Source organism: Stenotrophomonas sp. PI_27, from assembly GCF_027854495.1.
Classification (GTDB): domain Bacteria; phylum Pseudomonadota; class Gammaproteobacteria; order Xanthomonadales; family Xanthomonadaceae; genus Stenotrophomonas; species Stenotrophomonas pavanii.
Map to the genome: position 1 here is coordinate 1 of NZ_JAJNOF010000017.1, position 56,618 is coordinate 56,618.

Annotated in this window: 53 protein-coding genes, 1 tRNA gene and 2 pseudogenes (1 of these 56 running past the window's edge); 34 read left to right on the forward strand and 22 right to left on the reverse strand. The window is 64.6% G+C overall.

Annotated elements, in window-relative coordinates:
* Positions 1–140: 140 nt before the first annotated feature.
* On the reverse strand, positions 141–728 hold the full coding sequence (locus LRM18_RS17855; RefSeq protein WP_049471397.1) for an NAD(P)H-dependent oxidoreductase: 588 nt from the start codon (positions 726–728) through the stop codon (positions 141–143).
* Positions 729–855: 127 nt separating this feature from the next.
* On the opposite strand from LRM18_RS17855, the gene LRM18_RS17860 reads away from it, so the two are divergent.
* A complete protein-coding gene (locus LRM18_RS17860; protein ID WP_005410175.1) occupies positions 856–1,848 on the forward strand; it encodes a LysR family transcriptional regulator in 993 nt (330 codons plus the stop codon).
* A 53-nt stretch (positions 1,849–1,901) separates the two neighbouring features.
* On the opposite strand, the gene LRM18_RS17865 is transcribed toward LRM18_RS17860, so the two are convergent.
* Positions 1,902–2,975: a DUF4241 domain-containing protein gene (locus tag LRM18_RS17865; protein WP_270955176.1), complete on the reverse strand. Its 1,074-nt coding sequence runs from the start codon at positions 2,973–2,975 to the stop codon at positions 1,902–1,904.
* Positions 2,976–3,099: 124 nt separating this feature from the next.
* Between LRM18_RS17865 and LRM18_RS17870 the strand changes: the two genes are divergently transcribed.
* Positions 3,100–3,189 (forward strand) — tRNA-Ser (locus LRM18_RS17870).
* 407 nt (positions 3,190–3,596) lie between these two features.
* Complete coding sequence (locus tag LRM18_RS17875) at positions 3,597–4,796, forward strand: hypothetical protein (protein ID WP_270955177.1); 1,200 nt, start codon at positions 3,597–3,599, stop codon at positions 4,794–4,796.
* Between the two features lie 150 nt (positions 4,797–4,946).
* Here the strand turns inward: LRM18_RS17875 and LRM18_RS17880 are convergent, their stop codons facing one another.
* Together LRM18_RS17880 and LRM18_RS17885 are read right to left on the reverse strand one after the other, a co-directional pair.
* The gene (locus LRM18_RS17880) at positions 4,947–7,700 is read right to left on the reverse strand and encodes a UvrD-helicase domain-containing protein (RefSeq protein WP_270955215.1); all 2,754 of its coding nucleotides are present in this window, start codon (positions 7,698–7,700) and stop codon (positions 4,947–4,949) included.
* 150 nt (positions 7,701–7,850) lie between these two features.
* Positions 7,851–8,840, reverse strand: coding sequence for an MDR family oxidoreductase (locus LRM18_RS17885; protein ID WP_074725411.1), 990 nt, complete (start codon positions 8,838–8,840; stop codon positions 7,851–7,853).
* Positions 8,841–8,941: 101 nt separating this feature from the next.
* Here LRM18_RS17885 and LRM18_RS17890 point away from each other — a divergent pair, with 101 nt between their 5' ends.
* From LRM18_RS17890 to LRM18_RS17905, 4 genes are all read left to right on the forward strand, one after another.
* Entirely contained in the window at positions 8,942–9,289 is a 348-nt protein-coding gene (locus LRM18_RS17890) for a helix-turn-helix domain-containing protein (protein WP_049471387.1), read from the forward strand.
* 488 nt (positions 9,290–9,777) lie between these two features.
* Entirely contained in the window at positions 9,778–10,185 is a 408-nt protein-coding gene (locus LRM18_RS17895; RefSeq protein WP_270955178.1) for a hypothetical protein, read from the forward strand.
* 76 nt (positions 10,186–10,261) lie between these two features.
* A complete protein-coding gene (locus LRM18_RS17900) occupies positions 10,262–11,128 on the forward strand; it encodes a hypothetical protein (protein ID WP_270955179.1) in 867 nt (288 codons plus the stop codon).
* A gap of 19 nt (positions 11,129–11,147) precedes the next feature.
* Positions 11,148–12,470: an XVIPCD domain-containing protein gene (locus LRM18_RS17905; RefSeq protein ID WP_270955216.1), complete on the forward strand. Its 1,323-nt coding sequence runs from the start codon at positions 11,148–11,150 to the stop codon at positions 12,468–12,470.
* A gap of 49 nt (positions 12,471–12,519) precedes the next feature.
* Here LRM18_RS17905 and LRM18_RS17910 read toward each other — a convergent pair whose 3' ends face one another.
* Both LRM18_RS17910 and LRM18_RS17915 read right to left on the reverse strand, forming a co-directional pair.
* Positions 12,520–14,661 (reverse strand): TonB-dependent receptor, encoded by a 2,142-nt coding sequence (locus LRM18_RS17910; protein ID WP_270955180.1) that lies wholly within the window; start codon positions 14,659–14,661, stop codon positions 12,520–12,522.
* 73 nt (positions 14,662–14,734) lie between these two features.
* Positions 14,735–15,379: a TetR/AcrR family transcriptional regulator gene (locus tag LRM18_RS17915; protein ID WP_270955181.1), complete on the reverse strand. Its 645-nt coding sequence runs from the start codon at positions 15,377–15,379 to the stop codon at positions 14,735–14,737.
* Between the two features lie 81 nt (positions 15,380–15,460).
* Between LRM18_RS17915 and LRM18_RS17920 the strand changes: the two genes are divergently transcribed.
* Positions 15,461–16,984, forward strand: coding sequence for an FAD-dependent monooxygenase (locus LRM18_RS17920; protein WP_270955182.1), 1,524 nt, complete (start codon positions 15,461–15,463; stop codon positions 16,982–16,984).
* Positions 16,985–16,992: 8 nt separating this feature from the next.
* Here the strand turns inward: LRM18_RS17920 and LRM18_RS17925 are convergent, their stop codons facing one another.
* The 7 genes from LRM18_RS17925 to LRM18_RS17955 form a co-directional block, all read right to left on the reverse strand.
* Complete coding sequence (locus LRM18_RS17925; protein ID WP_154330848.1) at positions 16,993–18,696, reverse strand: PAS domain-containing sensor histidine kinase; 1,704 nt, start codon at positions 18,694–18,696, stop codon at positions 16,993–16,995.
* 215 nt (positions 18,697–18,911) lie between these two features.
* Complete coding sequence (locus LRM18_RS17930; RefSeq protein WP_150826845.1) at positions 18,912–19,094, reverse strand: hypothetical protein; 183 nt, start codon at positions 19,092–19,094, stop codon at positions 18,912–18,914.
* Positions 19,095–19,104: 10 nt separating this feature from the next.
* A complete protein-coding gene (locus tag LRM18_RS17935) occupies positions 19,105–19,353 on the reverse strand; it encodes a hypothetical protein (protein ID WP_053462711.1) in 249 nt (82 codons plus the stop codon).
* 128 nt (positions 19,354–19,481) lie between these two features.
* On the reverse strand, positions 19,482–19,727 hold the full coding sequence (locus LRM18_RS17940) for a hypothetical protein (RefSeq protein WP_270955183.1): 246 nt from the start codon (positions 19,725–19,727) through the stop codon (positions 19,482–19,484).
* 123 nt (positions 19,728–19,850) lie between these two features.
* On the reverse strand, positions 19,851–20,120 hold the full coding sequence (locus LRM18_RS17945) for a hypothetical protein (RefSeq protein WP_049471373.1): 270 nt from the start codon (positions 20,118–20,120) through the stop codon (positions 19,851–19,853).
* Between the two features lie 103 nt (positions 20,121–20,223).
* Positions 20,224–20,697, reverse strand: coding sequence for a hypothetical protein (locus LRM18_RS17950; RefSeq protein ID WP_223224834.1), 474 nt, complete (start codon positions 20,695–20,697; stop codon positions 20,224–20,226).
* A 90-nt stretch (positions 20,698–20,787) separates the two neighbouring features.
* Positions 20,788–22,026, reverse strand: a complete 1,239-nt coding sequence (locus LRM18_RS17955; RefSeq protein ID WP_270955184.1) for an NADH:flavin oxidoreductase/NADH oxidase family protein — start codon at positions 22,024–22,026, stop codon at positions 20,788–20,790.
* Between the two features lie 89 nt (positions 22,027–22,115).
* On the opposite strand from LRM18_RS17955, the gene LRM18_RS17960 reads away from it, so the two are divergent.
* A complete protein-coding gene (locus LRM18_RS17960) occupies positions 22,116–22,595 on the forward strand; it encodes a MerR family transcriptional regulator (protein ID WP_270955185.1) in 480 nt (159 codons plus the stop codon).
* A gap of 16 nt (positions 22,596–22,611) precedes the next feature.
* Here LRM18_RS17960 and LRM18_RS17965 read toward each other — a convergent pair whose 3' ends face one another.
* Together LRM18_RS17965 and LRM18_RS17970 are read right to left on the reverse strand one after the other, a co-directional pair.
* The gene (locus LRM18_RS17965) at positions 22,612–23,823 is read right to left on the reverse strand and encodes an MFS transporter (protein WP_270955186.1); all 1,212 of its coding nucleotides are present in this window, start codon (positions 23,821–23,823) and stop codon (positions 22,612–22,614) included.
* Between the two features lie 126 nt (positions 23,824–23,949).
* Positions 23,950–24,369, reverse strand: coding sequence for an HD domain-containing protein (locus tag LRM18_RS17970; RefSeq protein ID WP_057494668.1), 420 nt, complete (start codon positions 24,367–24,369; stop codon positions 23,950–23,952).
* Between the two features lie 129 nt (positions 24,370–24,498).
* On the opposite strand from LRM18_RS17970, the gene LRM18_RS17975 reads away from it, so the two are divergent.
* The 17 genes and pseudogenes from LRM18_RS17975 (at position 24,499) to LRM18_RS18055 (ending at position 43,298) form a co-directional block, all read left to right on the forward strand.
* A complete protein-coding gene (locus LRM18_RS17975) occupies positions 24,499–24,756 on the forward strand; it encodes a hypothetical protein (protein WP_005417248.1) in 258 nt (85 codons plus the stop codon).
* A 34-nt stretch (positions 24,757–24,790) separates the two neighbouring features.
* Entirely contained in the window at positions 24,791–26,470 is a 1,680-nt protein-coding gene (locus tag LRM18_RS17980) for a type IV secretory system conjugative DNA transfer family protein (RefSeq protein ID WP_053462705.1), read from the forward strand.
* Positions 26,471–26,894: 424 nt separating this feature from the next.
* A complete protein-coding gene (locus tag LRM18_RS17985) occupies positions 26,895–27,341 on the forward strand; it encodes a hypothetical protein (RefSeq protein ID WP_012480646.1) in 447 nt (148 codons plus the stop codon).
* A gap of 89 nt (positions 27,342–27,430) precedes the next feature.
* Entirely contained in the window at positions 27,431–28,486 is a 1,056-nt protein-coding gene (locus tag LRM18_RS17990; RefSeq protein ID WP_074725402.1) for a type IV secretion system protein, read from the forward strand.
* Complete coding sequence (locus LRM18_RS17995; protein WP_014037652.1) at positions 28,483–29,262, forward strand: TrbG/VirB9 family P-type conjugative transfer protein; 780 nt, start codon at positions 28,483–28,485, stop codon at positions 29,260–29,262. Before LRM18_RS17990 ends, LRM18_RS17995 begins: the two co-directional genes overlap by 4 nt.
* Positions 29,259–30,512 (forward strand): TrbI/VirB10 family protein, encoded by a 1,254-nt coding sequence (locus tag LRM18_RS18000; protein WP_270955187.1) that lies wholly within the window; start codon positions 29,259–29,261, stop codon positions 30,510–30,512. The genes LRM18_RS17995 and LRM18_RS18000 overlap by 4 nt, the downstream gene beginning before the upstream one ends.
* 14 nt (positions 30,513–30,526) lie before the next feature.
* Positions 30,527–31,570 carry a P-type DNA transfer ATPase VirB11 gene (virB11, locus tag LRM18_RS18005; protein ID WP_049471359.1) on the forward strand — a complete coding sequence of 348 codons (1,044 nt, stop codon included), beginning with the start codon at positions 30,527–30,529 and terminating at the stop codon, positions 31,568–31,570.
* 15 nt (positions 31,571–31,585) lie between these two features.
* Positions 31,586–32,113, forward strand: a pseudogene (locus LRM18_RS20355) (lytic transglycosylase domain-containing protein); the annotation flags it as partial.
* Positions 32,114–32,630: 517 nt separating this feature from the next.
* Positions 32,631–33,041 (forward strand): TrbC/VirB2 family protein, encoded by a 411-nt coding sequence (locus LRM18_RS18015; RefSeq protein WP_019660290.1) that lies wholly within the window; start codon positions 32,631–32,633, stop codon positions 33,039–33,041.
* Positions 33,034–33,342, forward strand: a complete 309-nt coding sequence (locus tag LRM18_RS18020; protein ID WP_019660289.1) for a VirB3 family type IV secretion system protein — start codon at positions 33,034–33,036, stop codon at positions 33,340–33,342. Before LRM18_RS18015 ends, LRM18_RS18020 begins: the two co-directional genes overlap by 8 nt.
* Positions 33,343–33,423: 81 nt before the next feature.
* Positions 33,424–35,868: a VirB4 family type IV secretion/conjugal transfer ATPase gene (locus LRM18_RS18025; protein ID WP_270955188.1), complete on the forward strand. Its 2,445-nt coding sequence runs from the start codon at positions 33,424–33,426 to the stop codon at positions 35,866–35,868.
* Positions 35,865–36,710 carry a hypothetical protein gene (locus tag LRM18_RS18030; RefSeq protein ID WP_270955189.1) on the forward strand — a complete coding sequence of 282 codons (846 nt, stop codon included), beginning with the start codon at positions 35,865–35,867 and terminating at the stop codon, positions 36,708–36,710. Before LRM18_RS18025 ends, LRM18_RS18030 begins: the two co-directional genes overlap by 4 nt.
* A 95-nt stretch (positions 36,711–36,805) precedes the next feature.
* Positions 36,806–37,903 carry a type IV secretion system protein gene (locus LRM18_RS18035; protein WP_270955217.1) on the forward strand — a complete coding sequence of 366 codons (1,098 nt, stop codon included), beginning with the start codon at positions 36,806–36,808 and terminating at the stop codon, positions 37,901–37,903.
* Positions 37,904–39,371: 1,468 nt separating this feature from the next.
* Positions 39,372–39,800 carry a DUF4189 domain-containing protein gene (locus LRM18_RS18040; protein WP_180995861.1) on the forward strand — a complete coding sequence of 143 codons (429 nt, stop codon included), beginning with the start codon at positions 39,372–39,374 and terminating at the stop codon, positions 39,798–39,800.
* A gap of 591 nt (positions 39,801–40,391) precedes the next feature.
* Positions 40,392–40,928 carry a hypothetical protein gene (locus LRM18_RS18045; protein WP_069118276.1) on the forward strand — a complete coding sequence of 179 codons (537 nt, stop codon included), beginning with the start codon at positions 40,392–40,394 and terminating at the stop codon, positions 40,926–40,928.
* A 57-nt stretch (positions 40,929–40,985) separates the two neighbouring features.
* On the forward strand, positions 40,986–41,993 hold the full coding sequence (locus LRM18_RS18050; RefSeq protein WP_336297092.1) for an XVIPCD domain-containing protein: 1,008 nt from the start codon (positions 40,986–40,988) through the stop codon (positions 41,991–41,993).
* Between the two features lie 459 nt (positions 41,994–42,452).
* Positions 42,453–43,298, forward strand: a complete 846-nt coding sequence (locus tag LRM18_RS18055) for a hypothetical protein (protein WP_270955191.1) — start codon at positions 42,453–42,455, stop codon at positions 43,296–43,298.
* A gap of 52 nt (positions 43,299–43,350) precedes the next feature.
* On the opposite strand, the gene LRM18_RS18060 is transcribed toward LRM18_RS18055, so the two are convergent.
* Genes LRM18_RS18060 through LRM18_RS18070 form a run of 3 tightly spaced genes read right to left on the reverse strand, consistent with a single transcriptional unit; the run spans position 43,351 to position 46,044 of the window.
* Complete coding sequence (locus LRM18_RS18060) at positions 43,351–44,679, reverse strand: XVIPCD domain-containing protein (protein WP_270955192.1); 1,329 nt, start codon at positions 44,677–44,679, stop codon at positions 43,351–43,353.
* A complete protein-coding gene (locus LRM18_RS18065; protein WP_103281774.1) occupies positions 44,676–45,329 on the reverse strand; it encodes a hypothetical protein in 654 nt (217 codons plus the stop codon). The genes LRM18_RS18060 and LRM18_RS18065 overlap by 4 nt, the downstream gene beginning before the upstream one ends.
* A 43-nt stretch (positions 45,330–45,372) precedes the next feature.
* A complete protein-coding gene (locus tag LRM18_RS18070; protein WP_270955193.1) occupies positions 45,373–46,044 on the reverse strand; it encodes a hypothetical protein in 672 nt (223 codons plus the stop codon).
* Positions 46,045–46,283: 239 nt separating this feature from the next.
* On the opposite strand from LRM18_RS18070, the gene LRM18_RS18075 reads away from it, so the two are divergent.
* Entirely contained in the window at positions 46,284–46,802 is a 519-nt protein-coding gene (locus tag LRM18_RS18075; RefSeq protein ID WP_154330832.1) for an N-acetyltransferase, read from the forward strand.
* 21 nt (positions 46,803–46,823) lie between these two features.
* On the opposite strand, the gene LRM18_RS18080 is transcribed toward LRM18_RS18075, so the two are convergent.
* Together LRM18_RS18080 and LRM18_RS18085 are read right to left on the reverse strand one after the other, a co-directional pair.
* Complete coding sequence (locus LRM18_RS18080) at positions 46,824–47,261, reverse strand: acetyltransferase (protein WP_270955194.1); 438 nt, start codon at positions 47,259–47,261, stop codon at positions 46,824–46,826.
* 68 nt (positions 47,262–47,329) lie between these two features.
* Positions 47,330–47,623: pseudogene (locus tag LRM18_RS18085) on the reverse strand (flavodoxin family protein); the annotation flags it as partial.
* Positions 47,624–47,627: 4 nt separating this feature from the next.
* On the opposite strand from LRM18_RS18085, the gene LRM18_RS18090 reads away from it, so the two are divergent.
* The 5 genes from LRM18_RS18090 (at position 47,628) to LRM18_RS18110 (ending at position 51,407) form a co-directional block, all read left to right on the forward strand.
* Positions 47,628–47,891 (forward strand): helix-turn-helix domain-containing protein, encoded by a 264-nt coding sequence (locus tag LRM18_RS18090; RefSeq protein WP_270955218.1) that lies wholly within the window; start codon positions 47,628–47,630, stop codon positions 47,889–47,891.
* Between the two features lie 75 nt (positions 47,892–47,966).
* Positions 47,967–48,491, forward strand: a complete 525-nt coding sequence (tadA, locus tag LRM18_RS18095) for a tRNA adenosine(34) deaminase TadA (protein WP_064238779.1) — start codon at positions 47,967–47,969, stop codon at positions 48,489–48,491.
* A gap of 74 nt (positions 48,492–48,565) precedes the next feature.
* Positions 48,566–49,138 (forward strand): oligoribonuclease, encoded by a 573-nt coding sequence (orn, locus tag LRM18_RS18100; protein ID WP_053462697.1) that lies wholly within the window; start codon positions 48,566–48,568, stop codon positions 49,136–49,138.
* Positions 49,139–49,262: 124 nt separating this feature from the next.
* On the forward strand, positions 49,263–50,135 hold the full coding sequence (locus LRM18_RS18105) for an EcsC family protein (RefSeq protein WP_270955195.1): 873 nt from the start codon (positions 49,263–49,265) through the stop codon (positions 50,133–50,135).
* A gap of 156 nt (positions 50,136–50,291) precedes the next feature.
* The gene (locus LRM18_RS18110; RefSeq protein WP_164083279.1) at positions 50,292–51,407 is read left to right on the forward strand and encodes an alkene reductase; all 1,116 of its coding nucleotides are present in this window, start codon (positions 50,292–50,294) and stop codon (positions 51,405–51,407) included.
* Positions 51,408–51,663: 256 nt separating this feature from the next.
* Here LRM18_RS18110 and LRM18_RS18115 read toward each other — a convergent pair whose 3' ends face one another.
* A complete protein-coding gene (locus LRM18_RS18115; protein ID WP_270955196.1) occupies positions 51,664–52,557 on the reverse strand; it encodes a mechanosensitive ion channel domain-containing protein in 894 nt (297 codons plus the stop codon).
* Between the two features lie 144 nt (positions 52,558–52,701).
* Positions 52,702–55,080 (reverse strand): phosphoenolpyruvate synthase, encoded by a 2,379-nt coding sequence (ppsA, locus tag LRM18_RS18120; RefSeq protein WP_049464810.1) that lies wholly within the window; start codon positions 55,078–55,080, stop codon positions 52,702–52,704.
* Positions 55,081–55,224: 144 nt separating this feature from the next.
* Between ppsA and LRM18_RS18125 the strand changes: the two genes are divergently transcribed.
* Positions 55,225–56,046: a pyruvate, water dikinase regulatory protein gene (locus LRM18_RS18125; RefSeq protein ID WP_049464808.1), complete on the forward strand. Its 822-nt coding sequence runs from the start codon at positions 55,225–55,227 to the stop codon at positions 56,044–56,046.
* Positions 56,047–56,167: 121 nt separating this feature from the next.
* Positions 56,168–56,618, forward strand: partial view of a DUF1249 domain-containing protein gene (locus tag LRM18_RS18130; protein ID WP_033833151.1) — the 5' portion only. The gene runs 59 nt beyond the window's last position; the window shows 451 of its 510 coding nt (coding positions 1–451); the start codon lies at positions 56,168–56,170; its stop codon lies off the right edge, out of view.

Here is a 56,618-nt window from a genome sequence, read left to right on the forward strand (position 1 = left end):
GGCGCAGACCCCAGGCCGGACGCCACAAAAAAAACGGCCCCGCACAGCGGGGCCGCCAGGGTGGGCCGGGAGGGGGAGGGGATCCCGGCCCGCGTTCAGCGCCCAGACGAGGAGAGAGGGGCGCCGAACGTTGGAACGCGTTACGCAGCGACGGCTTCGGCCGCTTCGTGCGACGGCAGTGCTGCCAGTGCACCGGCGATGGCGTCTTCACGGTGCTGCGGCGAGTAGGCGATGCCCTCGGCGCGCACGAACTCGACCTCGTTGATGCCCATGAAGGCGAACACCTGGCGCAGGAACGGCTCCTGGAAGTCGGCCGGCGAGTCGGTGTAGATGCCGCCGCGGCTGCTGGCGATGATCACCCGCTTGCCACCGGCCAGGCCCACCGGGCCGTTCTCGGTGTACTTGAAGGTGCGGCCGGCCACGGCCACGCGGTCGATCCAGGCCTTCAGCGTGGACGGGATGCTGAAGTTGTACATCGGCGCGCCGATCACCACGATGTCGGCCTCCAGGAACTGCTGCATCACCTGTTCAGCATCGGTCGCCTCGGCGGCGTCGGTCTTGGCCAGCGAGCTGCTGCGCAGGTGCGGTACCGGATTGGCGTCAAGATCGCGATAATCGACCTGCAGGCCATCGATCTGGCCGGTGAAACGGGCGACCACGGCGGCCGACAGCTGCCGTGAGACGGAGTTGTCGCCAAGCACGCTGGCGTCGAGATGCAGAAGCTTCATGGCAGTCACCTATGTTCTGGGAGGAAGGGGCGGGGTGGCCCCGCCGACGGAGAGAACGATAGGTTGTTGCAAACGCGGGATAAAGGTGGTTGAATGCCACGTATTGTTCTAGATATGGAACTCGGGCATGCATGACCTGAATGATCTGTACTACTTCGCGATGGTGGTCGACCACGGCGGGTTCGCCGCTGCCGAGCGCGCGCTGGGTATTCCCAAGTCGCGACTGAGCCGCCGCATCAGCCAGCTGGAAACCGACCTGGGCGTGCGCCTGCTGCAGCGCTCCACGCGCCGTTTCGCGGTCACCGACGTCGGCACCAGCGTGCACCGCCACGCGCAGACGATGCTGGCCGAGGCCCAGGCCGCGCGCGAAGTGGTGGACCGCCTCAGTGCGGAACCGCGCGGCGTGGTGCGCGCCAGCGTACCGGTGTCACTGGCGCAGATGCAGCTGCCCAAGCTGCTGCCCAAGTTCCTGGAGCAGTACCCGAAGGTGCGGCTGCAGCTGAACATCAGCAACCGCCGCGTGGACATCATCAATGAAGGCTACGACGTGGCCCTGCGCGTGCGTTCGCGCCTGGACGATGACGGTAGCTTGGTGATGCGCAGCTTCGGCCAGGTGCAGGAACTGCTGGTGGCCAGCCCGAAGTACCTGGACCGCGCCGGCCGCCCCAAGGACCCGGAAGAGCTGACCCAGCACGTCACCCTCAGCATCAGCGAAGACGAAGCCCGCCAGCGCTGGGAGCTGCATGGCCCGGAAGGCGAAGTGCGCCGGGTCGACCTGCAGCCGCGCGTGGCCGGCTTCGACTTCCCGCTGCTGCAGAGCATGGTGAAGGACGGTTTCGGCATCACCATGCTTCCGGAAACCGTGTGCGCCGACGCCGTGCGCAACGGCGAGCTGGAAGTGGTGCTTCCGGACTGGTCGCTGCCGCAGGGCGTATGCCACGCCGTGTTCGCCTCGCGCCGCGGCCTGCTGCCGGCGGTGCGCGTGTTCATCGACTTCCTGGCCGAGCACCTGCCGCCGCAGCTGGAGGCCTCGCGCCTGGATTGCGGTGGCGCCTGTGAAAAGGCCAAGGAGCGGATCAAGGCCAGTGCACTGGGTGCGCTGGCGGTGGATGCCGGCTGAGAGAGCTGAACGGTAGCGCCGGGCCATGCCCGGCGTTGCTGTTTTCCAGCTGATCAGTTCCGGCCGAACAGCCGGTCCCAGAAACTGCGGCGTCGCGCTGCGGCCGGTGGCGGTTCGGCCGCAACGACGGGTGCTTCCAGCACCGCCATCAACTCTGCGCTGCGCGGCTTCTTCAGGAAGCGCGCATAGTCCAGATAGCCGGTCACCTTGCTCATGTGCAGGCGCTCGGGCATCGCTGGTAGCTCGCCACCCTGTAGCAGCACCCGCAATGCCTGCGGGCGGTCCAGGCGGATCGCCTCGTACAGGGCGGTGCCGCCGCAGCCCGGTTCGATCTGGTTGGCGCGCTGCGGCGCATCCTTCAGCAGGTCCTGCAATGCCTCCGTGTCGTCTCGTTCGACGGCGGCCACCAGTCGCGCCAGCGCCTCGGCTTCTGCAGCGGGCAGGTTGTCGCGATAGGCCTGGTCGGCAATCTCGCGCTCGTCGCGCCCATCGCCGCCCTGGATGCACAGGAAATCGGTGACCAGGGCGACCGGAATGCCGGACGTATCCAGCGCCCAGTAGCTGGGATACACACCGTCGCCCCAGCCGCTGGTGAAGACCACCAGGCCGTGCGGCGAGTCCTCCCCCCAGGGGCGGTACTCGGCGCCTTCGTCCAGGCCATCGTGGTCGATCAGTGCATCCGACCATTCACTCTCTTCGTCGCCATCGGCCTGTTCGATCAGGGCCAGCAGCGCCTGCTGGGTGTCGGTATCCATGAAACAACCGATGCCGGCGTCGACCGGGTAGCCGATGAAGCTGTCCTCATTCAGGCCGGTCAGGTCCTGCGTGGTCCAGCGCGCCATCTGCCAGTGCAGGGCAGACGCAGTGAGGGCTTCGCGGGGCTTGAACCAGACCACGGCCAACGCCGGGCGGCCGCTGTGCACGATGATTTCGACCGGGTGCCGGCCCAGCGGGGCGGTGTAGTCGGCCAGCGCAGGCGCCTCGGCCTGGACCAGCGGATCGCAGACCACCAGCTGCCCGCTGCTGACCGGCAGGTGCCCGGCGAAGGTGCGGTGCAGGGCCACAGCGGCCAGCTGGGTATCGTCCAGCAGGCAGGTGCGCAGGTTGGCCAGATCGAGATGGGCCATGGCGGCTCCGGGTGCGGTGAAGGCCCCCACCGTGCCGGATGCGAAGGGCAGGGGCAAGGTGGTCTTGGGCAAACGCCCTTCACGTGCGAGAATACGCCGCTGCCCGGGCGACCGGGACCCGATTGGAGAGATGGCCGAGCGGTTTAAGGCACCGGTCTTGAAAACCGGCGAAGGGTTAAACCTTCCGTGGGTTCGAATCCCACTCTCTCCGCCAATTTCAAAAAGCTCCTGGGGATAGGAGCTTTTTCGTTTCTGCGCAATCTGCTGCCGAACCCAGCCTTGCAGCTCGGATTGCATTCACAGTGCCCGCGACCGATGCGAATGGAGCGCGGAAAGCGGCTGGCCCTGATCTTGCCGTGTTGGGTGCACAAGCGGGCGCCGCGCGTTTCAATCGCTCGTAGATCGAAGAAATTTCTCTGGCTGGCGCGTTCGAATGACCCGTTCGCCTGGCCGAAGAACGAGGGCTGCCGGCTGTCTCCCGGAATGTCGGCCGCGCTTGCGACGCTTGGGTCTGCATGCGGTGGTTCGAGCTGGGCGATCCGACTGACTACAACCAATGGCACGGGCACTGCCTGTTGGCGTTTCGTAGCGTGAAAGCGCTTTCGCCATTGGATCTATTGAATGAATGCATGGGTGCTGCGCACTGTTCTTCTTTGTTTTCCACTGCAAGCCATTGCTGGCAGTGGTACTGAAAAGCCCGATCCGTCACGAGTGATAGTATTGGGCGTCGACCATGCAGCTCAATTGGTTTCATCCAATGACAGTCCGGCAATGCTGGCGGCCTTCTTGGATCGTGCGCAACCCGACGCGATCTGTATCGAGCGGTCTCCGGAGGCCTTTGCTCGGAACGACTACTACGAATTCACCTATGAAGTTCAGGATGTGATCGTGCCCTTCGCCCGCGCCAGGGGCGTGGATCTGTGCCCAATAGACTGGGCGCCTCCGTCAGAAGACGCCAAGCTTGGCTTTGGCACCGATCTGGAAGCAATTCCGCAGGTGCGCCCTGATCAGGGTTTTCAGGGCTTCCTGTCATTCCCACGCCCGGCACAGCTGAACAGAGATATTTTCCACGCGGATACCGAGGTGAACCTTGCCAAGGTTGCCCAGTGGGCTGTGACTCCCTCAAAGCGAGCAAAAGATGACCTGCCACGTCGCTTATACCTCTATCGAACCTACTTGCAGGCGAAGAGAGTGGCCGCAGCTGCGAAGGCGCGGCCTGGTGGCACCATCGTTGTAGTTGTCGGCGAGTTCCACAAGCGTGATATGGAAGCCGTTCTTTCCGATGACGACAGCATTCTTCTGGTACAGCCCACTGCCATCGGTAGACCGAGCGATGCCCAACGGGCTGCGGCGAATCGCGATGCGTACCGGTATGCAATCGCCAGCTTCAATCTACTGGGCGTCCAGGCCGGCACCGGGAATATCAACTACGCGTTTGTTGATGAAGCGGTAGCAGCGCTGGCGCAGAGCACGCCAAGCGCCGAGGTTGATCTGTATCGCACCAGGCTGGATCTGCTACGGAAACGCATAACCTCAGAGCAAGCCGTCGAGCGATACAGAACGATCGCAACGGCTGCTGGAGATGCGCGTTTCAGCTGGACAGGCGTGAGTGACAACCAGCGTGTCGATTCCTATTTCGACCCCTTCGGTAACCTGAGTGTGAGGCAAAGAGCACTTCTTGAAGCTGCTCGAGAGCTTGGCGGCAGCACGCGCATGGTTGAGGCCGAGGCGATCGCTGGCACGATTGCCAACGAGCTTGACCCAGCTAAGTCGCGCCAATTCCAAGCGTACTTTGAGCGTTACATCAGATCTGGACGCTAGAAGCGCGGATGCTCGAGAACGACAACTGGAGGCGTCTTCCAAGACACCACAACTGCCAGAACAAATGAACGCATCGTGGTCTCCTTATGCTGACCAACGCCCCGATCCACTCAGGGCGTTAATTACTGGGCGGCGAGGAAACCTGCAGCCTCACCCACGCCGCCCACCCTTCGGCTTGTTATGGCACAACGGATAACTCGAGCACGACCGGAAGGCCCCGTGCGGCCCATTGCGGTCCACGAACACGCCCACCTTGCACACCGGGCAGCGCTCTTCGTGGATGGCCGCGCCTGAAATCGCGGTCACTTCCACTGCTCCGTCCTTCACCAGCTCATCCAGGAACGGCGAGTGCCTGCCCTGCAGGGTGAACATCGCAACCGACCGTCGCGCCCGCGTCAGCGCGACATAGAACAATCGCCGTTCTTCGCTCAGTGGATAGGTATCCCCGTCCGGCATTGCCAGCGAAAGCACCGGGTCATCCGCACGCAGGCTCGGGAAGCTGCGGTTGATCATTCCCGGCAGGATCACGTAGTCCGCCTCGCGCCCCTTCGATCGATGGACAGTCAGGAACTCGACGTCCATCGTGCTGCCGAAGGCGGTCTTCCAATCCAAAGGCATCGCGCTGCGGTCCGCGCGATACCGCCCCAGAACGAATACAGTCACGCGCCCGTTGCGGCCCTGCGGCACTGCACCTGACAGCAGTTGCTGGTGCAGCGTCGCAAGGTATTGGCGAACACCATCCTGCACCTCCTCACGCCGGTTCATCTGGAACGCCTGCAGCACCGGACCCATTGCCGGCGCAGCAGAACGGACCTTCTTGCCGATCTGCGCAGGGTTGCGGCTGATGAAGCGGCTGGAAACATCGCACAGTGCCTGCGGGCAGCGGAACGTCTGCTCCAGTTTCAGCACCTGGCCATGCCCCATCCACTCGCGGAATCCGGTCATCACCGAAACGTCGGCACCAGCGAAGCGATTGATCGACTGCCAGTCATCGCCCACCGCGAACAGATGGCGGCCCGGTTGGCTGACCAGCGCACGGCAGAGGCGCGCACGGGCGCGCGAGGCATCCTGGAATTCGTCGGCCATCACCAGATCGTAGGGTGATTCATAGTGGCCCTGTTCCAGCAGCCCGGCGGCCATGTTGAGCATGTCTTCGAAATCGATGCTGCGCTCGTCAGCCAGTGCATCGTCCCAGGCCTGGAAGACCGGCCCGGCGATCTCCAGGAAACGCCGGTAGCGTTCCTTGAACTTATCCTCGGGCATCTGCCGCAGACGTGCGGCCATGTCATCCAGCGTCAGGCAGTTGCTCTTGGCATGCGCAATGAAGGTGCGCATCAGGCCAATCAGGTCTGCATCCGGCATCGGCTTGGCGCCCTGATCAGGCAGCTCGCGGTCCGGGTTCGGGTCGAGTTCGACACCAGACGCACCCAGCCGCTCGGCAAGATCCTGCAGCGCATGTCCACTGCGCAGGCCAAACGAGGTCGTCTCGACCAGGGCAGTGCCGCGCGCCATATGCTGCTGGCGCTTCCAGTGCATCCCTTCGCTGTAATCGGCAAAGTGCGGCGGCGGCTGGCCATCGGCATCCAGCGCGAAGTGCTCGTGATACAGCCGGGCGTCCGGGTAGTAGAAGTCGGGACGATACTGGCGGTGGGTGTCTGTCGCGGTATCGAACTCGTAGCGCCGCTCGTAGTCATACGCCACGCCGTTGTAGAACAGCCAGTCGGCGATGACGCACTCTTCCAGGCTCTTCACCCGCTCGCCCTGCAGGGTACGCATGTAGGGCGCACCATCGCGGTCGTAGCCATCGGCCATCATGTCGGCACCCAACGGCGGCAGATCGCGTCCGAACACCAGGCGGAACATGTCCCACTGGGTGCGGAAGTGGGTCGAGCGGTCCTTCAGGTCGTCCACCAGTTCGGCCAGCTTGTTGAAGCCCAGCGTCGCGTCGATCGCCCATTCCGGGATATCAGGCTTGCGTCCCGTGGCTTTGGCGATGATGGCCAGGCCGAGGGCGTGGAAGGTCCGCGCCTCGACCACGATGTCGCCCATGCCGAGCCGGTCGAAGCATCGTCGCGCGCGCTCCTCCAGTTCGTTCGCGGCGTCCTTGTTGAAAGCGAGCATCACGATCCGTTCGGGCTCCACGAAGCCGCGATCGATGGCATAGGCGGCCTTGGCGACCATCGTAGAGGTCTTGCCAGAGCCGGCTGCGGCCACGACCTGCACCCGGTTGTCGAAGCAGATGACGGCGCGGGCCTGTTCCTTGGTCAGCGGCCTGCTCTCGACCCGGTCCAGGAAGGGCTTGGCCAGGCCCAGTTCGCGGGTCGCCATTGCCTCATTGGCGTCCGCCCACAGGGCGGGCCAATCCAGCTGCCAGTCGTGCAGCGCGTCCAGTGCCATGCGGTGGTCGGGCGCGTGCAGGTCGTCGTGCACCTCCTCGTCGAGGAACAGCTGCTCCAGCTCGGCGGGCGGCAGGGGCAGGGCGGGGCGGTCGGCCAGCAACGCCTGCTGCTGTTCGTGGGTGATCCAGCGGCGTCCGGTGGTGCCTCGGTCGGTAAGCGCGTCTGCCTCGGCCAGCCACGCCTGGATCTGCGCCAGAACGCGCTCAAACAGTGCCTTGCGCCCCCGCCTGGAGCGCGCGAAAAGGACATGCTGCACGGCAGCCGCAAGCCGGGAGCCCTGGCTGTTGGGCAGCCCATCCACGGACAGTGCTTCACCGCGCTCGGTCGTCAGTTCGACCCGGGACCAGAGCACGCCGCGAACGACCCGCACGCTGTGTTCGTTCGCCACATGCAGGTGGTATTTTCTGCCGTCGATCAAAAGCGCGAGCTGTTCGCCATCCAGCCGCAACTGCCAGTCCGGCGAGCGGGTCACACGCTGGCCCCAGCCCGAGGGGCGCCATTCCATAGACATCCAGATACTGCCTTGCGTACGTCACCGGGCGTAAAGTGCCCTTGCCGCCCCATGATAAGGCGGCTTGGCATGGCGCGCTGGGTCTCCGGTCACTCGCGCACGCGCGCCAGCGAAGGCATTGCACCCCCGCCGGCGCGTCAGGCGTCAGGCGTTCACATCCACGACAACGCGGCCGCGCACCTTGCCGGGGATGATCTGCTCATAGACATCCAGCACCTCGGCGAGGCCGATCTGCTGCACGGTGCTTTCCAGCTTCTGCGGGTCCAGGTCGGTCGCGAGCCGATCCCAGGCGCGCTGGCGAACCTCTTGTGGGGCATTCACCGAATCCACGCCCGCAAGGGTCACATTGCGCAGGATGAAGGGCAGCACCGAGCCGTGCAGTGCATCGCTCTGGGCCAGGCCACAGGCGGCCACGGCACCCCGGTACTTCGTTTCGGCGATGGCATTGACCAGCGTTGGGCCGCCGGCCACATCCACCACGCCGGCCCATCGCTCGGCACTCACCGGCCGCTCGCGCGGCTCCGAAAGCTGCGCACGATCGATGATCTCGGCCGCACCCAGGTTGTGCAGATACTCGGCATGCTCCGGCCGCCCGGTGGCGGCCACCACGCGGTAACCCAGCTTCGACAGGATCGCCACCGCGATCGAGCCGACGCCACCGTTGGCACCGGTGACCAGCACATCGCCCTGTGCAGGCGTCACCCCGGCATGTTCCAGGGCCAGCACGCACAGCATCGCGGTGTAGCCAGCGGTGCCGATGGCCATGGCGTCGCGGGTGCTCAGGTTGTCGGGAATCCGGTTGAGCCATTCGCCCCGCACCCGGGCGCGCTGGGCCAGGCCGCCGTGGTGGCCCATGCTCAGGTCCCAGCCATTGAGCACGACGCGGTCGCCTGGCTTGAAGTCGGCCCTGCTGGATTCCAGCACCACGCCTGCCAGATCGATGCCGGGAATGAGCGGGAACGTCCGGATGACCGGACTCTTGCCGGTGAGGGCAAGCGCATCCTTGTAGTTGAGCGTGGAGTACTCGACCTGTACCAGGACGTCGCCGTCCATCAGGTCGGCCTCGTCGAAATCGACCAGCTCGGTCGAGAGCTGGTTGTTCGTCTTGCGGGTCAGCAGTGCTTTGAACGTCATGGACGGCCTCACATTCACGGGATGGGGCCATGCTAGGCTCGCGCCTCTATCGCAACAAGAACGACGATTTTCCGTAGGTACTATGGTTTTCCGGAGTATGCATGCGTAGCAAACGGTGGGACGGCAAGAGCGGTTGCGCGGTGGAAGTCACGCTGTCGGTGATCGGCGGCGTGTGGAAGCCGATCATTCTTTTTCACCTGATGACCGGCAAGCGGCGTTTCATGGAACTGACGCGGCGGGTGCCCAATGCCACCCAGTCCATGCTCACCAGCCAGCTGCGTGAACTGGAAGCCGATGGCGTGGTGATCCGCCACGTGTACCCGGAAGTGCCGCCGAAAGTGGAATACGAGCTGTCCGAGTTCGGCCGCACGCTGGCGCCGGTGCTGCTGGCCATGCGCGAGTGGGGCGAGACCTACCGCGGCTATCAGAGCACCCAAGGCGATAGCTGAAGGCTGCGCAGCGTTGCGCTTGCCGCATGTGGGTTTCGCGAATGCTCACCGCTACCGGCGGGTCTTTGGCACCGGGAGCGCGCGTGTCGCTTACGGCTGGCCAGGGCGTCCGGCAAGTGCGCGTCGACCGGAGTCATCGGTTGGCGAAGAACGCCAGTCAATGGACAACTCGACATCCACTGACGCAACCAACGTAGCAACGTGATCGATCAGGATTTTCCTGCTTTCCACCGTCGGTTCAGGGCGGTAACCATGGCCGCGCCAAGGCACTCGCCGTGGCCGGGATTGGCGTCCTGAACGTACATGATGCGCGGCGTCACGGTTGCAGCCAGAGTTGCAACCGTGACAATGCATCGCCTGCCAGTTCATGGTGGACGGTGCGTGGGGATCTCTCGATCCGCCGGCTTCTTGCATCATGTATCCGGCACGCCAACCCGCACCGTCCGCCACCTTGCATCTGCAGGTGGCCACATCGTGAGGTTGCCGTCATGCCCGAACGTCTTCCCGACCATCCCCGCCTGCATGCGCTGCTGGGCGCCGCCGTGCGCGATCTTCCCGCTGCGTTGGCCGAAACGCTGGAGGATGCGCTCCGCGAGTCCGCCGAGTTCGTCACGCCATCGGCATTCTTTGCACACCTGGCAGGCCACGGCAGGAACCTGCGCGCTGATGGCGAGGCCTGGAGTGAAATGTGCCTGAGCCCCGGCCGCGCCTTCGACATGGCCTTGGCGACCCGCAGCATTTCGGGCATCACGGCGTTGACGGCGGTACTGCACGCTGCGCATGTGGCGCGGGAGAGCGACGATCCCGCCTGCTGTCCCTCCGCAGCCGTGATCGAGGGCCTGTTCAACGCCTGCCAGGTGCTGTCACTGCAGGTGGAGCGCTGCCAGGTTCCATAAAGGGCTGCGATGCGGTTCCTGTTCCGTTGACGCTCGCTTCCTTATAGTGGCGCTGGAACCCTGCAATGGAATGCCCATGCACGTGATGTCCCCCGGCCGTTGCCTGACGCTTGCACTTGCCGTCGCGGTGAGTGCCGGCGCGTGTGCGCGGCCGCCGTCCACCGAACACGAAAGGAATCCCGCCATGTCCGGCGCCCCACAGACCGGCCGCACGATCAACGGCCACACCTATACCGATGCGCCCGTGGACGTGAAGCTCGGGCCGAACACTTTCCGCATTCCGGCCAACTACCTGGACAGCCAGATCGCACCGTGGCCGGGCGAGGGCGTGACGCTGGTCATCGAGTGGCCGGATATGACGCCGACGGCGCCGGGTGCGCGGGCGAGTCCGCGTACGAATGATTTCCGGAAGGAAATTGCTGTGGCGATCGACTACATCGATCGTGCGCCAATCGAAACATCATTGGAGCGATTGTCCTCCAACCAGGCATCCACCGAGGAAGGGTCGGTGGAGCGAGGGGATCCTCGGGATCGGCTCGATCTGCGTATTGCGCGGCCCACCGTCATGGGACTGACGCCTTACGCCATCGATGAAACGAGGATGGGGATTTTCTCGAAGGAATACGAGGCACGCTATGGAAAACCACCCACGCGTAATCCTGCCTATGAAGATGATTGGTACATCGCGCGCGCTCCAAACGGCAGTCTGACCACATTCATCAAATGCGAAAGCACGGCGTTTCGGGGGGATGGCGTTCGCCTGCAGGGCGATCAGGTCATCAGTGAGCAAGGGCAAGCCGCTGCGGGGTGCTTCCACTATTTCTCGGATGTGGAGAACAAGCTCTCCATCTCGCTGAACTACAAGCGGGCCTTCCTGGCGGACTGGAAGCGGATGGAAGATGCGGTGCGGGATATTCTCGCGCGCTCCCGAGTCCGGGAGTGAGTGCATTCAGGAGCAGGCGATGGGCGGATTGACGCAAGGAAATCTCAAGATTCTGGCCAGCTATGCCAAGGCCGGAAACCGCGAGTTGTACTGGAACTATCTGTCGCAGCTGCCAGATGCGGATGGCTATGGCACGCTTGCGCTGGGCGTCGTTCGCAACGACAGCTTGCCAGGCCGCGTTGCGAACAGCTATGCACAGGAATATGCCCGGAATCAGGAAGGCAAGGGCTCCGGGTTTCCCGACGCGCAGCTGAGCGAGCGCCAATGGGAGATGTTTGGGCAGACGCTTCTGCGCCAGGACCTGGAGCGACGCCTGTTCTGGATGGAGCAGGGGCGTCCCGAATTTGCACTGAATCTCCCCGGCAAGGACGTGATGCTGGCTCACGACCGCGCCTTTGAACGGCATGAACTCGATCCCAACTGCTGGACGCCGCGCGTGTTGCTGCAGGCAGCTGAGCAGAAGAGCGGCCCCGAGAAGCTGGAACAGATCTGGACCAACATGCTCAACAACGACTATGCCGGAGGCCCGCGCGTAGGCAACACCAGCGTCGATGTCATCAGCCAGATGGGATGGGCGAAGGGCGGGCAGTACCTGACCCGGTTGAGCGTGCTGGAAGCCACCCAGGCACTGGAAGGGCGCTCAGCAGTCGATCCAAACGTCATCGGTGGCAGCAGCTACTACGCGATGTACTTCGAAGCGGACAGGAAGTGGGCCAGTGTCAGCGCGGGTGGTGGCCACATGTCGATGCGTGAGATCACCGATCCGGCCCGCATCGCCGAGCTCAACGACGCGCGCGAGGTTCGTCTGGAGCGCCAGGAAAAACGCACCCAGTTCCACCCGGACGACCCGTACCGGACCATCACCCGCAGCCCGCTGACCGCAGCCGTGGACGACGTGCCGGATCCCTCGCAGGCACCGACCCGCCTGGCCGACATTGGTCCGGGCCACCGCGACTACGCACTGATGCAGCAGGTGCGCGAAGGCGTGGCCGCGATCGATGCCCGCGCCGGGCGTACCCACGATGAGAACAGCGAGCGCCTCGTAGCGAGCGTGATGGCATTGGCCCGTCGCAACCAGCTTGAACGGGCCGACCATGTGCTGCTGAGCGCGCAGACCGCCGAGCATCCGGCCGGCCGCAACGTGTTCGTGGTGCAGGGCGAGATGAGCGATCCCGCGCATCTGCGAGCGGTCATGCCTACGGACACGGCAGTGCAGACGCCGGTCGAACACTCGCTGCGGCAGATCGAGGCTGCCAGCCTGGAGCGCCAGCAGGCGGCCATGCAGCGCCAGCAGGACAACGACGTCCACGCGCGTGACAACCCTGCGATGCGGATGGGCTGAGGTTACGCAGCAGAGCCGCGCGGGCGCCCGGCTCTGCTGGAAGGCCTTCTCAGAAGCGGTAGGCCGCCTGCACATACACCCGCCGCGGCTCGCCCGGGAAGTGCCCGTTGCGTTCGATGAAGCCACTGGCTGCGTACACCTTGTCGAACAGGTTCTTGACGTTGGCCTGGAACTGCCACTGCTTCCACGTGGTCTTCCAGCTGATGTCGAATACCGTGTATGCCTTGACCGCCTGCCCGTCCAGGCTGACGCGGGCGCCGACATGGTCGGCGCCGAAGCCGATGGCCGAGTTGATCGAAGGCAGGTCGTAGCGTGTCCACAGGCCAAGCTTGTTCCGTGGCGCATTCGCGAAGCGGTCGCCGGAGGCATTGGTGATGCCGTTCGGTCCGGCATCCTTCACCCGTGCGTCGTTGTAGGCGTAGGTCAGATTCACCACCCAGCGCTCGGTCACGTCGGCCAGCAGGTCCAGTTCCATGCCCGTACTGCGTACCAGGCCCAGCGCGGCCAGCTGGTTCACGCCGTCCCGCACTTCGCCGGTGGCCTGCACGATGTTGCTGCGGTCGATGCGGTAGGCCGCCATGTTCAGGGTCACACGTTCGGCCAGCAGCGATTTCATGCCGATTTCCCATTGCCTGCTGCGCTCAGCGTCGAAGGGCCCACCGGCCGCCGGATTCTGGTTGGCGGCACTCTGCGGCACGAAGCCACTGGCGACGTTGGCGTACAGGTTCACGCCGTCCCGGGCGGTAAAGGTGCTGCCCAGGCGCCAGCTGAGCGCGTTGCCATCCACGCTGCTGCCACCCATGCGGTCTTCATCCTTGAAACCATCCCAGCGCAGTCCGGCCAGCACGTGCCAGCGCGTGCCCAGGCCCAGCTCATCCTGCAGGTAGCCGCCGTAGCGCTTGCTGCGGGTGGCGGTGCTGCGCCATGGCAGGGCGGCCAGGTTGTAGTCGTGCCAGGTGCTCGCGCCATAGACCGGGTTGAACAGATCGATGCCGCGCACCGGGCCGGCGCCGCGTGCCAGGTCGGCACTGTTGGCGGTCTGCGCGGTGAAGTCGGCGTCAAGCTGGTAGACGTCGGCGCCGAACAGCACCTTGTGTTCGATACGGCCGGTGTGGATCCGCCAGACTGCATTGCCGCTGGCGGTGAAGGCCTCGTTGTCGCGGATCTGGTTGCGCAGCTGGCGCGTCATCCATTCGGCTACGCCGTCGCGGTCACGATCGATCAGGCCCATCGGTTCGTGGTACATCTGGTGCTCGTTGTTGCTGAACCAGCGCGCAGCAATGTCCACGTCCAGCGTATCGAGCGGTGCGAAGCGATACTGCGCCAGTGCGACCCGGGCGCGCATGTCGAGGAAATCACTGGCCTCGTTGTGGTTCCATCGCCGGTCGGTCAGGAAGGTGCCGGCATCGTTCACTGGCACACCGCGCAGCCGGTTGCCGCCCAGGTTCTGGGTGATGTCGGTGAACTGCAGCACCAGCTCGCCGGTCTGGCCAACGTCGAAGGCCAGTGATGCATCGCCGATCACGCTTTCGCTGTCGGCGTTCCAGCGCACGCCCTGCTCGGTGTCGGCATACAGGCCGGCGCGATAGCGGATGCTGCCGCTGGCATTCAAGGGGCCGGTGCCTTCGATCGATCCGGCGCGGAAGTCCTTGTCGCCTGCCTGCAGTTCGATGCGGCGTTCGGCGGTGGCCCTGGGCTTGCGCGTCACGTAGTTGATGACACCGCCCGCATCACCACCGCCGTACAGCGCACCGGCCGGGCCCTTCAGCACTTCCACGCGTTCGATGTTGAACAGTTGCGGCACCGAGAAGCCTGCATAGGGATCACCGCGCAGGCCGTCGTAGAGCACGTTTTCCTGGCGGAACCCGCGCAGGGTGACGCCGGCATAGCTGAAGAAGCTGATGCCGCTGATGCTGCGGTAGAGGTCGGTGACCTGGCGCGCAGCCTGGTCGTCGATCAGCTCACGCGGCACGACCTGGATCGACTGCGGTACCTGCTCCAGCGGAGTATCGGTGCGGGTGCCGACAGCGGCATCGTCGGCGCGGTACAGGGTCTGTGCGCGGCCGCGGACTTCCACTTTGTCCAGATCCTTCGGGGCATCAGCGGAGGCATCGGAGGCCAGTGCAGGTGTAGCCAGGGAAAGGGGCAGCGCCAGGCAGAGGGCGTGCTTGAGCGGGGTTGGAAGCGGCATGAGGGGGTCGGGGCGGGCTGCAAATGAGAAAGATTAGCATTTGCAACGCTTCGGGGCCTATCCCCCGAATGCGCTATGGACGCAGGCCCGGGTCGGTATAGGGGGTGCCGGCCAAGGCCACCAGCACGCCGGTGCCACCGCGCACGATCAGCTGCAGCATCGCTTGGCGCGGATCCTCGCCCCTCTGCTGGCTGGCCAGTCCACTCTGATAGGCGGCCACCATCGACGCCAGCAGCATGGCTGCGCCCAGGCGTGCCTCGGCGTCATCCGCCGGCCGCCCGACGGCGCTGGCCATCAACTGCGCGAGGTCGTCGGCCAGCTGTGCCTGCAGCCGTCGTGCATGTGCCACCAAGGCCGGGCTGCCGGCCACCGTGGCCCAGAAGGTCGCTGCACCGGGATTGATCCGCAACAGGGGATGGCCGCTGTCGAGCAGCTCCCGCGCCAGCGCCTGGAAGGCGGCCAGCGGGGCCATGCCGCGGCGCGCCGTCATGCCCTCGCGCAGCAACGCGCGTGCCTCCTCGTCGCGGTCGAATACCAGGTCCTCCTTGCTGGCGAAATAGTTGAAGACCGTCTTGCGCGAGACTCCGGCGGCCTCGGCGATCTCGGACATCGACACCGCCTCGAAGCCACGCCGGATGATCAGTTCGGTGGCGACATCGGAAATTGCCTGTCGGGTCTGTGCCTTGCGTTGCTCGCGACGGCCTTGGGGCGGGGTCATGGCGGTTGGCTTGTGTAAACGTACACCGAGTGTAACATTGGCGACGCCAGAGTGCCGGTCCGGCGCTCACAGGGAATTCCCATGTTGTACGACGTCGTCATCGCCGGGGCCGGCCCGGTCGGCTTGTTCCTGTCCTGCGAGCTGGCCCAGGCCGGCTGTTCGGTCCTGCTGCTGGAGCAGGCTGAGTCGCCCGATGCAACGCTGAAGCGCCTGCCCTTTGGCCTGCGTGGCTTGAACGCGCCCACGCTGGAAGCGCTGGATCGGCGCGGCCTGCTGGACGCGGTCGCGGCCCGCCAGGTGCTGAAGCCGGACAAGGGCGCACCGCCGCCCGGCACCGCCCATTGGCTGGCGCAACCGCGGCCGCTGGGAGGCCACTTCGCCGGCATTCATTTCGCCCTGGATGACGTGGACAGCGGGCGCTGGCGTGATCGCCTGCCGACCCCGGTACCCACGCAGATGGCGGTGGAGCTGCAGTCGCTGGAGGCGGTGCTGGCCGAGCGCGCAGTGTCACTGGGTGTGCAGATCGAGCGTGGCTGCACGGTGCAGGCAGTGCACGCACGCGAATCACAGATGGAGGTACAGACCGGTCGCGGGCTGATGCGGGGGCGATGGCTGGTCGGTTGCGATGGCGCGCGCAGCACGGTACGCAAGCAATCGGGGTTCGTGTTCGCAGGGACGGCGCCGGAGTTCACCGGGCACACGCTGCAGGTCGAACTGGAGGACCCGTCGGTGCTCACCCCGGGGCGTCAGTTCACCGAACATGGCATGTGCAATTTCAACCCGCCGGGCATGCTGGCGCTGGCCGATTTCGACGGTGGCGCAGGCCACCGCCTGCCATTGGACCTGCACGCCGCCCAGGCGCTGGTGCGGCGGGTGTCCGGTCGCCAGGCAACGATCACCGCGGTGCATCTGGCCACCACATGGACCGATGCCGCGCGACAGGCCACGGCCTATCGCAGCGGCCGCGTGCTGTTGGCCGGTGATGCGGCGCACATGCATTCGCCGTTGGGCGGGCAGGGGCTGAACCTCGGCATCGGCGATGCGATGAACCTGGGGTGGAAGCTGGCGGCCGTGCTGCGAGGCGACGTGGCGGAGGGGCTGTTGGACAGCTATCAGGCTGAGCGCCATCCGATCGGCGCCCGGGTGCTCGACTGGTCGCGTGCGCAGGTGGCGTTGATGCGGCCGGGCCCCGGGTCGCGCGCGCTGGCGGCGGTCATCGCCGACCTGGCCGCGACCGGCGACGGTGCCACCTATCTCGCCGAGCGGTTGTGGGGCGTGGCGCAGCCACCGGTGTTCGACGGCGGCCACCCGCAGGTTGGCCGAAGCGTGCCTGACGTCCATCTGGCCGATGGCCGCCGCATGGGAGAGCTGCTGCGTGCGGGGCAGGGCGTGCTGCTGGGGCTCGATGCCGGCGATTCGTTCGGCCCGATCAGTGAGCGCTGGCAGCGCTCGGTCACCTGCGTGATGTCCACGGCGCGCAACACGCTGGGTCTGGGCGCCGTGCTGGTCCGCCCCGACGGTGTCGTCGCCTGGGCCTGCGATGCCGGCGGCGATGCGTCGGGGCTGGCGTCCTCGCTGGAACGCTGGTTCGGTCCGCCGCGGTGAGCGAGCGGCTAGGGCGAGGCCACCACAGCCGGCGCGCGGCGCGCGGCCTCGGTCATCACCGAGGCCAGCTGCTTCAATGAGTAAGGCTTGCGTAGCAGGGTGAAGCCATGGCCAGGATCCCGCGCAAGCAACTCGCTGTAGCCGCTGGTGAGGATCACTGGGAGCTCTGGCAGGCGGTCGCGGATGGTACGGGCCAGATCCAGGCCGTTCATGCCCGGCATCACGACGTCGCTGAACACCACATGGAAGCGCGAGGCATCCCGTTCCAGCTCGGCCAGGGCCTCGTCCGCATTGCGCGCAAGGACCACGCTGTACTCGAGCTCGCGCAGGGCGCCGACCGCAAATTCGGCCACGTCGACGTTGTCTTCCACCACCAGCACGCAGACGCCATGACCGTGCTGCAGGCCCGGTTGCGCCGCCGGCCGTTCCGTCGTTTTTCGTGCCTGCGCCAACGGCAGGTACAGCGTGAAGCGGGTCCCGGCGCCGGCCTGGCTCTGCACGTCCACTTCGCCTTCTGACTGCTTGACGAAGCCGAACACCTGGCTGAGCCCGAGCCCGGTCCCGGCGCCGACGCTCTTGGTGGTGAAGAAGGGCTCGAAAATACGGTCGACCACGTCAGGGTCGATGCCCGTTCCGGTATCGGTCACGCTGATCGCAGCAAAGTCACCCTTCATCGGCGCGGCGAAGCGCACCGAGGGCACCGCGGTGACCTGTTCCACTTCGATGGTCACCCGGCCGTGTCCCTCGATCGCATCGCGGGCATTGACCGCGATGTTGATCAATGCGGTGTCCAGCTGGGTGCGGTCCAGCAGCACCGGCAGCGGCGTACCGGGCAACGTCAACGACACCTGGATGCGCGCGCCCAGAACCGTGGTGATGATGTCCGAGAGCGCGTGCACGCTCTCGCAGAGATCGAAGACCTCCGGCGACAGGCTCTGGCGACGCGAGAAGGCCAGCAGCTGCGCGGTCAGCTTGGTGGCGCGGTCCGACGCTGTTGCAATGGCCTGGATGTACCGGCGCCGGGAGTCGTCTGCCGGCCACGTATGCAGGAGCATGTCCACCGAACCGGTGATGACCTGCAGCAGGTTGTTGAAGTCGTGGGCCACCCCGCCGGTGAGCTGGCCGATCGCTTCCAGCTTCTGCGATTGCCGCAGCTGCTCGCGGGCGCGGACCAGTTCCAGGTGGGCCTCCCGCGCCTGCTCGGTGATCGCCGCGACCTGGCGGCTGTGCAGGTCGCGCTCGATCACCCGTTCGGTCTGCTCGCTCACTACGCACAGGATGCCCGCCACACTGCCGCAGCCGACGCGCAGCGGCGAATAGGAGAACGTCCAGAACGTTTCGCGCAGCGTGCCGTCGCGATCCATCATCAGGGGCAGGTTCTTGAAGCTGCGGCTGGTGCCGGCAAAGGCATCGTTGACCGCCTGCACCACGTCCGGCCATACGTCGGCCCAGACATCCTCCAGGCGATTGCCCATCGCGCCGTGCAGCTTTTCCCCCAGCATCGGCAGGTAGGCATCATTGAAGAAGAAGGCCTTGTCTTCCTTGCCCCAGGCGAGCCACAGGGGTTCGGGCGAATCCAGGATCATCGCCAGCAACGTGCGAAGCTCGGCGGGGGCGCTGGCAGCATTGGCCGAGCGGGCCCAGTCGCTGTCCTGCAGCAGTCGGTAGGCGAGCTGATCGGGTGCAGAGACAGGCAGGGGAAAAGGATGCATGGCCGCCGATGGCGCAGGAAGGTGGCGCAGCATAGCCGAGCGCGTGTCATGGCGCCCTGCACACCACCGGAATGAAGGGCATCGCCACTTTGCGGTCAATGGGGCAGCGTTGCGCCTGTGTCCAGCAGGTTGCTGCTATCGCGGCGCCGCGCGCTGCTCACTACGCCCGCGGACTGCGCCGCACGAAGGGCGCGAAGGCGGCCTGATCGGCGCGTCTAGTCCTTGCGTCCGGCCCGCGCGGCCAGGGCGTCGCGGCCGGCGTCGGTGAGATCGATATCTCCGTCTTCCGCCTGTACCGCCAATCCCGCGTTGACCGCCCATGTCGCCGCATCGCCGCGCACCGGCTGCGCGGCGGCGATTGCTTCAAGGATTTCCCGCTGTTGCGCCGTCATGCCCATGCACTGGCCCTCAGATGCCCAGCAACGATGCCGGTTGCCAATCCGACAGCCGGGCGTGGCTGACCGGTTGGTGGCAGCCGCACCCGTCGCAACGGAACAGTGCCCCGCCGGGCAGGTGCACCAGATTGTCTTCGTTGGCCGAACTCGTCGACGAGCAGTGCCGGCAGGTGACGGTGAGCGCGGTGATGCGCTGCACGCTGCCTGACAGATCGAACACGGCCTCGAACGCGCGAATGACAGGGTGGGCGGTGTCCGGCATCTGAATCTCGACAGGGTGGGGAAACCCGATCCTCGCGCGTCTGCCGTGATGGAGCAGTCAGCCGGATGCATGGGCCTGATCAAGAACGGCGCGACAACGCGGGCGCGGCAACCGGCAGTGCCTCTTCTTCAGGGTTCCTTTTTCTTTCCGCTCAGGTCCAGCGGCCTGTCGCTGTCCTTGCGCTCGCTCGACCACACCTCCATGCCCTTGTTGCAACGGCTCTCGCGGGCGGCGACCTCGCGGGGCAGGTCCTTCAGCAGGGGCGAGTCCTGGCAGGCCGGATGCATGGCGCTGTCGTCATAGGTGGCACAGGCGCTGAGCGTTGCCAGAGCGGCGGCAATGACGGAAGCGTAAAGGACGGGGTGCGGGCTCATGGGGGGTCTCGGTTGATGCCGGGCTGGCCATGGGATTCAAATCCGTGACACCCGGCACGCACAATCGGACCGATCACACTTGTTATTTTGTAACAGGTGCGTGATAGTCCGGCCCCTGCTGGGTCAGGCAATGCAGATCATCAGTACCGTGCACAGCACCAGCATCAGCACGAACACCCGCCGGCTCAGCGCCAGGCAGGCCAGATAAGCCGCCAGCGCCCACGCTGCCAGCAGCGCGCAGGCCACCACCCAGAGTCCGATGCCCATCATCGAGCCGGTCGCCAATGCAGACAGCGCGATGGCCTTGAACAGCGCCACGCCCAGTACGCTGCCCAGCATGCCGGCCTGCAGGGCGATGGCATCATGGCGGGCAGGTGCGCGGGCGTGGTGCATTGCGGGTCCGTTGCAGGCCGGGAACGCGGCGTCGGCTGCACTGTGCCCAAATGCACATCCACAAAATGTGTTCATTGCGCGCCGACAGCGCGGTGGAGCGCGTTCAGTCGAACTCAGCCCCGGCTGATTCCAGGCGCTGCCGGTACGCCGCGCGGTGCTGGTACAGGCGCTGGCATTCGGCGGACCTGTGGATGCGGCTGGCCGGTTCGCTGGCCACCGAGTCGCACATCCGCGCGATGTGGTTGCTGGCGGCCAGCTCGGTCACGAAGAACACGGCAGTGATGCCGGTACCGAGCAGCACCACGTACAGCAGGCGGCTGAGCCAGCGCGACCGCCGGCGCTCGACGTGCTGCTGGAGGGTCAGGTCGAAACGGATGATGCTGAGCACGATCCAGATGACCGCGACCAGGAAGCAGAGCGTGGGCAGCAGGCCGCGCCAGAGGCCGGCCTCGTACACCGATTCACTGTAGTGGACGGCGGCACCCGCACCGGCGATGGCGATCGCCAGCGCCCAGTTGCGGCCCAGCGAGAGCAGGTCGTCAAGCAGTTTTTCACGGCTCCTGGTCGGGCCAGCCACATCCAGTCCTTGTGCGTCCGTCGATGGGCTGCGGCGCAGCCCATCCATGGATGGTGGCGCATCACTGCAGCGATGAGAAGCCTGCACGACTCAACAGGCGCCGGCCCGGTCAGCGACCCAGCGACGGTAGCGGCGGGTCCGGCATTTGGCGGCCGCTTGTGCCAGCAGCAGCGCCCAGACGGGCGAGACGCCGGGTGCGGTGGGCCGACGCTTGCTCAGCCGCCCCAGCTGGTACTTCACCGCAGCCATGTGTGCGCTGGCGGCCAACGGCTTGCTGCGCCAGTCGATGGTGCGCAGTGTCGGCGCCGGATCGCGGCCCTGCTGCCAGTGCTGCGGCAGATCCGGATCGATCGCCAGTGCGGTGGCGATGCCGACCATGGCCACGCCACTGCTAAGCACCTGTTCGGCCACGGAGTATCGGCGGATGCCGCCGGTGACCATCAGCGGCAGGGTCGCCACCGTGGCGATCTCGCGCGCGAATTCGAGGAAGTAGGCTTCGCGGGCCAGGCTGCGCTGGTCGCGCGCAGCGCCGGTCATGGCGGGTGCTTCGTAGCTGCCGCCGGATAGTTCGACCAGGTCTACGCCGAGCGGCGCCAGCATTTCCACCACGGCGCGCGCATCATCGGGAGAGAAGCCGCCGCGCTGGAAATCGGCGGAGTTGAGCTTCACCGCCACGGCGAAGGCGGGTGACACGGCAGCGCGCACGCCCTGCACGATCTCCAGCAACAGCCGCGCACGATTGTGCAGGCTGCCGCCCCAGCGGTCGTCGCGGCGGTTGGACAGTGGCGACAGGAACTGGCTGAGCAGGTAGCCATGCGCGGCATGGATCTGCACGCCAGTGAATCCCGCGCGCTCGGCCAGCTCGGCACTGCGGATGAAGCGTGCGATCACCGACGCGATGTCGTCCTCGGTCATCGCCTTGGGCGGGGCGAACTGCTTGGACAGCGCACCCATCTGCAATGGGACGGCGGACGGGGCGAGTGCGGGTTGGCCGAGTGCAGCCGGCATCTGCCGCCCGGGATGATTGATCTGCATCCACATCTGCGCGCCCCGCGAGCGCGCCGCGTCCGCCCAGGCGATGAAGCGATCAAGATGGCGATCATCTTCCAGCACCACGCCGCCGGGGCCGGTCATGGCGCGGCCGTCGACCATCACGTTGCCGGTGATGATCAGTCCGGCGCCGCCATCGGCCCAGCGCTGGTAGAGCTGCAACAGCGCCGCAGAGGGCGCGTGATCGGCGTCGGCCATGTTTTCCTCCATCGCCGCCTTGGCGATGCGGTTGCGGACGACGGCACCGGAGGGCAACACCAGTGGGGAGTACAGCGACATCGGACAGCTCCAGGACAGGGGAATGACGCTACGCTAACCTTCAAGCTTGATTGAAGGTCAACAGGCCTGGGTGCCGAGGATTCATACAGATGAAAATTGGTGAGCTGGCCCGCCGCACGGGTCTGGCGGCCTCGCGCATCCGCTTCTATGAAGAAGCTGGGCTGCTGATGGTGCCGCGACAGGCCAACGGCTACCGCGACTACCCGGAGCAGGCGGTGCTGCTGCTGGAGCTGATCACCGGCGCGCAGCGCGCCGGCTTCAGCCTGGAAGAGATCCGTGCCCTGCTGCCGCCGCACCTGGGCCAGTGGCAGCACGATGCGCTGATCTCGAGTCTGCAGCAGAAGGTGGCCGATATCGAGGCGCTGCAGGTACGGTTGGCGCAGAGCCGGGCGCACCTGCTGGCGCTGATCCAGGACATCCAGGCGCGGCCGGACGGCATTGACTGCGCGGCCAATTCGCGGCGGGTGCTCGAGCGCGTAAAGCGTGGGGAACTGGCAAGGCCGACCTTGGCGGCCGGCGATAAAGCGTTGCTGCGACCGGATCGCCGTCACCGCAAAGGCAGCGACTGACGATCCGGCGCAATGTTCAGTGGCTGCCGGCGACTGCGGTCCCGCGCTTCTTGTCCAGCGTCACCGCCACGCACCACAGCAGCAAGCCGCCGATGGCGGTGGCCGCACCCACATAGCCGGTGCTGGCCGGGCTGAAGCCGGCGCTGATGGCCATGCCGCCCAGCCACGGGCCAAGCGCATTGGCAGTATTGAACGCAGCATGGTTGGAGGCCGCCGCCAGCGTCTGCGCTTCACCGGCCACGTCCATCAGGCGGGTCTGCAGTACCGCCGCCAGCGCGCCCATGGTGCCGACGGTGATGATCATCGGGCCGATGGTCCACACCGACTGTGCGGCCAGCGGATACAGCAGCAGCATCACGATCGACCATACCAGCACCACGGCGGCGGCCTTGAAGTGGAACCTGTCCACCAGCCAGCCACCGGCGATGTTGCCGATGATCGCGCCGATGCCGAACACGCCCACCGCCAGCGGCATCCACGATTCGGCCACACCGGTGACCTGTACCAGGGTGGGGGCCAGGTAGGTGAACACGCAGAACATGCCGGCAAAGCCGACCGCGCCGATCGCCAGCGCCAGCCACACCTGGGACGTGTTGAAAGCGCGCAGCTCGCGCATCGGCGAGGTGCGCACTTCGTCCGGATCCGGCAGCAGGAAGCGGGCGATCATCGCCACTGTGGCGATGGCCAGCACGCTGACCAGGGCAAAGGCGGTGCGCCAGCTCAGCTGCTGGCCCAGCCAGGTGGTCAGCGGGTTGCCGACCAGGATCGCGATCGACAGGCCCAGCAGAACCCGGGACATGGCTTGGCCACGCTGGCCAGCGGGGCTGATCGCGGCGGCCACCAGCATCGCCACGCCGAAATACGCACCGTGCGGCAGCCCGGCAACGAAGCGTGCCGCCAGCATGGTGCCGTAGTTCGGTGCCAGCGCGCTGGCGAGGTTGCCCACTGCGTAGAACCCCATCAACGCCAGCAGCAGCTTGCGGCGCGGGAAACTGGCACCGACGAAGGCGAGGATCGGCGCACCGACCACCACGCCGATGGCATAGGCGCTGATCAGGTGGCCGACCTGGGTCTCGGAGATCGACAGGCCACGGCTGATCTCCAGCATCAGGCCCATGCTGGCGAACTCGCTGGTGCCGATGGCGAAGCCGCCCAGTGAAAGGGCGAGGATGATCAGAGTGCGCTGACGGGGCGTCAGCCGCGCAGCCAGGGAAGAGGTGGGGCTCATGCGGGGGCGCGATGGGGCGGGGAGCCCTCCATTGTACTGCTGCACCGCAACAAGGGCAGCCACACTCAGGGTAAATCAGCGTTTGATCGGTGACACGCCGGCCCTCCGCAGCACCGCCCGGCCCGCTCAGATGCCCAGCGCTGCCCGGGCGTGCGCGTACTTGCCGTGCAGGCGCGCGGCCGTCGCCGCGTCGAGCATGGCCAGCCGCTGCGGATCGGCGTTGTCCTCCAGATCGGCCTGCTTCACCTTCAGTGCCAGCGGGTGGGCGGCAATGCGCGCGTAGTAGCTGTCCGCGTCGGGGGCCGCGTCACGGTTGAGCAGGTGCACCGCCTCCCGCAGCGGGGCGGGAAAGACCTCGATCCGCGCGGCAAACGCCGGGCAGTCTTCGGCCACGTCATGCAGCCAGGCCACCACTTCGGCGTCATCGTCGCCGCGCACCGCAGCTGCCACCCGCGCCACGTGGCCGATGTAAGGCTGGCCGGCTTTGTCCACCTGGTCCGCGTGGGCCTCGGTGGCCAGCGTGCGTGCAAGTGCTACCCAGTCCATTGCGGTCTCCTTGGATATCCGCGGACAGTTTCGCGCAAAACCGTAGCGCTTGTGCATACGCCGATGACACTGCGACGGGCATGATGGTGGGGCAGGGGGGACAGTGCTGCCCCGACAAGGAGGAATGCGATGCAGGAATTCAGGCATGTGCTGGAAACCCGTGGCCGCTATCAGCTGGTGGCGGTGTCCTACGAGCCGGTGTACGCTCCGGGCGATGTGGTCGGCCATGCGGTCGTCGCCGACGATGGGGATCGTCTGACCGACCTGATATCACTGGCCGAAGCGCGCCAACGCTTGCTGCAACTGGTGCGTGAAGAGGGCGAGGAGCCCGGGCTGGAAAACGAGAACCACCTGCGGAAGAAGGCGTCGCGCTGGCGCCACCGCTAGCCGTCGCGCCGCGTGCGCATCATGGAGGATTCGGGTGTTGCCCAGTAAGAAGTATCTGCTCATCGCCATCATCACGCTGGCGACCCTGCTGCTTGGTTTCGTGTTTTCCGGCTACTTGACCTTGCTGTTCCTCGGGCTGGACACCCAGCTGTTCACCTGGAACACCTACTACCAGTACGTCCACGCCATCGGCCAACCGCAGGTCGCGCCTTTCGTGGGCAAGATCAAATGGGCCGGCTACGTGGGCTTCGGCCTGCCGCTGCTGGTGCTGCTGGTGGCCGGCCTGGTGCTGCTGCTGAAGAAGGACAAGCGCTCGCTGCACGGCGACGCGCGCTTCGCCACCGGCGCCGACCTGGCCAAGCACGGCATGTTCAAGAAGACCGGCCAGAGCATCGTGGTCGGCAGCCATGGCGGCAAGCTGGTGCGCCTGGACGGCCAGCAGTTCGTGATCCTGGCCGCGCCGACCCGCTCGGGCAAGGGCGTAGGCGTGGTCATCCCGAACCTGCTGGAGTACGGCGAATCGCTGGTGGTGCTGGACATCAAGCAGGAGAACTTCGACCTGACCAGCGGCTGGCGCGCCAGCCAGGGCCAGGAGATCTACCTGTTCAATCCCTTTGCCGAGGACCGGCGCACGCACCGCTGGAACCCGCTCAGCTACGTCTCCGACGATCCGGCCTTCCGGGTGTCGGACCTGATGAGCATCGCCGCGATGCTGTATCCGGACGGGGCCGAGGACCAGAAGTTCTGGGTCAGCCAGGCACGCAACGCCTTCATGGCCTTTACCCTGTACCTGTTCGAGAACTGGGACGACGAACGCAGCAGCGGTTTCCCGGGCGGCGCCGGCACGCCCACGCTCGGCGCGGTGTACCGGTTGTCCTCGGGTGATGGCACCGACCTGAAGAAGTACCTCAAGACCCTGTCGGAGCGGCCGTTCCTCAGTGCCAACGCACGGTCGGCGTTCGCCAACATGCTGTCGCAGGCCGATGAGACCTTCGCCTCGATCCTGGGCACCTTCAAGGAGCCGCTCAATCCCTGGATCAACCCGGTGCTGGACAAGGCCACCAGCAGCAATGACTTCCTGCTGACCGACGTCCGCAAGAAGAAGATGACCATCTACATCGGCATCCAGCCGAACAAGCTGGCCGAGAGCCGGCTGATCATCAACCTGTTCTTCAGCCAGCTGATCAACCTCAACACCAAGGAGCTGCCCAAGTCCAACCCGGACCTGAAGTACCAGTGCCTGCTGTTGATGGACGAGTTCACCTCGATCGGCAAGGTCGAGATCATCGCCTCGGCGGTGTCCTACATGGCCGGCTACAACATCCGCCTGTTGCCGATCATCCAGAGCATGTCCCAGCTCGATGCCACCTATGGGCGGGAGGTCTCGCGCACGATCATCACCAACCACGCCCTGCAGATCCTGTACGCGCCGCGTGAACAGCAGGATGCCAACGACTACTCGGACATGCTGGGCTACACCACGGTGCGCAAGAAGAACGTTACCCATGCCCGCGAGAAGACCCACAACTTCACCGAGGAGCGGCGCGCGCTGATGCTGCCGCAGGAGCTGAAGGCGATGGGGCCGGACATGGAAGTGTTCCTGTACGAAGGCATTCCACATCCGGTGAAATGCGACAAGATTCGCTACTACAAGGATCGCTACTTCACCGCCCGGTTGCTACCAAAGGTGGATGTTCCGATGCTGAACGTCTAATTCACGACGCTTAATTTGTGAACTTGATTCGCAGTTAGGAAGGTGAATTCGTGATTTCGGTCAAGAATTTGGCATTTGTTCATGGATTTTCAGACTTGTCTGACATGGAATTGACGCGTGGTTGTGCGACCCTGTGCATGTCGTTCAGAAATGTGTGATGGATGGCAGATGTTGTAGAGCAGGGTGGCCAGGAGTTTGTGCCATGAAACAAGGATGGTTTCGACGTTGGTGAGGTATGCGGGTGTGTCGTCGGCAGTGTCTGGCGGCCCCGCGACTTGGTTGGCAGCCGTTGGCTGCAGGGGAGCCGGAGCAGGTGTGCTGCCAGTCAGTGCGTCGCTCCGATTCCGGCGTGCGCGACGCAGCGCCGGACGACCAGGGGACCAATGCTCGGGACTGCTTTTTCGTACGTCAAAGTGAAGCCCGTATGAATCAGGCGTTTATCGCGAAAATGTCCATCGCCGCAGTGGCGGCGTTGATGGTGGCCGGTTGCGCCACCAAGTCCGCTCCCGATTTCGGAGGCCGCTGGAAGCCGGTGAACCGCTTTGCTGCGGCAACCACCGAGATCCCGCTGTACTCCAGTTACGTCTACCAGGCCTCGCCGATGGATGGCACGCTCAAAGCCATGCTCGAGCGCTGGGCCAAGGATTCCGGACGCACGCTGGATTACCGCCTGAGCTCGGACTTCACCCTGTACGGCGCGGTCTCCAACATCGACACCACCAACGCTCAGCAGGCCGTGATCGATCTGACGGCGGCCTACGCAGCGCAGGGCATCTCCGTCTCCATCGTTGGCAACCAGATCGTTGTGCAGAGCGCTGGCTCGACGCCGACCGCGTCGGCACAGGGCGCTGATTCCAACAGCGGCACCTGAGTCCACCTCGAAATCATCGAACGTGCCGCTCCCCGCGCCTGTCGCAGGGGTGCCACGCCCATTGATGTTTCAGCAGTACGGAAGAATCCATGTTCCGCAAGAAGGATCCCGGCAATAGTCCCAAGGTCGAGCAGTCGGTCGCCAAGGCGGTCAGCTACGAGATCACCGTGGCCGACATGGCACGCCGCAGCGAGCGGCGCGCATGGTGGGTCGCCACAGGCTCGTTGCTGATGTCGCTCGCACTGGCGGGCGGCTACTACTACATGCTGCCGCTGAAGGAGAAGGTGCCGTTCCTGGTGATGGCCGATGCCTACACGGGTACGGCGACCGTCGCGCGGTTGAGTGGCACCTTCCAGGGCGAGACGATCACCACCAACGAAGCGATCAATCGCAGCAACGTCGCCCAGTACGTGCTCGCCCGCGAATCGTATGACTCGGCGGTGATGGGCCTGCGTGACTGGGAGCTGGTGTTCGTGATGTCCACCGATCCGGTGGCGCAGTCCATGCGTGTCCGCTATGCCGGCAACAATCCGCAGAACCCGTTCGTGATGTACGGTCGCGAGCGCGCCATCCGGGTCAAGATCCTCAGCATCACGCCACTGGGTGCCGAGCCGAACGGCAGCTTCCGCGGCGCTTCGGTGCGCATCCAGCGCAGCCTGCTGGACAAGCGCACCGGCGTCTCTACCTACCTGGACAACCAGCTGGTGACGATGCGCTTCGAGTACAACCAGAACCTGGCGTTGTCCGAACAGGATCGCATCCTCAATCCGCTGGCCTTCCAGGTCACCGAGTACCGCGTCGACAACGACTATTCGCGTGGCGTGCCGGTGCCGGATGACGGCGCCATGCAGGCGCAGGCGCAACAGGCCGCACAGGCGGCGCAGCAGGCACAGGGTGTCTACGATCCCAACAATCCGGCCGCAGCCACCATGATCGACCCGGCCACCGGCCAGCCGGTCGCGGTGCCAGCCAACGGCCAGGTACCGGGCCAGGCAGTGCCGGGACAGCCTGTACAGGGCCAACCGATGCCGGGTCAGCCGGTGCAGGGGCAAGCAATGCCGGGGCAGGCCATGCCCGGACAGCCGGCCATGAGGCCGGCGCAGAACAATTCCACCGGAACTGCTGATGGAGCAAGCAACCGATGAGTAGTCGAAATATCAGGGGAAGCGCGCTGGCGCTGCTGTCGATGTTGTCGTTGCTGTTCTCAGCAGCGGCGATGGCGCAGGCGGTTGACCACTACGAGTACGAGAAGGACCGTATCTATCCGGTTCGCACCGGCCTGGGCCTCACCACCCAGATCGAGTTGAGCCCGAACGAGAAGATCCTCGACTACAGCACCGGCTTCAGCAGCGGCTGGGAACTGACCCGTCGCGAGAACGTGTTCTACCTCAAGCCGAAGAACGTCGACGTCGACACCAACATGATGGTGCGCACCGAGACCCATTCCTACATCTTCGAACTGAAGGTGGTGGCCACCGATTGGCGCCAGCTGGAGCAGGCCCGTCGTGCAGGCGTGCAGTACAAGATCGCCTTCGTCTATCCCAACGACACCGTGTTCGGTGTCGCCCAGGAAGCGGTGGAGGAAGAGGCCAAACCGCTGTTGAGCTCGGAACTGGCCAAGGACCGCCAGTACAACTTCAACTACTCCTATTCGACCAGCAAGGCGAAGAAGATGGGGTGGCTGATCCCGGTCAACGCCTATGACGATGGCCGTTTCACCTACCTGAAACTGCCGAACTCGCCGGAGTACAAGACCGGCATCTTCCCGGCCGTGTTTGGTCGCGAAACGGAATACGGTGAAGACTTTGTGGTCAACACCACGGTTGAAGGCAATACGCTGATCGTGCACGGGACGCACCCGTACCTGGTCATCCGCCACGGCGACTTCGTCGTCGGCCTGCGAAGGAACGTGAAGAAATGAGCCAGCAGAACACTCCCGGAAACGACCCGAACAACGGACGCGACGAGAGCCAGAGCCCGTATGGCGCACAGGGTGCCGCGGACGCGCCGTCGAATCCCTACTTCGGCACGGCCCAGGCCGAGCCGGCGCCGGATCTGGACGCGGCCGCGCCGCAGCTGCGCTCGGCCGAAGAGCAGCGGCTGAACCGAAAGGCGCTGCTGTTCCTCGGTGGCATCGTGCTGCTGTTGGTGGTCATGGGCTTCCTGCTGTTCCGCAAGGGCCAGGATGACAAGGATGCTGCACAGAAGGTGCCGGATGTCGCACGTACCAGCACGCCGGCGTTGCCGGACGTTGCTCCTCCGCCCCAAGCGCCGCCGGCTGCCGCCGAACCGATTCCCATGCTCCCGCCGATGCCGCAGGATGATGGCCCGAAACTGGTGCCTGTCGCTTCCCGTCCGGAAGTAGCGGAGCCTCGTGGGCCGACGCTGCTTGAACGCCGCATGGCAGGTGTGGATGACGCTGCGCTTGCGGCAGGGAACCGCGCACAGCCTCAGCGCAGTGCAATTGACGAGCAGACCCGTCAAGCCCTGCTTGCGAACATGATGCCGAACCAGCAGGGTCAGCAGAAGATTCGCCGGGGCCCGGACGTTGAAGATGTGTCGAGTGCTACCTACATCCAAAGCCCCGATGCGCTGCTGGTGCGCGGCACCTACCTGCGCTGCGTGCTGGAAACCCGCATCATCACCGACCTCGCCGGCTACACCTCGTGCCTGCTGACCGAGCCGGTGTACTCGATCAATGGCCGCAGCCTGCTGCTTCCGAAGGGCTCCAAGATCTACGGTGCCTATGGCGGTGGACCTACTGGCAAGCGTGTGGAAGTGATCTGGGATCGCATCACCACTCCGAATGGCATCGACGTTGCGATGTCCAGCCCAGGCGTGGATCAGCTGGGTGGCGCCGGTCATCCGGGCCAATACAGCGCACACTGGGGCAGCCGTATCGCCTCGGCGCTGATGATCAGCCTGATTTCCGATGCATTCAAGTACGCTGCCGCAGAGCACGGCCCGGAGACCACCACCATCGCCAACAATGGCATGACGGTGCAGTCGCCCTATGAAAGCGCCACCGCCCGCACGATGGAGCGCTTGGCCAACGAGGCGCTCAGCAGCACCCGTCGTCCGCCGACCGTCACCATCAACCAGGGCACGATCGTGAATGTCTACGTTGCAAAGGACGTTGACTTCACCAATGTGCTGAATCCCCGCCGGTAACCCAACGAACGATCATGGACGCCGAAGTGTCACCCCTCGCCCTCGTCTCCAGCGATTTCCTGCGCTATCAGTACGAAGTGCTGGGCATCGCCGAGTACATGACGTCTCCGGAAGTGACGGAAATCTGCATCAACCGTCCCGGCGAGCTGTACCTGGAAACCCGGGCGGGGTGGCAGCGGGTGGACGTGCCGAGCCTGACGTTCGAGCGGGCCCGGCAGTTCTGCACGGCAGTGGTGAACGAGAGCAACACCGGCCAGCGCATCACCGATGCCGATCCGGTGGTGTCGCTCACGTTCCCCACCGGCCAGCGTGCGCAGTTCGTGATTCCGCCGGCCTGTGACGCGGGGAAGGTGTCGATCACCATCCGTTTGCCGTCCAAGCACACCAAGTCGCTCAGCCAGTATCACGAAGATGGTTTCTTCAACCAGATCCTGGAAAGCGATGGCAGCATCAGCGAGCAGGATCGTGAGCTGCTGGAGCTGCGCCATTCGCGCGAATACGCCGAGTTCTTCCGGCGTGCGGTGATGTACCGCAAGAACATCGTGGTATCCGGTGCGACCGGTAGCGGCAAGACCACCTTCATGAAAGCGTTGGTCAATCATATCCCGGACAACGAGCGCCTGGTCACGATCGAGGACGCGCGCGAACTGTTTCTGACCCAACCCAATGTCGTGCACCTGCTGTATTCCAAGGGTGGACAAAGCACCAGCAATGTCAGCGCCAAGAGCTGTATGGAAGCCTGCCTGCGCATGAAGCCCGAACGCATCATCCTCGCCGAGCTGCGCGGTGACGAGGCGTTCTACTTCATCCGCAACTGCGCGTCCGGCCACCCAGGGTCGATCACCAGCTGCCACGCCGGTAGTCCGGAACAGACCTGGGACCAGCTGGCACTGATGGTGAAGGCTTCGGCCGAGGGTTCGGGCCTGGAGTTCAACGTGATCAAGCGGCTGTTGATGATGACCATCGACATCGTCGTGCATATCAAGGCGCATGCCGGTTCGCGCTACATCACCGGCATCGACTTCAATCCTGGGCGTGCCCAGGGGCAGGAGGGCTGAAGGATGCTGCCAGGACTGGAAATGATGGCGTGCCCGGAGATGGCCGTATCGATGGAGGTGATGCAGCACGTCATCAACGTCGAGTCATCGCGCAATCCCTACGCCATCGGTGTGGTCGGCGGTGCACTGGTGCGCCAGCCCAAGGCGCTGGACGAAGCGCTGGCGACGGTACGGATGCTGGAAGAGAAGGGCTACAACTTCTCGATCGGGCTGGCCCAGGTCAATCGCTACAACCTGGGCAAATACGGGCTGGATTCCTACGAGAAGGCCTTCCAGCAGTGCCCGAACCTGCAGGCCGGTTCGCGCATCCTCGCCGAGTGCTACAAGCGCTCTGGCGGTGACTGGGGCAAGTCTTTCAGTTGCTACTACTCGGGCAACTTCGAGACCGGCTTCCGTCATGGCTACGTGCAGAAGATCTACGACTCGATCCGCCGCGGCCAGCAGGTCGCCAGCAATGGTGTCGCACCGATCGACGTGGTCAGTCGCGGCGAGCGCCGTACAGTGAAGGTCGAGCACCATCCGCAGCTCGCTTCGCCGGCGCAGGCGCGCATCGTTGCGCAGTCCAATGGCCCGGTCTACGTGCCGTCGGAAGATCCCGCACGGGCCTATGTCGTGTACCCGTCCACCGGTGCGATGGCGCGGGGCAGTCTGCTGAATCTCGCCGACCAGGCGCTGTCCAAGGTGGTGCTGGGTTCAGTGGACAGGATGATGCAGCCCCAGGCGCAGCCCAGCCAAGGGCCCGCCTATCCCCAGCAACAGGCCGGTGGCATGCCGCAGCAGCCGCCTCAGCAGGGTGCTGCGCAGGCGATGGCCATGCCGCAGCAGTTGCCGGGCGCTGCCGGTGCCAGCAATGACGGGCCCGTGATGCTGCGGCCCTGGAGCGAGCGCAACCAGCCTGTGGCGGGTGCCGACAATTCGTACAACGCGCCGGTGCAGGCCGCACCGGTGCAGCAGATTCCCGCAGGGGATGCGGCCTTCGTGTTCTGACGAAGTCGTGGTGCGGCCAGTCCCCCGGCTGGCCGATTCAGTTGTGTTAGTCCATCAACAAGGAAATCAATCCATGAAGCGATCCAATCTCGACCTCGTCCAGGCCCAGCGCACGCTGAAGACCCTGCTGATGGCCACGATCTTCGTCGGCGCCATGTTCGCCCCGCAGGTCTTCGCCAACGGTGCCGTCGACTTCGGCGGCACCGACAAGAAGGTGTGCGGCTTCTTCAACAACATCAACGGCCTGCTGAACATCGCCTCGATCGCCGTGGTCACCATCGCGGTGATCTTCGCCGGTTATCAGATCGCCTTCGCGCACAAGCGCATCGCCGACGTTGCACCGATCCTGATCGGCGGCGTGCTGATCGGCGCTGCGGGCCAGATCGCGCGCATGCTGCTGGGTGACGGCAGCGACGGCAAGTGCGGTGGCGGCAGCAGCACCTACTACCTGATCAACAACGCGATCCAGTACTACAGTGCATAAGAACGTCGTGTTCCGCGGCTGCACGCGCCCAGCAATGTTCCTGGGCGTGCCCTATCTGCCATTTTTCATGGTGGCAGGCGGGTTGCTGCTGCTCAGCATGTACACGAACTTCTGGTTCCTGCTCACCATTCCGGTGGCGGTCTTCATCATGCGGCAGATGGCCAAGCGTGACGAAATGATCTTCCGCCTGTTGGGCCTGCGCCTGATGTTCAAGCTGAAAGTCCGCAACGTGCAGGAACACGATGGCATGTGGGTATTCAACCCCAACCATTACCGCGACAAGCCGGCCCGAATGGATTGAGGTCCGGATCCGGTCTGGCGGGCGTCCGCGCCCGCCGGGTCTTTTGTAACTCCTTGGCACTACCTCTTTGGAAGCAGTCGTATGTTCAGCCCTGACACCTCCATCAGTGAGTTCATCCCGTTGTCGTCGCATGTCTCCCCGAACGTGGTCAAGACCACGGGCGGCGACTACCTGCTGACCTGGCATCTGGAAGGGCTGCCGTTCGTCGGCCGCGAGGAGTGGGAGCTGGAGCATCGCCACAACACGTTCAACCGCCTGCTGCAGACGCTGCGCGCACCCGATTTCGTGAACGTGGCGTTCTGGGTGCATGACATCCGTCGTCGCCGCACCCTGAAGGGCAAGAGCAACTACAAGCAGCGCTTCAACCAGGATGTGTCCGATCAGTACATGGGCATGTTGTCCTCACAGCGCATCATGCAGAACGAGCTGTACCTGACCATGATCTACCGCCCCGTGGTGGCGGGTAAGCGCTTCGTCGAGAAGTCGGCGAACGTGGACAAGCTGCGCGCCGAGGAGGAGCAGGCAGTAGAAAAGTTGATGGAGCTGGCCGGCAACGTCGAGGCCGTCATCCGCGACTATGCGCCGTACCGCCTCGGAATGTACGAGGCAAAGAACGGTGTGGTGTTCTCTGAAACGCTGGAGCTGTTCGGCTACCTGATCAATCGCATTGACGAGCCGGTCCCGGTGCTGTCGGCACCCATCAAGGACTACCTGCCGGTCAGCCGGCACATGTTCTCGTCCAAGACCGGTGACTTCGTCATCAATACCCCTAATGGTGCCAACCACTTCGGCGCCATCCTGAACATCAAGGAGTATGCCGAGGGGACTTACCCGGGCATCCTCAATGGCCTGAAGTACCTGGACTACGAGTACGTCATCACCCATTCGTTCAGCCCGATGGGGCGTCAGGACGCGCTCAAGGTGCTCGACCGCACCAAGGGCATGATGATCTCCTCCGGTGACAAGGCAGTCAGCCAGATCGTCGAGCTGGACCAGGCGATGGACCAGCTGTCGTCGGGCAATTTTGTGCTGGGCGAGTACCACTTCATCATGACGGTCTACGGCGACAGCCAGGCCAAGCTGTCGCAGAACGTGGCCACGACGCGCGCCGAGCTGTCCAATGCCGGTTTTGTGTCGACCAAGGAAGATCTGGCGGTTACCTCGTCTTTCTACTCGCAGCTGCCGGCCAACTGGCGCTACCGCACCCGCCTGGCCAATGTCAGCTCGCTGAACTTCCTGGGCCTGTCGCCGCTGCACAACTTCGCGACCGGCAAGCAGCACAACAACCCGTGGGGCGACTGCGTCACCACGCTGCAGACCACCAACGGCCAGCCGTACTACTTCAATTTCCACGCGACCCATCCGTCGGAGAATTCGCTGGGCGAGAAGGCGATCGCCAATACCATGGTGATCGGCAAGTCTGGTACCGGTAAGACTGCGCTGATCAACTTCCTGCTCAGCCAGGTTCAGAAGTACGAGCCGTCACCGACCATCTTCTTCTTCGACAAGGACCGTGGCGCTGAGATTTTCGTCCGCGCCTGCGGTGGTAACTATCTGGCCCTGGAGAACGGCGCGCCGACCGGGTTCAACCCGTTCCAATGCGAGAACAATGAAGCCAACGTGCAGTTTCTGGCCGACCTGATCAAGGTGCTGGCCGGCAAGCGTGAATACAGTGCGCGCGAGGAGGAGGACATCTACCGCGCAGTGGAAAGCATGCTTGATACGCCGATGCACCTGCGCAGCATGACCAACTTCCAGAAGAGCCTGCCCAACATGGGCGACGATGGGCTCTACGCGCGCATGCGCCGCTGGACCTCGGGCAACTCGCTGGGCTGGGTCTTCGACAATCCGGTCGACACCGTTGATCTGAGCAAGGCCAACATCATCGGATTCGACTACACCGACATCATCGACAATCCCGAAGTGCGCGTGCCGGTCATCAATTACCTGCTGCACCGCCTGGAGTCGTTGATCGATGGTCGTCCGCTGATCTACGTGATGGACGAATTCTGGAAGATCCTGGACGGCGAGGGTGGCCTGAAGGAATTCGCGAAGAACAAGCAGAAGACCATCCGTAAGCAGAATGGTCTCGGCATCTTCGCAACGCAGAGCCCGGAGGACGCGCTGAAGAGTGATATCTCCGCCGCGCTGATCGAACAGACCGCCACGCTGATCCTGCTGCCGAACCCGAATGCCAGCAAGAGCGACTACATGGATGGCCTGAAGCTGACCGAGGCCGAGTTCAGGGTGGTTACCGCCCTGGACGAGCGCTCGCGCTGCTTCCTGGTCAAGCAGGGCCATGCGTCCAGCGTCTGCCAGCTCAACCTGCGTGGGATGGACGACATCCTGTCGGTGATCTCGGCCTCGACCGACAACATCGACATCATGCATCGGGTGTTGCAGACCGCTGCAGTCCGCAATCGGATCACCGTGGACGAGCTCACGCCGGAACAGTGGTTGGAAGATTTCTACAAGAACCGGAAGGGTTCGGGGAAGTCAACGAACAACAGTGAGGTCGCGGCATGAGTGCTGCCGACGGTGTGAAAAGCGTGAATTCCTTGAATTTCATGGAGAAGAACATGGCCGCCATTCGTATCAGAAAATCATCAAGTGCCACCAATCGCGTCAGGAACACGATGCTGGCGCTGTCACTGGCCGGGATGATGGCTGTTCCTGTTCAGGCCTACACACTTCCTGTTGTCGAGATCGGTATGAATCTCTTCAACGGCACGATGACGGAGGTTCATACCCTTGCGTCGCAGGCAGAGGCATTCGCCGAGTATGGCCTCCAGTACCAACGCTTCTACGAGACCACTCAGAACTGGCTGCAGAAGCTTGCCAAATTCCAGCAGATCATTGCGTCTCCTAATATGCCCGGTGGCATCAAGCTGACGCCTGTTGAGGCGGATTGGAATGTGGCTGAGCGATGCGGTCTCGGGGTGGTCGGCGGCATCGGCGATCTGCTTTCGGCGATGAAGCTCAACCCCAAGGGGGACATCGCTGCGCAGCAGAAGCAGATATGTGCAGCGATCCAGATGATTGAAAACAAAAAGTACAATGAAACCATTGCTGTTGTTCAGGATACGCTGCCGCAAATGCGTTCCGTGCTCGACAAGATCAAGGACATCCGGAATCTGACATCCACTGAAGGTGGGATGACCGAGACAATGGCGAATACCCAGGTGTCCGATGCCTATATGAAGGCGGATTTTGCGGCCTGGGAAACCCAGATAAAGATGTATGACCGCCAGATCTCCGCGCTGCAGAGCCAGCAGCAGTTCCTGACGGAACGAGCACTTAAAGGTACCCGCTCTCCGCTTGGAACTGTGGTAAAGGCTGCGGCCCTCAAGGGTGCACTGTCGCTGTAATACCGAAATCGGCCTTCCGGGGTCGTATTCAATTATTGGGTGAAGTCATGAGTCTAGGGATGGTGGGCGGCATGTTTGGTTCAAGTGCGCTGGATATGCTGCAAAACCTGCACGTGACGTCGTCGGTTGGCGACTTCATGTTCTTTCGTCTGATCCTCGATTATCTCCACAAGGAGATTGCGGATTTCGGTATCGCATTGCTCGGGAGAATGATGAAGTGGGTTGGGGCCATCGCGCTGACGCTCATGACGCTTTGGGTTCTTATCCAGGGCTTCCGGATAGCGACGGGTCGCAGCCGGGACTCGATGATGATCCTTGTCACCAACATGGCGAGGGCAGCGTTGATCGTGTCGGTAGCTACTACCATGGCCATGTTCGGTCGCGACCTTCATACGTTCCTGAATAAGGATGTGAAGAACGAGATTACTCAGGTCATCACAGGCAAGAAGGACTCTCCGGAGGATCTCATCGATGAGAATCTTGGCTATATGCAGCTTGCCTTGGCTTCAGTGGACACGTTGGACGTGGTGGGTGATGTGACCTTGGACAACGCCAAGACGCGGGCCATGTGGTTCATCGGCATGGGAACCGGCGGACCTGCAGTGACAGCTGGCTCCATGTTGCTTCTCTATGAGGTTGCATTAGCCCTGTTCATTGGCCTTGGGCCATTGTTCATTCTTTGTCTGCTATTTGATCAGACCAAGCAACTTTTCCAGAAGTGGCTGATGTATGGCATAGGCACGATGTTTTCGATGGCGGTGTTGGCTGCAATGACTGCGATCGCGATGAAGATGGTTGCAAAGGTTGCGCTGGCCTTCTGGGGTTCGACCCTGCTCGGCAGCCTGATGGGTGAGAACTTCACCGAAGGCATGTCCAGCATGGCCTTGCAGCAGGGCGGCATGGGTCTGATTCTGACGACGTTGATTCTTACGTCGCCGCCTATGGCCGCCATGTTCTTCCAGGGTACCTTGGGTAGCTTCATGGCCTATTCGCAGATTGGTGGTAGCGCTGTGCCGACTTCGCCAGGTCCGAGCGGGCAGCCGCCTGGTGCGGCCGGTGGAGGGGCTCCGCGGCCTGAGAACAGACAGGTGAACTCTGAAGTTCCTGTTCACCAGGCTATGCCAAGGTTCAACAGCGGCGTTGACGCACCTACCCAGCCGGGTCAGCGCGGAAATGCTGGAGCGACAGCCTAGTTAAAAGAATCTGGAGTATGTAGATGCGCGCATTAAATGCTGTGATCCTTTTGGCTATAGCAGGTCTTTGGTCAAATAGTGCTCGGGCTGAAGGAAACTGTCCTGCGGGCTTCTACCCCATTGGCGGACAGGGGGTTCAGGGCTGTGCCCCAATTCCCGGCGCGTCTGCGGGTGCGTCCGTCGATGCGCCTGCAGCGCCCGCAGGCGACTGGATGACGCGATGGGGAGCGATTGCTGAATCCCATAGTTCTACGCTCGTTGGTACAAGCATGGGACAGTCCTCAAAGCTAGACGCGGAGCGGCAAGCGATTACGAGGTGCCAAGCGGAAGGGGCAAAGGATTGCCGTGTGTCCATTAGTTACTACAATCAGTGCGTGGCGTATGTCGTCCCGGCCTCTGGCCGGGGCAAAGGATCAATCACTTCTGCGGTGGATAAATCAACTGCCATAGCGCTGGCAAAAGAGAAGTGTACGGATGCACAGGGGGGCGCTTGTGCCGTGGCCTACTCGGAGTGCTCACTGCCTGAGTTCCAGAATTTCTGAGTTTGGTGGCGCGTGCTTTGCGATACGGGTGTGGCGAAGTCACCATGTTCCTGCCGGGTTTCGGTGTCTAACAGTGTAGTTCCCGCAGCGGGTTTGAAGGGTTCCCTAGGAGCGGCCCTTTTCGGCTTCTGGTGCTGATCCAGAACAGGCTGGTGACCCGCGACGCTTCCGCACTGACGCTGCGTTCGGGAACGTTCTCGTTGTCAACCAGTTGTCGCTATTGACTCTATGACGGACGACTAGAGTCAGCGCTTCGTCTTTATCTTGACAGGGCCTTCGTGCGCAAACTTGGCGCCGATGCCGGTGTGGAGTGAGGATGTCAGCAGCACTACGCAAGCCGGCGATCAGAAACTTGATGCCGGATGTACTGCTATTGGGGGCAGAACTCTGCGTTGGCACCCCAGCAGTCTGTCAAGTTCGGGAATTCCGGAATGAGGGGTTAGGACTAGGGTGATTGCTAGAGGCCGGCTGCTATGAGAAGAGAGTATCTACTGTTTGCCCTGCTTATTGCTCCGTCAATTGCATGGGCGGAGAGGCGACGCCCACCTGCACAGTAGCCAATTGGCGACCATCGTCATGGCTATGCGCCGATTTCTGGTGGGCAGAGGCAGGCAATGCTCAGTCGAGTGCTCCAGTGCCGGGCTGGGTATGGGAAACTCGTTGCGAGCGATTGCTCAGGGAGGTGCGGCTAGGCTTGGCGCTCCGGCCGCGATTGGCGTTTCGGAATCCAGAACCTCAAAAATGACAGGCAGCAGCCAAACTGTTCAACATCAGCTGGTCGCACTATCTTGGAAGGAGGGAGTGCGGCCCCGGTGGTGATGGAATGACCTCAGGAAAATACGGGAACGCGCCGCCGAAATGATTCCGATGAGGCTAGGCACACTTGTTTATTTTGAGGCTCTGCATGCGTAATTGGACACTCCTTTTTGGGGCTAATTGTCTTCCCCGCAGTAGCATTCGCTGAGGGGAGCTGCCCGCCTGGCTTCTACCCGATTGGAGGACAGGGTGTTCAAGGTTGTGCACCGATTCCTGGGGCTGCGGCGTCAATCCCTCCCTCACAAGCCCCAAGGCAGGCGCCTGAAGGTGAGTGGGAGAAGCGATGGGGAGCTATAGCCGAGGGCGCGGTTTCCTCACAGGGAGGGAGCAAGCCAACGGGCACAGCGGTTTCCCAGAGAACCGAAAGTCTGGCTCAGTCTGTCGCATTGGACGCATGCAGGAAAGCTGGAGGTGGCAGTTGTCGAATTACTATCTCGTACTACAACCAATGCGCGGATCCGGTCGGGGCGCTGAATCTTGGAGCGATCACTGTTTCGTGCAGAAACAGTGGATTTGGCCAAACGCAATGCGCTGTGTGAATGTCGCGGGGATCGCAATGAAGCTTGCGAAGTTGTGTACTCAGCCTGCAGCCTGCCGGAATTTCGTGCCTATTGATGCTTCGTAGCAGTCAGAGGTCATTTCGTCCTGTCTAGCAGGGCGCGCTTGAGTCCGATGTTTTCTCGTCCCTAGAGACCGCAGGACATATCTCGCGGCGGCTGAATTTCAGATCATGCTTCTGCTGTATGGCACGAGAGCATTCTCCCAGCTGCCATTTCTGCAGGACACCTGCGTTGACCCATTTGCTGAGTAGGCATCCATTCACGTTGACCGCACTCTTTCTGTGATCAAGTGCGCTTTTCATCCCAAGCCCCCTTCGACGAGCCCCGCCTCCTCGAAGTAAGCTGCGTGCGCGTCAAAATCCCGACGCGCCGGTGCCATCGAACGCAGGAGCTTTTCCGTCCATGAGGACTGTGTCCCCCCGCAGTGCGGGTGACGCTTGCCACCATCGCGGTTGCCGTGGGCTCGGGGCTATCATCCGCCATGGCGGCCGCCGGGCACGTGCGGGGCATCGCCCCGTTTCCGGCCTCCGCTCGGGAACTGGCAAGACGGGATTGAAGGAGTTGCAGGGGATGGAGAAGGGGAGTGGCACGCACATGGACAATGCCCTGGCGTTCGTTCCGTCCGGCGCGAACCTGCTGGAAGCTGTACGCGGCGATCTGACCGGCAATGGTTTCCAGGACCAGCTCCTGGTGATCGACCAACCTCCTCCGGAGGGCTTGTTGCCCGGCGAGCACGGACCGAACCGGGTCCTGCTGTTGCTGCTGGGCGATGCCACGGGCCGCTGGCAGCTGGCGGCACGCAACGACAAGCTGGTGCCGTGCTCAACGCGCGGTGGCATGGCCGGTGACCCCTTCGCCTACGTGACGATTGAAGACGGCGCGTTCAGCGTGATTACCAACGGCGGCAGCCGCGAACGCTGGAGCAGCGTCTACACCTTCCGGTATGCACCTGCCGAGCAGACGTGCTGGGTGCATGGCGTGCAGCGCAAGGTGGTGGACACCGAAACCGAAGCGACCCACACGCGCGATTTCTCCGCGGCCGAGCTTGGCCGGGTGCGGTTCGAGGATTTCGATCCGTCCGTCGTCGCCGACGTGAGCTTGCCCTGAGTGCCATGCCTGTGAGGAGGCGGGAGTATCCAACGATGATCGAGCAGGAGTTTCACCGTGTCGCAGGATAGGGAGTCGTTGCTGTTGCGGCAGGCCACGGAGGCCGGCATGACTTCGTCCCGGGAACTGGCCAACTTCATGGCGCAGGCCGGGCATGAATCCCGGGGCTTGAGCCGTCTCAACGAGAGTTTCAACTTCACCCGGGGTATCTCGCAGATCCCGGTGGAAGCGGCGTGGCGCAATGGCAACGCTGCGCTGGAGAGCGCCCGCCAGGAAGCGCTGCGTGGCCGCCCGGAAAACCTGGCTGAGCTGATGTACGGCGGGCGCATGGGCAACGACGCGCCTGGCGACGCGCTGAAGTATCACGGCCGCGGCTATCTGCCGCTGGTCGGCAAGGAGAACTATGAGCGTGCCGGCAAGGCGCTGGAACTGGACCTGGTGAATCACCCGGAACTGGCCGCGCAGCCCGAGCACGCAGGTCGCATTGCCGTGTGGCAGTGGCAGACGCGGGTGCCGGAGGCGGCGCGCGAGGATGTGCGCGAAGCCACGCGTGCCCTGAATGGCGCGCTCAACGGCATCGAAGCCCGCCAGCAGCGTTTTGACGTGTGGCAGCAGAAGCTGACCCCCGATGTGATGGCGCGCCTGGAGCGCGGCGAAGTGGGGGCGCCTGCCCAGCAGGCAACGGGACGCGACATGTCGCAACCGGGCGAGCCGGGATACACGCTGTTCTCGGGAGCGCGCCAGCACCTGCATCAGATGGGGTCGCAAAGCGGTCTGCGCAGCGTGCAGGAACTGGACAATGCTGCCGGCGCACTGGCGCTGAGCGCGCAGAAGGCCGGAATGTCGCGTATCGATCACCTGTTGGCCGGCAATGACGGTCGCACGCTGTTTGCCGTGCAGGGCGCGCTGGGCGATCCGGCCATGCTGCGCGCATCGGTTGATCGCGAACAAGCGGCGCAGCAGCCGCTGGCGCAGAGCAGCCAGCAGTTGGCTGCCAATGTCGCCCAGCAGGACCCGGCGGCCGCGCTCGCCCGCGAGCAGGAGCAGCGTTCTCGATCCCTGTAACACCGATGCCGGCGGGCAGGGTGCCCGCTGGCGCTTTACGTACGACGCGTGGCGCCCTGTGGCGCCGACATGGAAACCCACCCGTAAGGACACCACATGCGAATCGTTCCCCCGAATGCCCGGCACGCCGCAGCCCGCTGCAATGCATCCGTGCGCCGCCTGCCGCCGCTCTGGCTGCTGTCACTTGGACTTGCCGCAGCGTCGGCACAGGCTCAGGAGGCAGCGGCGCCCGTCGTGGAGACGCACCCCGCTGCAGAGGCAACTGTTGACGCGCCTGCGGGGGCGGCGCCCGTTACAGCGCCTGCGGCGGCCGACGCCGTTGTCGTGGCGCCGGCTCCCGAAGTACCGGCTGCGGATCCGGCGCCTGCGCCCGCAGCGGCGGCGCCTGTGGCTGCACCTCCCGCCGCAGGCGAGCCCACCGCTCCGGCGGTAGCACCCGCTCCGCCCGCATTGGCCATCGTGCCGTTGCCGCCCGAGCAGGCGACCGAGCGGGCGCTCGGTGCCCGCTGCCCGGTGGATCTGGCCGGACGGCTGGCGAGCCAAGGCGACCTGCTGATCGGCGCCTGCCAGGGCACGATGCCGGCGCATCTGGCCGCGCTGCTGGTCGCGCTGCCCGAGCAGGACATCCACTTGCCGCGCGCCTGGCGCGAGCGCGAGGTGCGGCAGAAGGCCTGGTTCAAGGCGGTGCCGGGCTACGGCCAACGCCCGGATTTCATCGCGGGGATGGGTGATATCTGGGTGCGCTCGCTGGAAGGACGCGATGCCGACAGCACGTTCTACCTGGTGTCGGCGCCGTTCACCTGCAGCGACCAGGTCGCCAACCGCGGTGAGTACGGCGCGGAGCCGGTCCGCGTGCCAGCGGGTGATTGCCGCGAGGCCTATGTGGCACAGCGCGTGTACCAGGTCCGCGGGGACGCGGCGCCGCGGGATGTGACTGCCGATGCGTTGCCGGCCATGCCGCCGGTGACGGACGCCGACCGTGCGCGACAGCTGTCGCGTGAGGGCCGGCTCAATCTGGACCACAGCAAGTTGCAGTACGGCCCGGCCTTGCGTTGGTTCGTGCAGTACCCGGAAACGGCGCAGAAGGGCGGTCCGCGCGCCTACAGCGACTGGAACCGCGAGCACATCGCGTTCGTGGTCTGGACCGGCGATCGCTTCGAGCTGCGCGAGAAGGTCGCACGCGCGCAGTGGCCCTGTGATCCGGTGGCACCCGGCGATCGTGCCTGCGGTGCATTCCCGGATTCCGGCCCGGATCCGTTCGTGACTGCCGGAGGAGCCGTGCCAATGGCGGCCTCCAGTCCCTGAGCCGGAGTGCCGAAGGGTGCGGGAGCCGGGGTGAGTGGCTCCCGCGCCGCCATTAGGCCTGCATGCTGCGGGTCTGATGCTGCTGCTGTTCCAGCTGTTGGTCGCGCTCCAGCGCAAGCCGCTGGCCTGCGGCCTGCTGGTCGATGCGCTGGCTGCTCTGTTCCAGTGGGGTGTTCATCGCCACTGCCGTATCCACCGAGACGCGAAGGTGGGCGGGATCGCCGCCCTGGCCCTGCACGGCGAAGCTGCGCGAGGCATCGGCATTCATGACCACTTCGTCGATGCGCTTGCCGCCCGCTGCGTGCATTTCGGCGGCCAGGCTGCCGGCCAGCTGCGTGCTCATTACGTCCGGTACCCGGCCGACGCGGACGTCCTGCGCGTGCACGCCACGGATCGCGTCGTTGAACAGTGGGTTGCCCACATGGTTGGGATCGTCCATGCGCAGCATGCTGGTGTGATGGCCGTTCTTCTCGGCTTCACGACGTGCCGGCTCACCGGGCTGCAGCGGGCCACGGATGTGGTCGTACAGATCGACGGCGCCGCCCGGAATGCCCCGCGCCGCGCGGGTGACACCACGGCGCAGTGATTCAACGTCGTCGCGGTACTCCTCGATCATCCTGGCGTTGTCTTTTGCCAGCTTCTGCGTTTCCGGGTGTTGCAGCACCGAGCCGTCACCGAGGAAGTTGCCCAGCTTGTGCGCGCCGAACGAGCTGCCTGCGGCGATGATCGGCCGGTCGGGGATCAGGGCGCGCAATGAGTGATTGCTGAAGCCGTTCGCGGCAAGTGTGCTGATTTCGTTCGGCCTGGCGTAGATGCGCACCTGGCCGAAGTGCGGCGACGCCGCGCTGACCGGATCGGAGGCCATGACATGGTTGATCATGGTGTTGCCGCCTTCCGGGATGCGGTAGCTGAGGCTGACCGCGCCATAGGCGTTGAAGGTTTCGCCCTTGACGTTGAAATGGTGCGAGGTGATCTGGGCCAGCGCGCCGCCGAGGGAGTGACCGGTGACGGTGACCTCTGGCGGACGTTGTCCGAGATCCTGCCCCTCCTTCTTGGCGTAAGCGAGGGCGCGTTGGGTCAGCGCGATGGCGTCCGGCGCCTGCACATTGGTACGGGCAACGACCATGCCACCATCGGTCAGAATCGCATCGCGTGCGATTTGTTCGGTTCCGCGATGTGCGACGACAATTTCATTGGTGTCGACTCGCTGGTAGATCGTTCCTTGATAACCGTTCAGCCGATTATCAACGTGCTCGAGGATCTTGTACTTGTGCCCGTTTATCGGAACGATTTCTTCTTGACCAGGTGCTCGACGACCGACCGCGTAATCCTTGTATGCATCTTCGGATAGCGCAGCGTAGTCTTGGCTGTTGAGGCTCATTGGCGGACCTCGCTGGCTTCAAGCGAAGCGGAGAACAGCGCATTCCGCAGTTCAGGGCGGAACTTTGTCGGATCCTTTTGGCCACTTGCACCGTAGTCCGGAATCTCGCTGACTCGGGGATAGTCGGCACGCGGATAGTGGCGGGTCTCGACTTGGCCTTCGATAAGGGCCGAGGCTTCAATAAATGACAGGAAGCGCGTTTCGCCTTCAGCGCCCGTCGCCTTCAACATCGCCCCAGCGCCAGTGAACTCCCAGTGGCACACGCCGCGGCCGTAGTAGTCTTCATCCAGCATGCGGTCCACATACAGCGTGCCCCGGTACTCGCCATCGGCGACCTTGCGCAGCTCCACCGGCTCCTGGCTGGTGATGCGTGCGGCCGTGCCGGTGGCCGGCTCGATGTGGCCGCACTGGTCTTCGTTGGTGACGTCGTACTGTGCGACGCCTTCGACCACCGCAAAATCGCCGGGGGCGTCCTTCAGGCGCAGTACCAGTTCATAGGCCTTGCGCGGGCTGGGGTTGAGCTTGGCGAGGCCGCGCCCACCCTGGGCGACATCGGCTTCAGCAGCGGCACGTTCCTGGTTCATGGCGGTCTCCGGATGGCAGGCGGTCAACAGAAGCAGAGCAAGGCACGGAATCATCTTGTGGCGCAATGTCGGCCTCCTGGTGTGTAGGGGGAAATGTGGCACTGGCAGCTCATGGCGCGAGCGTCCGCACAGTGGTTGTGGTCGAGAACAGCGCGTCGCGCAGATCTTCGCTATACCCTGACGGATCTTCTTCGCCACTGGCGCCGAAGTTGGCGACGGTGGTGGCGCGCGGATAGATGAGTGTCGGGTAATAGAGCGTCAGAGGTGAATCCCTCTCCATGCGCTTCTTGTCGATGAACGTAAGGAATCGCGTATCAGCTTCGCCGGTCGTGGCACGCAACATCGCGCCAACGCCGGTCAGCGTCCAGTGGCACGTACCGCGATCGTAATAGTCCTGGTCCTGCATGCGGTCGAGGTAGAACGTACCGCGGTATTCGTTCTCGCCCGTCCTGCGCAGTTCCACCGGTTCCTGGCTGGTGATGCGGCTGGCCGTGCCGGTGGACCAGATGATCCGCCCGCAGTCTTCATAGTTGCTGACGTCATACTGGGCCACGCCCTCAACAACCGCGAACGGGCCCGGTGCATCCTTCACTGTCAGCACCAGTTCGTAGGCCTGCTTCGGCGCCGGGTTGAGCCTGGCCAGGCCGCGTCCACCCGCAGCAACGTCGCGCTCGGCATCGGCATAAGGTGAGCACGCGGCCAGCGGCAATAGCGCGATCAACGCCAACAACGGCCGTCCCCTGTGTTCGCGCTGTGCTACATCCATGGCTCGGTCCTGCATGGCGCGTCCATGTCCATATATCCTTCCTGGGTGACAGGTTTTCCGATTATGGAGCGTGCCGGCAAGCCATTGCCACCCGGCGCGCCATGTTTTTGACGCGCTGGCGGGTGCTACCTCGGGCGTATCGCCTGCGCCGTGGGCGATCCGGTGCTTTCGCTGGCGTTGCGTGCGACGCAGGCTTTTCTGCAGATGTGTGATTCAAATCAATAATTCACATTTCCATCACAGAGACGGGCGCCATGAATTACACGATTCGGCCTGAGTCCAGTAAAGATCGGGCAAGCATCCACGCACTCACTGAGGCGGCCTTCCGCGATGTGCCGCACAGCAGCCACACCGAGCAGTTCATTGTCGATGCGCTGCGTTCGCGTGGAGAGCTGAATCTTTCGCTGGTCGCCGAGAAGGACGGGCAGGTCGTCGGGCACATCGCCCTGTCGCCGGTGACGATCAGCGATGGCAGCACCGGCTGGTTTGGCGTGGGGCCCATCTCGGTGCTGCCCGGATGCCAGGGGCAGGGCATTGGCGCAGCGCTGATGCACGCGGCGCTCGACGCATTGCGTGGGCAGGGCGCGCAGGGCTGTGTGGTGCTGGGGGAGCCGTCCTACTACGGGCGATTCGGGTTCCATGCCGAACCGGGGCTGGTACTGCCGGGTGTTCCAGCAGCGTACTTCCAGGCCCTCTCCCTGGTGCCGCCGATCGCGCAGGGCGAAGTGCGCTACTCAGCGGCATTCGAGGCAAGCGCCCCGCCCGTGGATTGACCCCCGCCGCCGGGGCTGATCTCAGCCCTCGTACCGGAGATGGATCAGCGGATACGGGCGGCCCTGCGAATCCAGCGGTGAACGTCCGGTTTCGACGAAGCCCATGCGCTGGTAGAAGCCGACGGCCTGCGCGTTCTGTTCGTTGACGTCGGTACTGAGCTGCGGATGCAGGGCCAGCGCATGCTGCAGCAGTCGCCGGCCGATACCGGTACCGCGCACGTCAGGATCGATGAACAGCGCTTCCATGTGCGTGCTATCGATCAGCATGAAGCCAAGGGGGCGGTCCTGAGCGTCGACGGCCACGGTCATCGGCGCCAGCGGCAGGAAACCGGCGACTTCGGCGTCGATGGCCTGGCGGTCTTCTGCGCTGAGGAAGTCGTGGGTGGCGTCGACGGCGCGGCGCCAGAGGTCGACGAGGGCGGCGCCGTCGTCGGCGCGCGAGGCGCGAAGGGTGGTCATGGGTTCACCAAGGTGCTTTCAATGGGCACGTAGTATCGCGCGTCCCGATCCAGCGTGCAGACCTGGATTCATCCGGCGTTGCGATGGCGGATGAAGGGGCTGTAGGTGGTGGCCTCCGCGCGCAGCACCACGCCGTCCTCGAAATCCGCGCTGTCGTTGAAGGGCACGGTGGGCCACTGCGTCCAGTGCGCCAGGCGTTCGCGGTAGTATTGGGTTGCTGCAGCCAGTGCCTCGTCGTGTGCCTGCGCGCGCTCCGGTGCCAGCCCGGAACGCACGCCGTGCACCACATGCGGTTCCATCACATCGAAGCCGACGTAGCGCAGGCTGTACATCAACGGCCACAGCAACAGGCTGCTGTTGCCTGCACTGTCGCAGGGGCCGCTGCGCAATGGCGCGCTGCTGCGGAAGATCGAAGGCATCTCGCAGAAGGTGTTGACCCAGACCCTGCGGCAGCTGGAGCGCAATGGCCTGGTCGAGCGGTGTGAGCTGGGCAAAAAGCCACTGCATGTGGAGTACCGGCTGACCGAAGTCGCGCGTGGGCTGGTTGACACGCTGTCCGCTCTGGACCGTTGGGCCGAGCACAACTTCCCGGCACTGGACGCCGCCCGCGAGCGCTTCGACGCACGCTAGCGGCGCCTGCACGGCCGCGGGCGTACAATGCGGCCCCGGCGGCCATCCTGGCCCTGCAGACACGCGAGAACCGCCATGACCGATGCCCTGGGTGTGCCGGTGCACGACGCCGATGAACGCTGGATGCGCCACGCGCTGGCCCTGGCCGAGCGCGCGCAACGCGAGTTCGATGAGATTCCGGTCGGTGCGGTACTGGTGGGCGCCGATGGCCAGCTGCTGGGCGAGGGCTGGAACCTCAACATCGCCTCGCACGATCCCAGCGCGCATGCCGAGATCGTGGCGATGCGGGCCGGTGGCACGCGGCTGGCCAACCATCGGCTGCTGGGCAGCACTCTGTACGTGACCCTGGAACCCTGCGCGATGTGCGCGATGGCGATCGTGCATGCACGCGTTGCCCGCCTGGTCTACGGCGCCAGCGACCCCAAGACCGGTGCCTGCGGCAGCGTCTTCGACCTGCTGGGCGATGCGCGCCACAACCACCGGGTGGAGATCCACGGCGGCGTGCTGGCCAAGGAGGCGAGCACGCGCCTGACCAATTATTTCCGCGCCAAGCGCGGCAAGCCGCCGCTGTTGCTGGAAGACCACGCCGGCGAGGGCTGAGGGGTGACAGGGTATGATGGGTGCCCCTTTCCTTCACCGGTAGGCCGTGCGCCTGCCCAGCAACGAGGCGACACATGGCGGACAACGGCGCGGCCAACGAGCGGCTGATCTGGATCGACCTGGAAATGACCGGGTTGGATACCGACAACGATTCGATCATCGAGATCGCCACCGTGGTCACCGACGCGCAGCTCAACGTGCTGGCCGAGGGTCCGGAGTTCGCCATCCACCACCCGCTGGAAACGCTGGAAGCGATGGATGAGTGGAACCGCAACCAGCACCGTCGTTCCGGCCTGTGGCAGCGCGTGCTGGACAGCACCACCACGCTGGGCCAGGCCGAAGCGCAGACGGTGAACTTCCTGGCGCAGTGGATCCCGGCCGGTCTTTCGCCGATGTGCGGCAACTCGATCTGCCAGGATCGCCGCTTCCTGCACCGCCAGATGCCGAGGCTGGAGAAGTACTTCCACTACCGCAACCTGGACGTGTCCACGGTGAAGGAACTGGCCAAGCGCTGGGCGCCGAGCGTGGCTGCCGGCGTCGGCAAGAACAGCAACCACACCGCGCTGAGCGACGTGCACGACTCGATCGCCGAACTGCGCCACTACCGCCAGTTCATGGGCGCGCTGTCGGGGTTGCCGGCTGCCTGAACGACGCCACCGGGTGACACGCCAAGGGGTAGTTGCCGGCCGCTGGCCGGCAAGGCACCGGGTCCGCCCCTTCTGGCGTGACTCGCGACGAACCGTTCAACTACCGGGCGCTAAGATCGGCCCCATGAACGAGCCGATCCTGCTTCCCCGCGACATTGCCCACGACGCCCGCGACTGGTCCGACCTGCAGCGGGCGGTGGCGCTGCTGGAAGCGCCGACCCTGACCGCGCGCATGGCGAACCTGGTCGGCACGCCGCTGGAGTTCGCGGTGAAGGCGCTGCCCAAGGCGGTGTCGGGCCGCATCCACGGCGCGGTGCAGGCGGCGCTGTCCAAGTCCGCGCAGGCGGCCCTGTGGAGCATGGACAACACCCCTGGCAAGGGCGCATCCACGCGCTGGCACAAGGTGGCGGCGGCGACATCAGGCGCGGTCGGAGGCGCCTTTGGCTTCGCGGCACTTTTCATCGAACTGCCGGTATCGACCACGATCATGATGCGGGCGGTGGCAGACGTGGCCCGCAGCGAGGGCTTTGACCTGTCCGAGTTCAGCACCCGCCAGGCGTGCCTTGAGGTATTCGCGCTGGGCGGCAACTCGCCGCGTGATGACGCCAGCGAGACGGGCTATTACCTGGCCCGCGGCTTCACGACCGATGTGATGCGCCATCTCTCGGCCGAGCTGGCCGGGCGCGTGGTGACCGGCCGCGACCTGACCCTGGGCGTGGCGCCGAAGGAAGCCGGCAAGCTGCTGGCGAAGCTGGTGGAGAAGGTGGCGGCGCGCTTTGGCGTGGTCGTTACCGAGAAGTTCGCCGCGCAGGCGGTGCCGATCGTCGGTGCCGCTGCCGGCGCAACACTGAACACCATGTTCACTGACTACTACCAGGACATGGCGCGCGGCCACTTCATCGTGCGCCGGCTGGAGCGCAAGTACGGCGAGGACGTGGTACGCACCTGCTATGACCGCGTGGCGCATGGCGGCGCGCTGATCGAACCCACGCTGTAACCGGCTTCGGGGTCGGAGCCCGTTCCGTTCAAAGGGATCCGACCGCCGGCCGGCCATCCTTGCCTTGAGGGAACAACTGTTTTGCCAGTGCGTGCCTGTTGCGTGGCCGCCGCCATCCCCATCCTTGCCGGCAGTCCCCTGCAAGAGATTGCCGCCATGCTGTTCACTCCCCACCGCCTGGGCGCGCTGACGTTGCCCAACCGCATCGTGATGCCGCCGATGACCCGCTCGCGCTCGTCGGCCGGCAACGTGCCCACTGCCGAAATGGCCACGTACTACGCGCAGCGTGCCGGCGCCGGCCTCATTGTCAGCGAGGGTACCCAGATCAGCGCGCAGGGCCAGGGCTACGCTTGGACTCCGGGCATCCACAGCCCGGAACAGGTGCAGGGCTGGCGCCAGGTGACTGACGCCGTGCACGCCGCCGGTGGCCGCATCTACGCCCAGCTGTGGCATGTCGGCCGGGTCTCGCACGTGGCGCTGCAGCCGGGTGGCGCCGCGCCGGTGTCGTCGTCGGCGTTGATGGCGGAAGGCGTGAAGGTGTTCGTCGACCCGACCGGGGCAGGTCCCGAAGCCGGGGTGGGCGAAATGATCCAGCATTCGATGCCGCGTGAGCTGCGCGAAGATGAGATTCCGGGCATCGTCGCCGATTTCGCGCAGGCCGCGCGCAATGCGCTGGACGCAGGCTTCGATGGCGTGGAGCTGCACGGTGCCAATGGCTACCTGATCAACCAGTTCATCGACTCGCAGGCCAACCAGCGCACCGACGGCTATGGCGGCGCGTTGCAGAACCGGCTGCGGTTCCTGCGCGAGGTCGTGCAGGCGGTGGTCGCGGTGGCCGGCGGTGACCGCGTCGGCGTGCGCCTGGCGCCGCTGACCACGCTGCAGGGCGCGGTGGACGATACGCCGCAGGCGACCTATCTGGCGGCCGCGCATCTGCTGGGTGAGCTGGGCGTGGGTTACCTGCACATTGCCGAAGCGGATTGGGACGATGCACCGTTGATGCCGGTGGCGTTCAAGCAGGCGCTGCGCATGGTCTACCCAGGCACGCTGATCTACGCCGGCAAGTACACCGCCGAGCGCGCCGAGCAGGCACTGGCGGAAGGCTGGGCTGACCTGATCGGCTTCGGGCGGCCGTTCATCGCCAACCCGGATCTGCCGGAGCGACTGCGTACCGGTGCGGCACTGAATCCGCCGGATCGCGCGACGTTCTTTGGCGGTGGCGCGGTCGGCTTCACCGATTACCCGACGCTGGAAGAGAGCGTCGCGGCCTGATCCTGGGCGCTGCCGGCCAGCGGCCGGCACTACCAATGCGCGAGGGGTAGTGCCGGCCGCTGGCCGGCATTTCAGTCAGGCGGCGAGGGGGTGGTGCCGGCCGCTGGCCGGCATTCCAGTCAGGCGGCGAGTGGGTAGTGCCGGCCGCTGGCCGGCATTCCAGTCAGGGGGCGAGGGGTAGTGCCGGCCGCTGGCCGGCATTCCAGTCAGGGGGCGAGGGGTAGTACCGGCCGCTGGCCGGCATTCCACTGCCGGATCACGGCTTGTCGCGCACCAGCGCGTCGGCCTCAACCACGCCGCCATCCTTGCCGTGCAGGTACAGATGCATGTCCTGCTGCGGGTAGGGGATGTTGATGCCGGCCTTGTCATAGCCCAGCTTCAGCTGCTCCAGCAGCGTGACCTTGGTACCAAACCAGTCGGCCGACTTCACGTAGCAGCGGATGCCGAGGTTGATGGCGTGCGCGCCCAGCTCGTAGACCACCACGTCCGGTGCGGGGGTCTGCAGCACGCGCGGGTCCGCCTTCATCAGCGCCAGCGCGGTATCGCGTGCCAGCTGGATGTTGTCCTCATAGCCGATGCCGATCACCAGCTCGACGCGGCGCGTCGGTTCGGCGGTGAGGTTGATGATCGGTGCGGCGGTGATCAGCGTGTTCGGAATGGTGGTGTGCTGGTTGTCGGCACCGGTGAGCACGGTCTGGAAGATGCGCACTTCGCGCACCGTGCCGGTCTGCCCGGCCACGGTCACCACATCGCCCACGCGGAACGGTCGCAGCGTCACCAGCATCACGCCCGAGGCGATGTTGGACAGCGAATCCTTCAATGCCAGGCCTACCGCCAGACCGGCCGTGCCGAGCACGGCCAGCAGCGGGGTGATTTTCACGCCGAGCGTGTCGATGGCCAGCAGCGCCACGATCACGAGTGAGGTGGCATAGACCACGTTGCGCAGGAAGCTGCCCAGCATCGGGTCCACGCCCATGCGCGCGGTGGCGCGCGGCATGGCATTGGACAGGCGACGTGCCACCCACAGGCCCACCAGCAGCACTACGATGGCGGCCAGCAACGGCACGCCGTAGGTTTCCAGCAGCCGCTCCCAGTCGAGCGAGTGGAACCAGGGCGTCGCGGCGGGGGCGGTTGGTGCGGCGGCGATCATGCGGAAGTCCTTTGCTGCTTAGCGATGTCTGCGTGGGGCAGGGCGTGCGTGACGCCAGAAACAGCAAGCCCCGCAAAGGCGGGGCTTGCGTGCAGCAGCAGTATGGGCGGACGTCGATGAAAGCGACGTCAGCCCCTCGCGGCATCAGCCGTTGGCCTTCAGCTTGGCCAGGCGCAGCCAGGTGTCGACCACGGTGTCCGGGTTCAGCGACACCGACTCGATGCCTTCCTGCATCAGCCATTCGGCCAGATCCGGGTGATCGGACGGGCCCTGGCCGCAGATGCCGACGTACTTGCCCTTGGCGCGTGCAGCCTTGATCGCCATCGACAGCAGCTTCTTCACTGCCGGGTTCCGTTCGTCGAACAGGTGCGCGACGATCGACGAGTCGCGGTCCAGGCCCAGGCTCAGCTGGGTCAGGTCGTTGGAGCCGATCGAGAAGCCGTCGAAGATCTCCAGGAACTCATCGGCGAGCAGTGCATTGGACGGCACTTCGCACATCATGATGATCTTCAGGCCGTTCTCGCCCTGCTTCAGGCCGTTCTGCTCCAGCACCTCGACGACCTTGCGGCCTTCTTCCAGGGTGCGCACGAACGGAATCATGACCCACAGGTTGTCCAGGCCCATTTCGTTGCGCACGCGCAGCACGGCCTTGCATTCCAGCGCAAAGGCGGCCGAGAAGCTCGGGTCGACGTAACGGCTGGCGCCGCGGAAGCCGATCATCGGGTTCTCTTCGTGCGGCTCGTAGTTGCTGCCGCCGATCAGGTTGGCGTACTCGTTGGACTTGAAGTCCGACAGGCGCACGATCACCGGGTTCGGAGCAACCGACGCGGTGAGGGTGGCGATGCCTTCGGCCAGGCGGTCGACGTAGAAGCTGACCGGGTCACCGTAGCCGGCGATCTTCTCGTCGATCTTCTTCTTCGTTGCCGCGTCCTGGCGGTCGTATTCCAGCAGCGCGTTCGGGTGGATGCCGATGTGGCTGGCGATGATCATTTCCAGGCGGGCCAGGCCGATGCCGGCGTTCGGCAGCTGGCCGAAGTCGAAGGCACGTTCCGGGTTGGCCACGTTCATCATGATCTTCAGCGGTGCCGGCGGCATGTTGCCCAGATCGGTGGTGGTGCGCTCGAAGCCCAGCTTGCCTTCGTAGATGAAGCCGGTATCGCCTTCAGCGCAGCTGACGGTGACCAGCTGGCCATCTTCGATCACCTTGGTCGCGTTGCCCGAGCCGACCACGGCCGGCACGCCCAGCTCGCGCGCGATGATCGCGGCGTGGCAGGTGCGGCCACCACGGTTGGTGACGATGGCCGAAGCGCGCTTCATCACCGGTTCCCAGTCGGGATCGGTCATGTCGGCGATCAGTACGTCGCCCGGCTGCACGCGGTTCATGTCGTCCAGCGTCTTCACCACGCGGGCCACGCCCGAACCGATCTTGGCACCGACGGCGCGGCCTTCGGCCAGCACGTTGCCGCCCTTTTCGGTCAGCGCGAAGCGCTCGATCTGGGTGGCGTGGCTGCGCGACTTCACCGTTTCCGGGCGCGCCTGCACGATGAACAGCTTGCCGCTGACACCGTCCTTGGCCCACTCGATGTCCATCGGGCGGCCGTAGTGCTTTTCGATCACCAGCGCCTGCTTGGCCAGTTCCTGCACATCCTCGTCGCTGATCGAGAAGGTGTTGCGCAGTTCGGCCGGGGTATCTTCGATCCTGACGCGCTCACCCGGAACATCCGAATACACCATGCGGATCGCCTTGCTGCCGAGCGAGCGGCGCAGGATCGCCGGCTTGCCGGCCTGCAGGGTGGGCTTGTAGACGTAGTATTCGTCCGGGTTGACCGCGCCCTGCACGACCATTTCGCCCAGGCCGAACGAGGAGGTGACGAACACCACGTCGCGGAAGCCGGACTCGGTATCCAGGGTGAACAGCACGCCGGAGGAGCCGACCCCCGAGCGCACCATCAGCTGCACGCCGGCGGACAGGAACACGTCCTCATGCTTGAAGCCGTGGTGCACGCGGTAGGCGATGGCACGGTCGTTGTACAGCGAGGCGAACACTTCCTTGACCTTGTGCACGACGTCGTCGGCACCGGTGACGTTGAGGAAGGTTTCCTGCTGGCCGGCGAAGGAGGCATCCGGCAGATCCTCGGCGGTGGCCGACGAACGCACGGCCACGGCCACGTCGCCGCCGCCGTTGTCGGCGCTCAGCTTGGCGTAGGCGGTGCGGATGTCCTGGTCCAGCTGCGGCTGCAGCGGTGCATCGATCACCCAGCTGCGGATTTCCTTGCCGGCGGCGGTCAGCGCAGTGACGTCCTCGACGTCCAGCGTGGCCAACTTGTCGAAGATGCGCTTGGACAGGTCGTTGTGCGCGATGAAGTCCTTGAAGGCTTCAGCGGTGGTGGCATAACCGCCCGGCACCGAAACGCCCAGACCGGCCAGGTTGCCGATCATCTCGCCCAGGGACGAATTCTTGCCGCCTACGCGGGCCAGATCGGCCAGACGCAGTTCGTGCAACCACAGGATGTTCTCGTTCAAGCGCGATGCTCCGTTTGGCCATCGCCCGAGGCGGGCTGAGTGGCCGCGTCCGTAGGAAGAAGCCGATATGATGCCGGGCAGAGCACCGTCGGCACAAGCTTGTGCTGGCGGCCTTTTTAAGCTTCGTAGGGGGTAAAAGCGCGCATGTCGACCATCCGTCCGGTGTTCTACGTTTCCGATGGAACCGGTATCACCGCTGAAACCATTGGGCATAGCCTGCTGACCCAGTTCTCCGGGTTCAGCTTCATTACCGACCGGATGTCGTTTGTCGACGACCCTGAAAAAGCGCGTGAAGCCTGTGCCCGGATCCAGGCGGCGGGGGAGCGCTACCAGGTCCGGCCGATCGTGGTGAACTCCTGCGTGGACCAGAGCCTCAGCCTGATCCTGGCTGACAGCGGAGCCCTGATGCTGGATGTGTTCGCGCCGTTCATCGAGCCGCTGGAGCGCGAACTGGCCAGCCCGCGCCTGGCCCGGGTCGGCCAGGCCCATGGCATGGTCGATTTCGATACCTACCATCGCCGCATCAACGCGATGAACTTCGCCCTGACCCATGACGATGGCATTGCGGTGAACTACGACGATGCCGACGTGATCCTGGTGGCGGTGTCGCGCGCCGGCAAGACGCCGACCTGCATCTACCTGGCCCTGCACTACGGGGTGCGCGCGGCCAACTACCCGCTGACCGACGAGGACCTGGAAAGCGACCGCCTGCCGCCACGCCTGCGCAACTACCGGCGCAAGCTGTTCGGCCTGACCATCGACCCGGACCGGCTGCAGCAGATCCGCCAGGAGCGCCGTCCGAACTCGCGCTACGCCAACCTGGAAACCTGCAAGCGCGAGGTGGCTGCGGCCGAGACCATGTTCCAGATGGAGCGGATCCCGACCCTGAGCACCACCCATACCTCGATCGAGGAGATTTCCAGCAAGGTGCTGGCTACGCTGGGGCTGCAGCGCGAGCTGTATTGATCGTTCCCCGCGCTGCGGGGCTGCCGGCCAGCGGCCGGCACTACCACGATGAAAGCGACCGACGGGTTGGCTGTGGCTTGAGGCGCCCCCACGTTGAAGCACCAACGTGTAGGATCGACCCATGGCCCGAGCCTTGCCCCGTACCGAACGCATTCCCCGCCTGAGCCGGCTGAGCTGGCTCATGGGCCTGTACGCGGAAAACTACCGTCATCTGGTACGCCTGTTCGAGCCGGCGGGACTGGTCGCGGGCAGCTACATCTCCTCGATCGGTGACGGCCTGGATGTGCGCCTGGACGTGATCGAATGCCACCGGTACACGGTGGAACTGCGCCTGACCTACGACCTGGCCGACCCGGTCACCGGTGAGCCGGACCCGTCGGCCTACGTCCGCCTGTACCGTGATGCGCGCCAGGCCGAGACTACCCATTGCTACGTCGGCCGCCGCTGGCAGGACACCATGGGCCTGTATCCGCCACCGGCGGAGTTGATCAGCCATCGCATGCGGATGAACACCTTCCTCGGCAAGTGGCTGGAATACCTGGCCGAGCGCGGCCATGGCGTCGCCACGCTGC

Bases quoted from the DNA above. Each gene is read 5' to 3' on its own strand.
- LRM18_RS18105 (WP_270955195.1), top strand. From the start codon at position 49,263: ATGAACGAGCCGATCCTGCTTCCCCGCGACATTGCCCACGACGCCCGC.
- LRM18_RS17930 (WP_150826845.1), bottom strand. From the start codon at position 19,094: ATGGGCATGACGGCGCAACAGCGGGAAATCCTTGAAGCAATCGCCGCC.
- LRM18_RS18000 (WP_270955187.1), top strand. From the start codon at position 29,259: ATGAGCCAGCAGAACACTCCCGGAAACGACCCGAACAACGGACGCGAC.
- LRM18_RS17925 (WP_154330848.1), bottom strand. From the start codon at position 18,696: ATGCATCCTTTTCCCCTGCCTGTCTCTGCACCCGATCAGCTCGCCTAC.
- orn (WP_053462697.1), top strand. From the start codon at position 48,566: ATGGCGGACAACGGCGCGGCCAACGAGCGGCTGATCTGGATCGACCTG.
- LRM18_RS17915 (WP_270955181.1), bottom strand. From the start codon at position 15,379: ATGACCCCGCCCCAAGGCCGTCGCGAGCAACGCAAGGCACAGACCCGA.
- LRM18_RS17865 (WP_270955176.1), bottom strand. From the start codon at position 2,975: ATGGCCCATCTCGATCTGGCCAACCTGCGCACCTGCCTGCTGGACGAT.
- LRM18_RS18075 (WP_154330832.1), top strand. From the start codon at position 46,284: ATGAATTACACGATTCGGCCTGAGTCCAGTAAAGATCGGGCAAGCATC.
- tadA (WP_064238779.1), top strand. From the start codon at position 47,967: ATGACCGATGCCCTGGGTGTGCCGGTGCACGACGCCGATGAACGCTGG.
- LRM18_RS18060 (WP_270955192.1), bottom strand. From the start codon at position 44,679: ATGAGCCTCAACAGCCAAGACTACGCTGCGCTATCCGAAGATGCATAC.
- LRM18_RS17860 (WP_005410175.1), top strand. From the start codon at position 856: ATGCATGACCTGAATGATCTGTACTACTTCGCGATGGTGGTCGACCAC.
- LRM18_RS17885 (WP_074725411.1), bottom strand. From the start codon at position 8,840: ATGACGTTCAAAGCACTGCTGACCCGCAAGACGAACAACCAGCTCTCG.
- LRM18_RS17965 (WP_270955186.1), bottom strand. From the start codon at position 23,823: ATGAGCCCCACCTCTTCCCTGGCTGCGCGGCTGACGCCCCGTCAGCGC.
- LRM18_RS17910 (WP_270955180.1), bottom strand. From the start codon at position 14,661: ATGCCGCTTCCAACCCCGCTCAAGCACGCCCTCTGCCTGGCGCTGCCC.
- LRM18_RS18035 (WP_270955217.1), top strand. From the start codon at position 36,806: ATGCTGCAAAACCTGCACGTGACGTCGTCGGTTGGCGACTTCATGTTC.
- LRM18_RS17900 (WP_270955179.1), top strand. From the start codon at position 10,262: ATGCACGTGATGTCCCCCGGCCGTTGCCTGACGCTTGCACTTGCCGTC.
- LRM18_RS17975 (WP_005417248.1), top strand. From the start codon at position 24,499: ATGCAGGAATTCAGGCATGTGCTGGAAACCCGTGGCCGCTATCAGCTG.
- LRM18_RS17935 (WP_053462711.1), bottom strand. From the start codon at position 19,353: ATGCCGGACACCGCCCACCCTGTCATTCGCGCGTTCGAGGCCGTGTTC.
- LRM18_RS17880 (WP_270955215.1), bottom strand. From the start codon at position 7,700: ATGGAATGGCGCCCCTCGGGCTGGGGCCAGCGTGTGACCCGCTCGCCG.
- LRM18_RS17890 (WP_049471387.1), top strand. From the start codon at position 8,942: ATGCGTAGCAAACGGTGGGACGGCAAGAGCGGTTGCGCGGTGGAAGTC.
- LRM18_RS17970 (WP_057494668.1), bottom strand. From the start codon at position 24,369: ATGGACTGGGTAGCACTTGCACGCACGCTGGCCACCGAGGCCCACGCG.
- LRM18_RS18045 (WP_069118276.1), top strand. From the start codon at position 40,392: ATGGAGAAGGGGAGTGGCACGCACATGGACAATGCCCTGGCGTTCGTT.
- LRM18_RS17960 (WP_270955185.1), top strand. From the start codon at position 22,116: ATGAAAATTGGTGAGCTGGCCCGCCGCACGGGTCTGGCGGCCTCGCGC.
- LRM18_RS18030 (WP_270955189.1), top strand. From the start codon at position 35,865: ATGAGTGCTGCCGACGGTGTGAAAAGCGTGAATTCCTTGAATTTCATG.
- virB11 (WP_049471359.1), top strand. From the start codon at position 30,527: ATGGACGCCGAAGTGTCACCCCTCGCCCTCGTCTCCAGCGATTTCCTG.
- LRM18_RS17940 (WP_270955183.1), bottom strand. From the start codon at position 19,727: ATGAGCCCGCACCCCGTCCTTTACGCTTCCGTCATTGCCGCCGCTCTG.
- LRM18_RS18025 (WP_270955188.1), top strand. From the start codon at position 33,424: ATGTTCAGCCCTGACACCTCCATCAGTGAGTTCATCCCGTTGTCGTCG.
- LRM18_RS17945 (WP_049471373.1), bottom strand. From the start codon at position 20,120: ATGCACCACGCCCGCGCACCTGCCCGCCATGATGCCATCGCCCTGCAG.
- LRM18_RS17920 (WP_270955182.1), top strand. From the start codon at position 15,461: ATGTTGTACGACGTCGTCATCGCCGGGGCCGGCCCGGTCGGCTTGTTC.
- LRM18_RS17905 (WP_270955216.1), top strand. From the start codon at position 11,148: ATGGGCGGATTGACGCAAGGAAATCTCAAGATTCTGGCCAGCTATGCC.
- LRM18_RS17875 (WP_270955177.1), top strand. From the start codon at position 3,597: ATGAATGCATGGGTGCTGCGCACTGTTCTTCTTTGTTTTCCACTGCAA.
- LRM18_RS17855 (WP_049471397.1), bottom strand. From the start codon at position 728: ATGAAGCTTCTGCATCTCGACGCCAGCGTGCTTGGCGACAACTCCGTC.
- LRM18_RS18015 (WP_019660290.1), top strand. From the start codon at position 32,631: ATGAAGCGATCCAATCTCGACCTCGTCCAGGCCCAGCGCACGCTGAAG.
- LRM18_RS18080 (WP_270955194.1), bottom strand. From the start codon at position 47,261: ATGACCACCCTTCGCGCCTCGCGCGCCGACGACGGCGCCGCCCTCGTC.
- LRM18_RS18110 (WP_164083279.1), top strand. From the start codon at position 50,292: ATGCTGTTCACTCCCCACCGCCTGGGCGCGCTGACGTTGCCCAACCGC.
- LRM18_RS18070 (WP_270955193.1), bottom strand. From the start codon at position 46,044: ATGCAGGACCGAGCCATGGATGTAGCACAGCGCGAACACAGGGGACGG.
- LRM18_RS17895 (WP_270955178.1), top strand. From the start codon at position 9,778: ATGCCCGAACGTCTTCCCGACCATCCCCGCCTGCATGCGCTGCTGGGC.
- LRM18_RS18115 (WP_270955196.1), bottom strand. From the start codon at position 52,557: ATGATCGCCGCCGCACCAACCGCCCCCGCCGCGACGCCCTGGTTCCAC.
- LRM18_RS17985 (WP_012480646.1), top strand. From the start codon at position 26,895: ATGAATCAGGCGTTTATCGCGAAAATGTCCATCGCCGCAGTGGCGGCG.
- LRM18_RS17995 (WP_014037652.1), top strand. From the start codon at position 28,483: ATGAGTAGTCGAAATATCAGGGGAAGCGCGCTGGCGCTGCTGTCGATG.
- LRM18_RS17990 (WP_074725402.1), top strand. From the start codon at position 27,431: ATGTTCCGCAAGAAGGATCCCGGCAATAGTCCCAAGGTCGAGCAGTCG.
- LRM18_RS17955 (WP_270955184.1), bottom strand. From the start codon at position 22,026: ATGTCGCTGTACTCCCCACTGGTGTTGCCCTCCGGTGCCGTCGTCCGC.
- LRM18_RS18125 (WP_049464808.1), top strand. From the start codon at position 55,225: ATGTCGACCATCCGTCCGGTGTTCTACGTTTCCGATGGAACCGGTATC.